The organism is Formivibrio sp. oc-25, from assembly GCF_055810895.1.
Window position 1 is genome coordinate 115,343 of sequence record NZ_JBVVOL010000004.1, and the last position, 55,336, is coordinate 170,678.

Annotated in this window: 57 protein-coding genes, 1 tRNA gene and 1 riboswitch (1 of these 59 only partly in view); of the genes, 44 read left to right on the forward strand and 14 right to left on the reverse strand. The window is 59.9% G+C overall.

What is annotated here, in order from left to right:
• Window positions 1-54 precede the first annotated feature (54 nt).
• On the forward strand, window positions 55-573 hold the full coding sequence (locus AC0KVQ_RS04050) for a DNA-deoxyinosine glycosylase (protein ID WP_473419844.1): 519 nt from the start codon (window positions 55-57) through the stop codon (window positions 571-573).
• A 6-nt stretch (window positions 574-579) separates the two neighbouring features.
• Here the strand turns inward: AC0KVQ_RS04050 and AC0KVQ_RS04055 are convergent, their stop codons facing one another.
• A complete protein-coding gene (locus AC0KVQ_RS04055) occupies window positions 580-2,574 on the reverse strand; it encodes a UvrD-helicase domain-containing protein (RefSeq protein WP_473419845.1) in 1,995 nt (664 codons plus the stop codon).
• A 117-nt stretch (window positions 2,575-2,691) separates the two neighbouring features.
• Between AC0KVQ_RS04055 and AC0KVQ_RS04060 the strand changes: the two genes are divergently transcribed.
• Complete coding sequence (locus tag AC0KVQ_RS04060; RefSeq protein ID WP_473419846.1) at window positions 2,692-3,588, forward strand: flagellar brake protein; 897 nt, start codon at window positions 2,692-2,694, stop codon at window positions 3,586-3,588.
• A gap of 36 nt (window positions 3,589-3,624) precedes the next feature.
• Here the strand turns inward: AC0KVQ_RS04060 and AC0KVQ_RS04065 are convergent, their stop codons facing one another.
• Genes AC0KVQ_RS04065 through rfaE2 form a run of 3 tightly spaced genes read right to left on the reverse strand, consistent with a single transcriptional unit; the run spans window position 3,625 to window position 5,805 of the window.
• A complete protein-coding gene (locus AC0KVQ_RS04065; protein WP_473419847.1) occupies window positions 3,625-3,975 on the reverse strand; it encodes a RidA family protein in 351 nt (116 codons plus the stop codon).
• Window positions 3,976-3,994: 19 nt separating this feature from the next.
• A complete protein-coding gene (locus tag AC0KVQ_RS04070) occupies window positions 3,995-5,308 on the reverse strand; it encodes a mechanosensitive ion channel family protein (RefSeq protein ID WP_473419848.1) in 1,314 nt (437 codons plus the stop codon).
• Window positions 5,305-5,805 (reverse strand): D-glycero-beta-D-manno-heptose 1-phosphate adenylyltransferase, encoded by a 501-nt coding sequence (gene rfaE2 / locus AC0KVQ_RS04075; protein WP_473419849.1) that lies wholly within the window; start codon window positions 5,803-5,805, stop codon window positions 5,305-5,307. The genes AC0KVQ_RS04070 and rfaE2 overlap by 4 nt, the downstream gene beginning before the upstream one ends.
• Window positions 5,806-5,917: 112 nt before the next feature.
• Here rfaE2 and AC0KVQ_RS04080 point away from each other — a divergent pair, with 112 nt between their 5' ends.
• The 3 genes from AC0KVQ_RS04080 (at window position 5,918) to AC0KVQ_RS04090 (ending at window position 7,879) form a co-directional block, all read left to right on the forward strand.
• Complete coding sequence (locus AC0KVQ_RS04080; RefSeq protein WP_473419850.1) at window positions 5,918-6,667, forward strand: competence/damage-inducible protein A; 750 nt, start codon at window positions 5,918-5,920, stop codon at window positions 6,665-6,667.
• A 108-nt stretch (window positions 6,668-6,775) separates the two neighbouring features.
• Complete coding sequence (locus AC0KVQ_RS04085; RefSeq protein ID WP_473419851.1) at window positions 6,776-7,381, forward strand: glutathione S-transferase N-terminal domain-containing protein; 606 nt, start codon at window positions 6,776-6,778, stop codon at window positions 7,379-7,381.
• Window positions 7,382-7,435: 54 nt separating this feature from the next.
• Window positions 7,436-7,879, forward strand: a complete 444-nt coding sequence (locus AC0KVQ_RS04090; RefSeq protein ID WP_473419852.1) for a ClpXP protease specificity-enhancing factor — start codon at window positions 7,436-7,438, stop codon at window positions 7,877-7,879.
• Between the two features lie 69 nt (window positions 7,880-7,948).
• Here the strand turns inward: AC0KVQ_RS04090 and AC0KVQ_RS04095 are convergent, their stop codons facing one another.
• A complete protein-coding gene (locus AC0KVQ_RS04095; protein WP_473419853.1) occupies window positions 7,949-9,586 on the reverse strand; it encodes a lytic transglycosylase in 1,638 nt (545 codons plus the stop codon).
• A gap of 81 nt (window positions 9,587-9,667) precedes the next feature.
• Window positions 9,668-10,420: a hydroxyacylglutathione hydrolase gene (gene gloB / locus AC0KVQ_RS04100; protein WP_473419854.1), complete on the reverse strand. Its 753-nt coding sequence runs from the start codon at window positions 10,418-10,420 to the stop codon at window positions 9,668-9,670.
• Between the two features lie 14 nt (window positions 10,421-10,434).
• Here gloB and AC0KVQ_RS04105 point away from each other — a divergent pair, with 14 nt between their 5' ends.
• The 11 genes from AC0KVQ_RS04105 to AC0KVQ_RS04155 all read left to right on the forward strand — a co-directional run bounded on the left by AC0KVQ_RS04105 (window position 10,435) and on the right by AC0KVQ_RS04155 (window position 18,342).
• Window positions 10,435-11,172, forward strand: a complete 738-nt coding sequence (locus tag AC0KVQ_RS04105) for a class I SAM-dependent methyltransferase (RefSeq protein ID WP_473419855.1) — start codon at window positions 10,435-10,437, stop codon at window positions 11,170-11,172.
• Complete coding sequence (gene rnhA / locus AC0KVQ_RS04110) at window positions 11,169-11,612, forward strand: ribonuclease HI (protein WP_473419856.1); 444 nt, start codon at window positions 11,169-11,171, stop codon at window positions 11,610-11,612. The genes AC0KVQ_RS04105 and rnhA overlap by 4 nt, the downstream gene beginning before the upstream one ends.
• Window positions 11,613-11,635: 23 nt before the next feature.
• A complete protein-coding gene (gene dnaQ / locus AC0KVQ_RS04115) occupies window positions 11,636-12,373 on the forward strand; it encodes a DNA polymerase III subunit epsilon (protein ID WP_473419857.1) in 738 nt (245 codons plus the stop codon).
• Entirely contained in the window at window positions 12,370-13,059 is a 690-nt protein-coding gene (gene ispD / locus AC0KVQ_RS04120) for a 2-C-methyl-D-erythritol 4-phosphate cytidylyltransferase (protein WP_473419858.1), read from the forward strand. Before dnaQ ends, ispD begins: the two co-directional genes overlap by 4 nt.
• Window positions 13,052-13,528, forward strand: a complete 477-nt coding sequence (locus AC0KVQ_RS04125; RefSeq protein ID WP_473419859.1) for a GAF domain-containing protein — start codon at window positions 13,052-13,054, stop codon at window positions 13,526-13,528. Before ispD ends, AC0KVQ_RS04125 begins: the two co-directional genes overlap by 8 nt.
• Window positions 13,529-13,661: 133 nt before the next feature.
• Window positions 13,662-14,534 carry a D-amino acid aminotransferase gene (locus tag AC0KVQ_RS04130; RefSeq protein ID WP_473419860.1) on the forward strand — a complete coding sequence of 291 codons (873 nt, stop codon included), beginning with the start codon at window positions 13,662-13,664 and terminating at the stop codon, window positions 14,532-14,534.
• 20 nt (window positions 14,535-14,554) lie between these two features.
• On the forward strand, window positions 14,555-14,839 hold the full coding sequence (locus tag AC0KVQ_RS04135; RefSeq protein ID WP_473419861.1) for a YbeD family protein: 285 nt from the start codon (window positions 14,555-14,557) through the stop codon (window positions 14,837-14,839).
• Window positions 14,840-14,976: 137 nt separating this feature from the next.
• Window positions 14,977-15,543, forward strand: a complete 567-nt coding sequence (gene lipB, locus AC0KVQ_RS04140; RefSeq protein WP_473419940.1) for a lipoyl(octanoyl) transferase LipB — start codon at window positions 14,977-14,979, stop codon at window positions 15,541-15,543.
• A gap of 152 nt (window positions 15,544-15,695) precedes the next feature.
• Window positions 15,696-16,661, forward strand: a complete 966-nt coding sequence (lipA, locus tag AC0KVQ_RS04145) for a lipoyl synthase (RefSeq protein ID WP_473419862.1) — start codon at window positions 15,696-15,698, stop codon at window positions 16,659-16,661.
• Between the two features lie 163 nt (window positions 16,662-16,824).
• Window positions 16,825-17,811, forward strand: a complete 987-nt coding sequence (locus AC0KVQ_RS04150; RefSeq protein WP_473419864.1) for an aldo/keto reductase — start codon at window positions 16,825-16,827, stop codon at window positions 17,809-17,811.
• Between the two features lie 75 nt (window positions 17,812-17,886).
• Complete coding sequence (locus AC0KVQ_RS04155) at window positions 17,887-18,342, forward strand: acyl-CoA thioesterase (RefSeq protein WP_473419865.1); 456 nt, start codon at window positions 17,887-17,889, stop codon at window positions 18,340-18,342.
• 138 nt (window positions 18,343-18,480) lie between these two features.
• On the opposite strand, the gene AC0KVQ_RS04160 is transcribed toward AC0KVQ_RS04155, so the two are convergent.
• Window positions 18,481-18,556, reverse strand: a tRNA-Thr gene (locus tag AC0KVQ_RS04160).
• A 175-nt stretch (window positions 18,557-18,731) separates the two neighbouring features.
• Here AC0KVQ_RS04160 and AC0KVQ_RS04165 point away from each other — a divergent pair.
• The 6 genes from AC0KVQ_RS04165 (at window position 18,732) to AC0KVQ_RS04190 (ending at window position 23,899) form a co-directional block, all read left to right on the forward strand.
• The gene (locus AC0KVQ_RS04165) at window positions 18,732-19,064 is read left to right on the forward strand and encodes a pilin (protein WP_473419866.1); all 333 of its coding nucleotides are present in this window, start codon (window positions 18,732-18,734) and stop codon (window positions 19,062-19,064) included.
• Window positions 19,065-19,139: 75 nt separating this feature from the next.
• The gene (locus AC0KVQ_RS04170; RefSeq protein ID WP_473419867.1) at window positions 19,140-19,484 is read left to right on the forward strand and encodes a pilin; all 345 of its coding nucleotides are present in this window, start codon (window positions 19,140-19,142) and stop codon (window positions 19,482-19,484) included.
• 28 nt (window positions 19,485-19,512) lie between these two features.
• Complete coding sequence (locus AC0KVQ_RS04175; protein ID WP_473419868.1) at window positions 19,513-21,204, forward strand: PglL family O-oligosaccharyltransferase; 1,692 nt, start codon at window positions 19,513-19,515, stop codon at window positions 21,202-21,204.
• 108 nt (window positions 21,205-21,312) lie between these two features.
• Window positions 21,313-21,924, forward strand: a complete 612-nt coding sequence (gene pth / locus AC0KVQ_RS04180) for an aminoacyl-tRNA hydrolase (RefSeq protein ID WP_473419869.1) — start codon at window positions 21,313-21,315, stop codon at window positions 21,922-21,924.
• Window positions 21,925-22,063: 139 nt separating this feature from the next.
• On the forward strand, window positions 22,064-22,687 hold the full coding sequence (locus AC0KVQ_RS04185) for a nucleotide-binding protein (protein WP_473419870.1): 624 nt from the start codon (window positions 22,064-22,066) through the stop codon (window positions 22,685-22,687).
• A 165-nt stretch (window positions 22,688-22,852) separates the two neighbouring features.
• A complete protein-coding gene (locus tag AC0KVQ_RS04190; protein WP_473419871.1) occupies window positions 22,853-23,899 on the forward strand; it encodes a CobW family GTP-binding protein in 1,047 nt (348 codons plus the stop codon).
• Between the two features lie 112 nt (window positions 23,900-24,011).
• On the opposite strand, the gene AC0KVQ_RS04195 is transcribed toward AC0KVQ_RS04190, so the two are convergent.
• The 4 genes from AC0KVQ_RS04195 to AC0KVQ_RS04210 form a co-directional block, all read right to left on the reverse strand.
• Window positions 24,012-24,260 carry a hypothetical protein gene (locus AC0KVQ_RS04195; RefSeq protein ID WP_473419872.1) on the reverse strand — a complete coding sequence of 83 codons (249 nt, stop codon included), beginning with the start codon at window positions 24,258-24,260 and terminating at the stop codon, window positions 24,012-24,014.
• 95 nt (window positions 24,261-24,355) lie between these two features.
• Window positions 24,356-25,480, reverse strand: a complete 1,125-nt coding sequence (ccsB, locus tag AC0KVQ_RS04200; protein WP_473419873.1) for a c-type cytochrome biogenesis protein CcsB — start codon at window positions 25,478-25,480, stop codon at window positions 24,356-24,358.
• Window positions 25,467-27,494, reverse strand: coding sequence for a cytochrome c biogenesis protein ResB (locus AC0KVQ_RS04205; RefSeq protein WP_473419874.1), 2,028 nt, complete (start codon window positions 27,492-27,494; stop codon window positions 25,467-25,469). Before AC0KVQ_RS04205 ends, ccsB begins: the two co-directional genes overlap by 14 nt.
• A 38-nt stretch (window positions 27,495-27,532) precedes the next feature.
• Window positions 27,533-28,132 (reverse strand): c-type cytochrome, encoded by a 600-nt coding sequence (locus tag AC0KVQ_RS04210; protein WP_473419875.1) that lies wholly within the window; start codon window positions 28,130-28,132, stop codon window positions 27,533-27,535.
• A 111-nt stretch (window positions 28,133-28,243) separates the two neighbouring features.
• Between AC0KVQ_RS04210 and yihA the strand changes: the two genes are divergently transcribed.
• The 16 genes from yihA (at window position 28,244) to AC0KVQ_RS04290 (ending at window position 48,183) form a co-directional block, all read left to right on the forward strand.
• Window positions 28,244-28,876 (forward strand): ribosome biogenesis GTP-binding protein YihA/YsxC, encoded by a 633-nt coding sequence (gene yihA, locus AC0KVQ_RS04215; protein WP_473419876.1) that lies wholly within the window; start codon window positions 28,244-28,246, stop codon window positions 28,874-28,876.
• A gap of 357 nt (window positions 28,877-29,233) precedes the next feature.
• Window positions 29,234-29,620 carry a twitching motility response regulator PilG gene (gene pilG / locus AC0KVQ_RS04220; RefSeq protein WP_473419877.1) on the forward strand — a complete coding sequence of 129 codons (387 nt, stop codon included), beginning with the start codon at window positions 29,234-29,236 and terminating at the stop codon, window positions 29,618-29,620.
• 23 nt (window positions 29,621-29,643) lie between these two features.
• Window positions 29,644-30,006 (forward strand): response regulator, encoded by a 363-nt coding sequence (locus AC0KVQ_RS04225; protein ID WP_473419878.1) that lies wholly within the window; start codon window positions 29,644-29,646, stop codon window positions 30,004-30,006.
• Window positions 30,007-30,151: 145 nt separating this feature from the next.
• Complete coding sequence (locus AC0KVQ_RS04230; protein ID WP_473419879.1) at window positions 30,152-30,670, forward strand: chemotaxis protein CheW; 519 nt, start codon at window positions 30,152-30,154, stop codon at window positions 30,668-30,670.
• 135 nt (window positions 30,671-30,805) lie between these two features.
• Complete coding sequence (locus tag AC0KVQ_RS04235; RefSeq protein WP_473419880.1) at window positions 30,806-32,878, forward strand: methyl-accepting chemotaxis protein; 2,073 nt, start codon at window positions 30,806-30,808, stop codon at window positions 32,876-32,878.
• A 31-nt stretch (window positions 32,879-32,909) separates the two neighbouring features.
• Window positions 32,910-38,315: an Hpt domain-containing protein gene (locus AC0KVQ_RS04240; protein ID WP_473419881.1), complete on the forward strand. Its 5,406-nt coding sequence runs from the start codon at window positions 32,910-32,912 to the stop codon at window positions 38,313-38,315.
• Between the two features lie 82 nt (window positions 38,316-38,397).
• Window positions 38,398-38,583, forward strand: a riboswitch (cobalamin riboswitch).
• Between the two features lie 161 nt (window positions 38,584-38,744).
• Window positions 38,745-40,655 carry a TonB-dependent receptor domain-containing protein gene (locus AC0KVQ_RS04245; RefSeq protein ID WP_473419882.1) on the forward strand — a complete coding sequence of 637 codons (1,911 nt, stop codon included), beginning with the start codon at window positions 38,745-38,747 and terminating at the stop codon, window positions 40,653-40,655.
• Window positions 40,655-41,173: a bifunctional adenosylcobinamide kinase/adenosylcobinamide-phosphate guanylyltransferase gene (gene cobU / locus AC0KVQ_RS04250; protein ID WP_473419883.1), complete on the forward strand. Its 519-nt coding sequence runs from the start codon at window positions 40,655-40,657 to the stop codon at window positions 41,171-41,173. The genes AC0KVQ_RS04245 and cobU overlap by 1 nt, the downstream gene beginning before the upstream one ends.
• Window positions 41,170-42,222, forward strand: coding sequence for a nicotinate-nucleotide--dimethylbenzimidazole phosphoribosyltransferase (gene cobT, locus AC0KVQ_RS04255; RefSeq protein ID WP_473419884.1), 1,053 nt, complete (start codon window positions 41,170-41,172; stop codon window positions 42,220-42,222). The genes cobU and cobT overlap by 4 nt, the downstream gene beginning before the upstream one ends.
• Before the next feature lie 155 nt (window positions 42,223-42,377).
• Complete coding sequence (gene cobO / locus AC0KVQ_RS04260; protein ID WP_473419885.1) at window positions 42,378-42,986, forward strand: cob(I)yrinic acid a,c-diamide adenosyltransferase; 609 nt, start codon at window positions 42,378-42,380, stop codon at window positions 42,984-42,986.
• A complete protein-coding gene (locus tag AC0KVQ_RS04265; protein ID WP_473419886.1) occupies window positions 42,983-43,852 on the forward strand; it encodes a cobalamin-binding protein in 870 nt (289 codons plus the stop codon). Before cobO ends, AC0KVQ_RS04265 begins: the two co-directional genes overlap by 4 nt.
• Window positions 43,849-44,832: a FecCD family ABC transporter permease gene (locus tag AC0KVQ_RS04270; protein ID WP_473419887.1), complete on the forward strand. Its 984-nt coding sequence runs from the start codon at window positions 43,849-43,851 to the stop codon at window positions 44,830-44,832. Before AC0KVQ_RS04265 ends, AC0KVQ_RS04270 begins: the two co-directional genes overlap by 4 nt.
• Window positions 44,805-45,590: an ABC transporter ATP-binding protein gene (locus tag AC0KVQ_RS04275; protein WP_473419888.1), complete on the forward strand. Its 786-nt coding sequence runs from the start codon at window positions 44,805-44,807 to the stop codon at window positions 45,588-45,590. Before AC0KVQ_RS04270 ends, AC0KVQ_RS04275 begins: the two co-directional genes overlap by 28 nt.
• A 4-nt stretch (window positions 45,591-45,594) precedes the next feature.
• Complete coding sequence (locus tag AC0KVQ_RS04280; RefSeq protein WP_473419889.1) at window positions 45,595-46,110, forward strand: histidine phosphatase family protein; 516 nt, start codon at window positions 45,595-45,597, stop codon at window positions 46,108-46,110.
• Window positions 46,111-46,757: 647 nt separating this feature from the next.
• A complete protein-coding gene (gene cobS / locus AC0KVQ_RS04285; RefSeq protein ID WP_473419890.1) occupies window positions 46,758-47,468 on the forward strand; it encodes an adenosylcobinamide-GDP ribazoletransferase in 711 nt (236 codons plus the stop codon).
• Between the two features lies 1 nt (window position 47,469).
• Entirely contained in the window at window positions 47,470-48,183 is a 714-nt protein-coding gene (locus AC0KVQ_RS04290) for an energy transducer TonB (RefSeq protein ID WP_473419891.1), read from the forward strand.
• 9 nt (window positions 48,184-48,192) lie between these two features.
• On the opposite strand, the gene AC0KVQ_RS04295 is transcribed toward AC0KVQ_RS04290, so the two are convergent.
• Complete coding sequence (locus tag AC0KVQ_RS04295; protein ID WP_473419892.1) at window positions 48,193-48,819, reverse strand: GGDEF domain-containing protein; 627 nt, start codon at window positions 48,817-48,819, stop codon at window positions 48,193-48,195.
• 123 nt (window positions 48,820-48,942) lie between these two features.
• On the opposite strand from AC0KVQ_RS04295, the gene waaC reads away from it, so the two are divergent.
• The gene (gene waaC / locus AC0KVQ_RS04300; protein WP_473419893.1) at window positions 48,943-49,914 is read left to right on the forward strand and encodes a lipopolysaccharide heptosyltransferase I; all 972 of its coding nucleotides are present in this window, start codon (window positions 48,943-48,945) and stop codon (window positions 49,912-49,914) included.
• On the forward strand, window positions 49,911-51,179 hold the full coding sequence (gene waaA / locus AC0KVQ_RS04305; RefSeq protein WP_473419894.1) for a lipid IV(A) 3-deoxy-D-manno-octulosonic acid transferase: 1,269 nt from the start codon (window positions 49,911-49,913) through the stop codon (window positions 51,177-51,179). Before waaC ends, waaA begins: the two co-directional genes overlap by 4 nt.
• On the opposite strand, the gene AC0KVQ_RS04310 is transcribed toward waaA, so the two are convergent.
• Window positions 51,152-52,021 (reverse strand): DMT family transporter, encoded by an 870-nt coding sequence (locus AC0KVQ_RS04310; protein ID WP_473419895.1) that lies wholly within the window; start codon window positions 52,019-52,021, stop codon window positions 51,152-51,154. The two genes, waaA and AC0KVQ_RS04310, sit on opposite strands and share 28 nt — an antisense overlap.
• A 180-nt stretch (window positions 52,022-52,201) precedes the next feature.
• Here AC0KVQ_RS04310 and AC0KVQ_RS04315 point away from each other — a divergent pair, with 180 nt between their 5' ends.
• From AC0KVQ_RS04315 to AC0KVQ_RS04325, 3 genes are all read left to right on the forward strand, one after another.
• Window positions 52,202-52,735 (forward strand): hemerythrin domain-containing protein, encoded by a 534-nt coding sequence (locus tag AC0KVQ_RS04315; protein ID WP_473419896.1) that lies wholly within the window; start codon window positions 52,202-52,204, stop codon window positions 52,733-52,735.
• 246 nt (window positions 52,736-52,981) lie between these two features.
• Window positions 52,982-53,947, forward strand: coding sequence for an alpha/beta hydrolase (locus AC0KVQ_RS04320; protein WP_473419897.1), 966 nt, complete (start codon window positions 52,982-52,984; stop codon window positions 53,945-53,947).
• Between the two features lie 18 nt (window positions 53,948-53,965).
• Window positions 53,966-54,922: an alpha/beta hydrolase gene (locus AC0KVQ_RS04325; protein ID WP_473419898.1), complete on the forward strand. Its 957-nt coding sequence runs from the start codon at window positions 53,966-53,968 to the stop codon at window positions 54,920-54,922.
• Here AC0KVQ_RS04325 and AC0KVQ_RS04330 read toward each other — a convergent pair.
• Entirely contained in the window at window positions 54,915-55,100 is a 186-nt protein-coding gene (locus AC0KVQ_RS04330; protein ID WP_473419899.1) for a hypothetical protein, read from the reverse strand. The genes AC0KVQ_RS04325 and AC0KVQ_RS04330 overlap by 8 nt on opposite strands.
• On the opposite strand from AC0KVQ_RS04330, the gene pssA reads away from it, so the two are divergent.
• A protein-coding gene (gene pssA / locus AC0KVQ_RS04335; protein WP_473419900.1) for a CDP-diacylglycerol--serine O-phosphatidyltransferase crosses the window boundary here: on the forward strand, window positions 55,099-55,336 show its 5' portion. The gene runs 1,190 nt beyond the window's last position; only the first 238 of its 1,428 coding nucleotides appear in the window; its start codon is at window positions 55,099-55,101; the stop codon falls past the right edge of the window. The two genes, AC0KVQ_RS04330 and pssA, sit on opposite strands and share 2 nt — an antisense overlap.

The following is a 55,336-nucleotide window of genomic DNA, read 5'->3' on the forward strand; positions in this document are numbered from 1 at the left end:
GTGTACAGCCTTTGTTTTGGTTAGATATCTAACCAGTATGAGGTTTTTGATGAGATGGGAATTTTGACGGATACATCAGCCGAGACCGGGCACAAATGCTGTTTTCCACCGGTGGTCAATCCACAGGTGCGGATATTGCTGCTGGGAAGCCTGCCCGGCGAAGCTTCACTGGCGCAGGGGCAGTATTATGCCCATCGGCAAAACCAGTTCTGGAAGCTGATGGGCGCGATCCTCGGCGAGGATTTGCCGGCCATGGCCTACGAGGAGCGTCTGCAGACCTTGCTGCGGCACCGGATCGGTCTGTGGGACGTGGTGGCCGAGGCGCGGCGCGAGGGGAGCCTGGACAGCAATATCCGCGATTTGAGCGGCAACGATCTGGTTGGACTGGTGCAAAGCCTGCCGCAGCTGGAGGCGATTGCTTTCAATGGCGCGACAGCGGCAAGAATCGGCTTGAAACAGCTGGGCGGTCTGGCGGATCGCTATCGCGTCATCCGCTTGCCCTCGTCCAGCCCGGCCTTTACCCAATCCTTTGCCGACAAGCTGGTGGTGTGGCGGGTACTTGCCGAGACGTAATGCAGCTCAGCCGAGTTTGGACATCAAATTGGCCAGCATGGCGCGGCCTTCCTTCTTACTGATCGCCGGTTCCACCTTGTCGCCGGCAAGCCGGCCACTCACGCGGATTTCCTCGGGTGGCAATTCCTTCAGGAAGCGGCTGGGTTCGACGATCTGCCACTCACCGGCGCGGCGGCGCTTGCCGCAGTAGGTGATGGTGAGGCTGCGCTGCGCGCGCGTGATGCCGACATACATCAGGCGGCGTTCTTCCTCGACCATGCCGTTTTCCATTGATTCGCGGTGCGGCAGGATTTCCTCCTCGCAGCCAATCAGGAATACATGCGGGTATTCCAGGCCTTTCGATGCATGCAGCGTCGAAAGTTTCACCGCATCGACCTCTTCCTCATCGCGCCCTTCGAGCAGGGTGATGAGCGCGATGGTCTGGCTGATCTCGATCAGGTTCTTGCCGTCGGCTTCGCCTTTTTTGCTGATCCAGCTCACCAGTTCCTGCACGTTTTTCCACTTGGTTTCGGCCGGCTTGGGTTCGTCGTTGTCATACAGCCAGGTTTCGAAATCGATGCGGGCAAGGATTTCGCGCAGGAGCGTCCCGGCATCTTCGCGCGGGGCGCGCTGCTGCATGGCATTGATGAAGTCGCAGAACTCGCGCAGCGGCGCGTACTGTTGTGGCTGGACCTGGCCATGGAAATCGGCTTCATACACGGCGGCGAACAGCGATACATGCAATTGGGCGGCGCAGGCGCCGAGACGCTCCAGCGTGGTATTGCCGACGCCGCGCTTGGGCGTGGTGACGGCACGGATGAAGGCGGGATCGTCATCCTCGTTGGCGATCAGGCGCAGATAGGCCAGCACATCCTTGATCTCGGCCTTGTCGAAGAAAGACTGGCCGCCCGAGATCATGTAGGGAATGTGGCTCGCGCGCAGTTGCTGTTCGATGATGCGTGCCTGGTGATTGCCACGGTACAGGATCGCGTAATCGGCAAAGCGCGTGTTGGCCTCGAACTTGTGCGCCTGCAGCTTCATTGCAAGCAGTTCGGCCTCGTGCTCCTCGCTCTTGCATTCGATGATCTGGACCGGATCGCCGATACCAAGGTCGGACCACAGTTTTTTCTCGAACAGTTTCGGGTTGTTGGCAATCACCGCATTGGCGCATTTCAGGATGCGTGCCACCGAGCGGTAATTCTGTTCCAGCTTGATTACATGCAGCTTGGGGAAATCCGTTTGCAGTTGCTTGAGGTTTTCCATATTGGCGCCGCGCCAGGCATAGATCGACTGATCGTCATCGCCCACCGCCGTGAACATGCCTTTTTCGCCAGTCAGCTGCCGCACCAGTTCATACTGGGTGGTGTTGGTATCCTGGCATTCATCGATCAACAGGTAACGCAGGCGCTGCTGCCATTTGTGCAACACCTCTGCGTTGGATTCGAACAGATCGACAGTCAGGCGGATCAGGTCGTCAAAATCCACTGCCTGATAGGCAAACAGCGTGTCCTGATAGGCGCGATAAAGCCGCGCCAGTTGCAGTTCGCCTTCGGAATCTGCCATGCGCAGCGCCTTGTCCGGCGAGACACGATCGTTCTTGAGCAGTGAAATGCGCGAGAGTGCGCTGCGGATCGCCTGTTTGTCGGTGGTAGCCAACTGGTCGGACACGATTTTCCAGCAATCAGCCGAATCCAGGATCGAGAATTTCGGTTTATAACCGAGGTGTGGAGCCTCTTCGCGCAGGATGCGCAGACCCAGCGAGTGAAAGGTGGAAACGGTCAGGCCCTTGAGACGCTCGGCCGGCAGCAGCGTGCCGACCCGCTCGTTCATCTCGCGCGCGGCCTTGTTGGTGAAGGTGATTGCCGCGATATTGTGCGCGCTGAACCCCGCCCGCTCGATCATGTAGGCGATTTTTTGCGTGATCACGCGGGTCTTGCCCGAACCGGCACCGGCCAGAACCAGGCAGGGGCCATCGAGGTATTGTACAGCGGCGCGTTGTGGGGGATTGAGCAGGTGCAGCATCGGATATTCATTTGCAAAACAGCGCGCGATTCTAACATGCGGGAAAGACGCAAGTTTTCTCCCATGCCAAGCGGCATGGTATATAAGCATCTATTCATACTTTGACGGCGTGCGATCATGCCCAGACCGAAACTCGTTCCTGTTGCAGCAGAAGAAGTCCGGCTTGGCAGCGCGCTGCCTTATCCCTTGCTCGATGCGCTGGGCACCTTGTTGCTGGCGCCGGGAGATGTGCTGCACACCGAGCAGCAAGCGTCTGCCTTGCAGGCCATCGAGCTCTACACCGTTGCCGATTGGTGTTTGATTGCGCCCCAGTTGCGCGATGCTGCACGCTTGTCCCGGGAAGACGCAGCCTATTCCCGCATGCCCATGGATTTCGCCGCACTGCAGCTGCCGCCAGGCAACTTGCTGTACCTGCGCCGGCTGGATATGGCATCACCGGCGTTGATTCCGGCCAGGCTGCAGGCTTGGCAGGATGGGCTGGATTTGCCGCTGGAGATCGTGCCCGACCATGCAACGACCCAAGCGCTGCAGCAAGGGGAAATAGTCGAAATCCGCCTGTTGGCCGACAAGCACCATGTCGTGTCGTTCAATAGCGTTGTGCGGATGGCGCCGCAGGATTGCGAATGCGGGATGGCGCTGGCGTATCCGGAGCAGGTTACAGTCAGGCAATTGCGCCGCAGCCTGCGGGTGGGGGTGAATATCCCGATACGGCTCAGGCGAGCCAATGGCAGCGAATCGTTCGATGGCTATATGGTCAATCTGGGCACGGAAGGTTGCCAGATTGAAATGCCGCAATGGATTGCCGACAAGGGGGATACGCTGGTGTTGAATCTGGTACCGGACGAGGCCGATGTCAGATGCTTGCCGCAAGTGGTGCAGGGCGTGGTGCGCAATCTGCACCTGTTGGGTGGGGATCTGCCGCTGGTGCAGTTGGGTCTGCAGTTTAGCGGGCTGGAAGAAACCGCGCGGCTGGAAATCGAGTGCTACATTTTCCAGGCGCTGAGTGAAGCCTGATCCGGCAATGCCGGTTCAGGCTCTAACTTCACCCGATCACAAGGCGGCAATCACGCTCATTTCCACCTTGTAACGCGAATCGGCGAGCTTGGCTTCCACCGTGGCGCGCGCAGGCGTGTGGCCGTGCGGTGCCCAGGCTGACCATGCCTGATTCATCGCATCGTAATCATCCATGCTGGTCAGATAGATGGTCACCGACAGGATGCGCGTCTTGTCCGAACCCACTTCGGCCAGCAGACGATCAATTGCGGCCAGGACCTGGGTGGTCTGGTCGCCGGCATCGCTGTCGAGCACATCGGCGACCTGGCCGGCCAGATAGACTGTATTGTTGTGAACCACGATTTCGGACAGGCGCGGTCCGACATGGTAACGCTGGATGGTTGACATGCTGTTGCTCCTTTAACGGTTAACCGGAAATGGTTTGCGGGGAAACGGGCGGATTGCCGAACACGCGCAGTTCGCGCTGCGGGTAGGGAATACTGATACCGTGCTGGTTGAAGATTTCCCAGATTTGCAAATTCACCGATGAGCGTACCGGCAGCTGACCGTTTTCCGGATCCTTGATCCATACGCCCAGTTCAAGATCGATACCGCTTTCCCCGAAGTTCTTCACAAATGCCATGGGTGCCGGATTGTCGACCACGCGCGGTTCGATGCGGGCGGCCTCTTCCAGCAGTTTTCTGGCCAGGTTCAGGTCGGTGCCATAGGCCACCTGAATGGGCAGGGCAATGCGGATCAGCCGGTCGGTATAGGACAGGTTGACCACGGTCGAGGTAATCATCGCCTCGTTGGGGATCAGCGCTTCGGTGCCATCGCCGCCCTTGAGCACGATATAGCGCGAAGTCAGTTGCGTGATGATGCCGAGCCGGTTGTCGATCTGCACCATGTCGCCGATCTTGATCGAGCGATCCATCAGGATGATGAAGCCCGAAACATAGTTGGAAGCAATCTTCTGCAGGCCGAAACCCAGGCCCACGCCCAGCGCGCCACCGAAGACCGACAGGACGGTCAGGTCGATGCCCACCAGCGGCAGTGCGATCAGAATTGCCAGCATGATGAGCAGTGCGCGCATCACCTTGATCACCATCACGCGCAAGCTCACATCCATGACCTCGGCCTGCATCAGGCGCCGCTCGATTTCCCGGCCGATCCATAGCGCAGCCAGTACGGTTGCGGCAACCGATGCCAGTGCCTGCAGGATGGTCAGCACCGATACCGTGCTTTTGCCGATATGCAGGCGAATGCCATCGAGCAATTGCCAGAATTCGGGCAGGATGCCGATCACGTGCAGCGCATAGGCCGACCAGATGGTGGCGGCAATGATGCGCTCGGAGCGACGCACCCATTCTGCGCCCTCGAATACCCGGCGCATCAGAAATACCAGCAAGCGGATGTTGACCATCGCCAGCAGCAGGATGTTGGCCAGTTTCACCAGCTTGAGCGAGGCCGCAAACCAGTGGCCCAGCAACCAGCCGCCCAGCCACACGCCGAGCATCCCGATCAGCGGAAAAACAATGCGTACAAACGCTTCGCGGCTCAGCTGTTCGCGTCGTTGCGGATCACTGGCCTCTGCCCGGCGCTGCACGGCCCGGCTCAGCAGCCAGGCCATGACGAGCACCGCGCCGATCAGGACAACCTGGGCCAGCATTTCGGTGCGCAACAATCCCTGCTGCAGCAGATCCTGATAAAACTCGGAGAGCAGGTTGTGCGCGTCGTTCATGCCGCTTCGCTCGCACGAATGCGGGACAGCGTGGCAGTGGTCGAGGTCTGGTGCAGGAACGGAACGGAATGCACCTTGCCACCCCAGCCCAGCACTTCACTGCTGCCGACGATATTTTCGATTGACCAGTCCCCGCCCTTCACCAGTACATCCGGGCGCACGGTCAGGATCAGGTCCAGCGGGGTATCGCTGTCGAACCAGGTCACCAGATCGACGCATGCCAGCGCCGCCATTACGGCAGCCCGTTCCGGCAACGCGTTGATCGGACGGTCATCACCCTTGCCTTGGCGGCGGACCGAGGCATCGGTGTTGAGTGCCACGACCATGGCGGCGCCCAGATCACGTGCCTGGGCCAGATAGGTGACATGGCCACGGTGCAGGATGTCGAAACAGCCGTTGGTGAATACCAGTGGGCGTGGCAATTGGCCAAGGCGCTCGGCCAGTTGTTCGGGAGGGCAGATCTTGTTTTCGAAATCGGGCAGGGGATAGCTTGTCATTGAATCACGCGCGGGTTGTGGAATAAAGGCGCCGCATGTGGGTGCTTCATGGGGCGCTCTGGTTTATGCTCTTCGATGATAGCAGACACAGCCAGAGGCAAAGCGGGGCAACATGACAGACTTTCAGCTTTTCATCATCGGCGACGAGATCCTTTCCGGACGCCGGCAGGACCAGCATTTCCCGGTGATGCTTGAAAAAATCAAGGCGCGTGGCCACCGCCTGGCCGGGGTGCGTTATCTGCCGGATGACCGGCCTGTGCTGATCGATGCCTTTCGTCAAACCCTGGCACGGCAGCAGATCGTGATTTCCTGTGGCGGCATTGGCGCCACGCCGGACGATCACACCCGGCAGGCCCTGGCCGAGGCGTTGGGCGTGCCACTGGAAATCCAGCCGCAGGCCAGGACCATCATCGAGGCACGCTTTGGCGACAAGGCCTACCCGCACCGCATCCGCCTGGCCGAATTTCCGCAAGGGGCGGAATTGGTGCCCAACCCGGTCAACCAGGTGGCAGGATGCAGCATCCGCGAACATTACCTGCTGCCCGGTTTCCCGGAAATGGCGTGGCCGATGGCGGACTGGCTGCTGGATCGCTACTACCCGGCCGGAATTGCCCCCAAGACCTTGTCGATCATCGTGCCCGAGGCACGGGAGGGTGAACTGATCGACCTGATGGAAGCATTGACGGCATGCTGGCCGCAGATCGCTTTTTCCAGCCTGCCCAGCTTCGGCAATGCACGCCATGCCGGGCTGCATATCGAATTCAGCGTGACCGGGCAGGAAAGCGAAGTACGCGAGGCCATGGGTTTTTTGCAGGAAGGGCTGCAACAGGCTGGTTTGGCATGGCAGGATTCTTCGATGTGAGGTTGTCGAAAAAATATTGAAAATCATTGTGTTATTGTGTTTTTTTTGGCCTGGGTGGGTGTGCTGGGATAAAATCACGCACGTTTCCAAATTGGGAGTTTCCTTACCATGATGAAGTTGTATTCCGGCACCTCCTGCCCGTTTAGCCATCGCTGCCGCATCGTCCTGTTCGAGAAGGGCATGGATTTCGAAATTCTTGACGTGGATGTGCAGAGCAAGCCGGAAGATCTGGCGGTAATGAATCCGTACAATGAAGTCCCGGTGCTGGTCGAGCGCGACCTGACCCTGTACGAATCCAACATCATCAATGAATACATCGATGAGCGCTTCCCGCATCCGCAACTGATGCCGGCCGATCCGGTGATGCGTGCGCGTACCCGCCTGATGCTGTTCAATTTCGAACGCGAACTGTTCATCCACATGCATACCCTGGAAGATGCTGCTGCGAGCAAGAAGGACCTGGAAAAGGCGCGCGCCGGCATTCGCGACAGCCTGACACAGATCGCTCCGGTGTTTACCAAGCAGAAGTACATGCTGGGTGAAGAGTTTTCGATGCTGGATGTGGCCATCGCCCCGTTGATGTGGCGCCTGGAACACTATGGCATTGAAGTGACCAAGGCCATGGCACCGGTACTGAAGTATGCCGAACGCCTGTTCAGTCGCCCGGCCTTTATCGAATCGTTGACCGCCAACGAAAAGGCCATGCGCAAGTAATCCTTTCGGCCGGGTCTGGCAGTCCTGCCACCCGGCCCTCCATGAGGAAAGACGATGCAGACGATGACATCCACCAAGCCGTATCTGATCCGCGCCATCCACGAATGGTGTTCCGATCAGGGACTGACGCCGTATATCGTGGTGATAGTACGTGGCCAGATGCAGGTCCCGATGGAGTACGTCAAGAATGGTGAAATCGTGCTCAACGCCAGCTACAACGCTACACGCAACCTGACGCTGGGCAATGATTTCATCACGTTCTCGGCACGCTTCAATGGCGTGTCGCGCGAGGTGGTGATTCCCGTCGGGGCCGTGGTGTCGATCTTTGCCAAGGAAAATGGCGAAGGTATGGGCTTTGAGTACGACGAAGACGTGCAGACTGGTCTGCAGTCGGCAGGCGAGGATGTCGCGGAAACTGCGGCAGCCGAAGAGCGGCCGGAGCCTGAACCGCAGCCGCCGGCCGGTGGCGGACGCAGTCACCTGCGTGTCGTGAAATAAATCGGTTGAGTCAAAATGAAACAGCCCGTGGTTTGATCACGGGCTGTTTCATTTTGACTCGCTGGCGGATCAGTAAATCACGATCCTGGCACCGGCGCGCAGGTTCTTGCTGGCCAGATTGTTCCACTTCGCCAGGTCGGCTGCGGCCACGTTGAATTTGCGTGCCACGGTCGAGAGGGTATCGCCGCGTTTGGCGACGTATTGACGGGCCGGGTTCGGCTTGGTCGCGGCGACCTTCAGGGTCTGCCCGATCTGGATGTCGTTGCCGCGCAGTCCGTTGAAGCTGCGCAATTCCGCCACGTTCAGCTTGTAGCGCTGGGCAATGCTGAACATGGTGTCGCCCTTGGCCACGCGGTGGGTGTCACGAATCTGTACCGCGCGTGGTTTGTCGCGTTCACCCCGGTCAACCGGTTCGGCGGCGCGATTGGCGGCGAGTGCCGCCAGCGTCTGCCGTTCGGCGATATCGAGATTTTCCACAATGGGTACCAGGATGGTCTGGCCTTTGGCATGCGTTTCGCGTGAGCCGATGTCATTGACATCCTTCAATTCTGCCAATGAGATGCTGAATTTTTGCGCCAGTTGGCTGAAGGTTTCCCCGCTACGGGTGACATACGGCTGCCAGTTCAGCAGCGGTTTGTCATAGCTGGCCAGATTGCGCTGGAAGGTATCCACCTTGTCGACGGGCAATACCAGTTTGCGATCATCTTTTTGCGCGATTACCGGCCGGATAAAGCCCGGATTGAGTTGCAGCAGTTCCGTGACACTGATTTCGGCCAGTTTGGCGGCCACGTCGACATCCATGTGGCGATTGACATCGATGGCTACGAAATAAGGTTCGTTGGGAATGTCCTTCAGGGTGACGTTGAACGCTTCCGGGTCGGCAATGATGTTGCGCACCGCCATCAGTTTGGGTACGTAGTTGGCTGTCTCGCTGGGCATCTTCAGGCTGACATAATCGGCCGTCTGGCCAGCAGCCTGGTTGCGCGCGACGGCACGTGCCACGGCATTTTCACCCCAGTTGTAGGAAGCCAGCGCCAGTTGCCAGTCATCGAACATGCCGTGGATCTGCGTCAGGTAATCGAGTGCTGCCTGGGTGGCGGCCACTACATCGCGCCGGCCGTCATACCACCAGGTGCGCTCCAGCCCGTAACGCTTGCCGGTTTCCGGAATGAACTGCCACATGCCGGAGGCGCGAGCCGGTGATTCGGCGCGCGGGTTGTAGGCGCTTTCGATCATCGGTAGCAGTGCCAGCTCCATCGGCAGGCCGCGTTTTTCGATTTCCAGGGTCACATGGTAGAGGTAGCGCTGGCCGCGCTCGAAGATGCGGTTCAGGTATTCCGGTCGGCTGGCGTAGTACTGTTCCCATTTGTGTACCAGCGGCGTATCCAGTTCCGGCATCTGGAAGCCATCGCGAATGCGTGCCCATAGATCGGGATAATTCGGTGCGTTGGCCACTTCATTCATCAGGTTGCGCTGGGCCAGTTCCGATTCTGCCGGACGGGTCAGTTGCGGTGCAGTCAGCACGGGAAACAGCACTTGCCTGATCCGGGCGATCTGTTCCTGTGAGGGTGCGGCTGCGCTGGTGTGCGGGGATTTTTGCGCCGGCAGTGCGGCGAGGGAGGTATCGGCCTGGGCAAGTTGTTCGTTGGCGAATGTACCGGCACAGCTTGCGGCCAGCAATCCGGCGATAAGTAGCCGGTTTTTCATGGACTTGTCCCTCAGAAGCGATAACAGCAATCGGGCGATGGTACTGGCGTGCTTTTGCGCATGTCAACGCATTGTGCCGGCTTATCTGAAATGATTTTTCCAGTCGCGCAGTGCTGTGAAAACTTCAAGCGGCGTAGTGGCTTGCGGGGCGTGCTGCTGCGCGGCTGCAATCACTGCCGGCTCATCGCACCGCAGAAAGGGATTGGTGGCCAGTTCCAGGCCGATGTTGGAGGGCACGGTGGCCTCGCCATTGGCACGCTTGGCTGCGACATCGCGCACCCGTTCGGCAAGTGCCGCGTTGTCTGGCTCGACTGCCATGGCAAAGCGCAGGTTGGATTGCGTGTATTCATGCGCGCAGTAAACCTGGGTGTCCGCAGAAAGCCTTGCTAGTTGCATGAGCGAGGCATGCATGGCCGCCATGTCGCCATCGAAGACCCGTCCGCAGCCGCCTGCGAACAGCGTGTCGCCACAAAACAGCGCTGGGCCGGCCAGATAGGACAGGTGTTCGCGCGTGTGGCCCGGCGTGGGCAAGACTTGAATATCCTCGTCCAGCAAGCGCAGCGAGTCGCCTGCGGGGGCTGCTTGCGTTACACCGGTTACCCCGGCCGGGCCATAAACCGGCATGTGATAGTGCTGTGCGAGAACCGGAATGCCACCGATATGGTCTGAATGGCGATGGGTGATCAAAACGCCTGCCAGATGCAGGGAGTTTGCTTCCAGCCAGTGCATGAGCGGTAGCGCATCGCCCGGGTCGACGGCGAGAGCCTCCCGGCCTTGATGCAAAACCCAGATATAATTGTCATCGAAGCAAGGCACTGCGCTGATGCTGAACATTTGTGGAGGGCTCCGTGAAACCTAAGCTCGACCATTTTGCCGCGTGGCTGGCGACTCCGCTAGGGAGTTACCTGGCCGCCGAGGAAATGGCCTGGTATGACCGGGTCTCGACCGATATTTTTGGCTACAAGGCCGTCCAGCTTGAATTGCCAGTGGTTGATTGCCTGCGCATGAACCGCATGCCCTGGCGCAGCACGGCCGGATTATCGCCGGCAGTGGGGGTGCGTTGTGCCCCGGAGCAATTGCCATTCAGTGAGCAAAGCATCGATCTCATGGCCTTGCCGCATGTGCTCGATTTTGCCCAAGACCCGCATGCCGTGCTGCGTGAGGCTGCGCGCGTGCTGGTGCCGGAAGGTCGGCTGCTGATCACTGGCTTCAACCCGTGGAGCTTGTGGGGCTTGCGTCGCTACAAGCCGGGTGAAAAGGGCATCGGTGCGCCGTGGCAGGGTAATGCGGTCAGCCTGCCGCGCCTGAAAGACTGGCTGGCACTGCTGGGCCTGGAAACCATGCGCGGCGAATACCTGTGCTACAGCCTGCCGGTGCAGCGCGAAGGCTGGCTGGCACGCACCCAGTTTCTGGAGCAGGCCGGTGATCGCTGGTGGCCGGCGGCCGGCGGCGTGTATTGCCTCGATGTGGTCAAGCGGGTGAAAGGCATGCGCATTATCGAGCCACAGTGGTGCCGTGTGCCCAACCCCAAAGCGCGTCCGGCAGCGGTCGCGGAAAAAACACCGATCAACAAAGAAATCAAATGACAGAAGTAGAGATTTACACCGATGGCGCCTGCAAGGGTAACCCTGGCCCAGGCGGCTGGGGCGCATTGCTGCGTTGCAATGGCCACGAAAAGGAACTGTGTGGCGGCGAAGCGGAAACCACCAACAACCGCATGGAATTGCTGGCAGTGATTTCAGCGCTTACCACGCTGACCCGTCCGTGCGCCATCATCCTGCATACCGATTCGCAATATGTGAAGAACGGCATCACCACCTGGATTCACGGCTGGAAGAAAAACGGCTGGAAAACTGCCGACAAGAAGCCGGTCAAGAATGTCGATCTGTGGCAGGCACTCGATGCCGCGCAGCAGCGTCACCGCATCGACTGGCGCTGGGTCAAGGGGCACAGTGGCCACGAATTCAACGAACGTGCCGATCAACTGGCCAATCAGGGCGTGGATAAAGCGCTCGGTCGCGCCTGATCTTCCGTTTGCAAGGAACAAGCATGAGACAAATCATACTGGATACCGAAACCACCGGTCTGCGGGTTGACGATGGCAACCGTATCCTTGAAATCGCTGCGGTGGAAATGCTGAACCGCAAGGTATCGTCACCCGAGTGCCATCTGCATCGTTACATCAACCCGGAGCGCGAAAGTGAAGAGGGCGCGCTGAACGTGCACGGTCTGACCCAGGATTTTCTGGCCGACAAGCCCAAGTTTGCCGATATCGCCCATGAATTCGTCGAGTTCGTGCGCGGTGCTGAGCTGATCATCCACAACGCACCTTTCGATGTCGGTTATCTGAACATGGAGCTCGATCGCCTGGGCCTTGGCAAGATTACCGATTACGTGACCGGCGTGATCGATACGCTGGCCATGGCCAAGGAAGCGTTTCCCGGCAAGCGCAATAGCCTCGATGCTTTGTGTGATCGCTTCGAGGTGGATCGCTCCAACCGGATATTGCATGGCGCGCTGATCGACTGCGAACTGCTGGCCGAAGTGTATCTGTGCCTGACGCGCGGGCAGGATAGCTTGCTGATCGATTTTGGTGGCAATACCCCTGCCGATACCGGCTTGCAGAATAAGGTGGCGAAGCCGCGCGGACCGCTCAAGGTGCTGGTGCCCACTGCAGAAGAATTGGCTGAACACGCCGCTTATCTCGATGCCCTCGACAAGTCGGTCAAGGGGCAATGCCTGTGGCGCGTGCTGGAAAACCCGCCTGCTGAGGAGATTCAGGCATGAGCTGCTTTGCCTTGGTGCCGGCAGCCGGATCGGGTTCGCGCATGGGCGTGGCCACGCCCAAGCAATATCTTGAGCTGCTCGGCCGCCCGCTGATCTGGCACACGATCCAGGCGCTCTGCGCCGTGCCGGAAATTGCCCGCGTCTGCGTGGTGATCAGCTCTGGCGACGAATGGTGGGAGAGTTACGACTGGTCCGCGTTCGAGCGTTTGCAAGTACTGCGCTGTGGCGGGGCCACACGGGCCGAATCAGTACGCAATGGTTTGCGTGAAGCCGCTGTGGCTGACGACGACTGGGCGCTGGTGCACGATGCCGCGCGGCCCTGCCTTGATCCGGCGATGGTCAGCACCATGATTGCCGAGCTGCGGGATGATCCGGTCGGCGGCATTCTGGCAATCCCGGTGGCCGATACGCTCAAGCGTGCGGCTGTCGGTGATCGCATCGCCCGTACTGAATCGCGCGATGGCTTGTGGCAGGCGCAAACACCGCAGATGTTCCGCCGTGGCGAGCTGATTGCGGCCATCGACGAATTTATGGGTCCGGATATTACCGACGAAGCCAGTGCGCTGGAAAAACAGGGCAAGGCGCCGCAACTGGTGATGGGCAGCCCGTGGAATCTGAAAGTGACGTATCCGCAGGATCTGCAACTGGCGGCCCTGATCCTGCATGGGAGGCAACCCCATGGCTGAAAATCTGCATATTGCCGCTGGCAGCAAGGAAGAAAAATACCGCGAACTGCTGCCGCAGCTCGAATCTCTCTTGGCCGGCGAAGCTGACTTGGTTGCGCGATTGGCCAATGCTGCCGCTGCGCTGCATGCCACATTCGACTGGTTGTGGACCGGTTTTTACCTGGTGCGTAACAAGCAACTCGTACTTGGGCCGTTCCAGGGGCCGATCGCGTGTTTTCGCATCGCGCACGGACGCGGCGTATGTGGTGCTGCCTGGGCACGCAATGAAACCTTGCTGGTGCCCGATGTCGAGGCTTTCCCCGGCCACATTGCCTGCTCGTCGCTGTCGCGTTCTGAAATCGTCGTACCCTTGCGCGACACCAGTGGCGAGGTGATCGGCGTGCTGGATGTGGATTCGATCAGGCTCGCCGATTTCGACGAGGTGGATCAGGCGTGGCTGGAGAAGGTGGCGGCGCTGGTGATGATTTGATTTCCCCCTCTCTCCCGACCTCTCTCCCCGATGGGGCGAGAGGAGTTTTCGCCTGCTGATGGTTTGACCCCCCTCGCCCGCTTGCGGGAGAGGGGCTGGGGGAGAGGGTGGGTTGCTACCAACAGGAGCTCTCATGCAAATTCCCGCTATCACCGCCTATCTGAATGGCCGCTACGCCCCGCTGGCCGAGTTGCAGGTGTCCGTGCTGGATCGCGGTTTCCTGTTTGGCGATGGCGTGTACGAGCTGGTGCCTGTGTACGACCGCCAGCCGTTCCGCCTTGATGAACATTTGCGCCGGCTGGCCAGCAGTCTGGCAGCTGTGCGCATCGATGACCCGCTCTCGCCCGACGCATGGCGGCTGATGGCGCGCACGCTGATCGAGGCGCAAGCGTTTGCCGATCAGTCCCTGTACATCCAGGTCACGCGCGGACCGGCCTGGCCGCGCAATCACGCCTTTCCGCAAGAAGTCACACCGACTGTATTCGCTTATGCCGAGCCACTGATTCCACCACCACCGGAGCAGGTGGCCACCGGCATTACCGCAATCACGGCTGAAGATATTCGCTGGCAGCGCTGCAATATCAAGGGTTGTTCGATGCTGGCCAACGTGCTGTTGAAGCAGATGGCCGCCGATGCTGGTGCGGGCGAAGTGATCATGCTGCGCGAAGGCGAATTGATCGAAGGCGGCGCGAGCAACGTATTTATCGTGCGCGATGGGGTGATCCTCTCGCCGCCGCCATCCGGGCGTATGCTGACCGGCATCACCTACGATGTGGTGCGGGAACTGGCACAGGCGCACGGCATGCCACTGGCCCTGCGCCGAATCAGTGAGGTGGAATTGCGTGCCGCCGATGAGGTGTGGATCACGTCATCGAGCAAGGAAATTCTGGCCGTGGTCGAACTCGACGGACGGCCGGTTGGAAACGGCGTGCCCGGCCCCATTTATCGACGCATGTATGATTATTACCAGGCATTCAAGGTCGCAAAAATGCGCCCGCAAGCCTGATTTTCAAGAAACGCAAAACAATGACCCAAACACCCAAACTCCAGGACCTGTTGCAATTCCCCGCACTGATCCCCGTCAAGGCTGTCAGCCACAAGGGCGTGCCGGCAGAAACCTTCCGCCTGGAAATGATCGATCTGACCGTGCGCCATGTGCCGGGTTTTTCGGCCGAGCTGATCTCGATTCGCGCCAGCAGCAGCGGCAACTACTATGCCGTCACCCTGTCCGCCACGTTCGTCGATATCGATCAGTTCCATGCGCTGGATGCGGCGTTGAAGCAGCACCCGCTCGTGAGGATGGTGCTGTGATGCATCGTGAGGTGTCAGGTGTGAGGTGTGAGGTGTGGGGCGAGCAGGGTGATGCAGAGGTTTTGCACCTCACTCCTCACTCCTCACTCCTTACCCGAAAGCTCGGCCTGGTCGATTACGTTCCCACCTGGCAGGCGATGCAGGCTTTCACTGCCGCGCGCGATGAAACCACGCAGGATGAACTGTGGCTGCTCGAGCATCCGCCGGTCTACACGCAGGGCCAGGCGGGCAAGCCCGAGCATGTGCTCAATCCCGGCGATATTCCTATCGTGCAGATCGATCGCGGCGGGCAGGTGACTTACCACGGCCCTGGCCAGTTGATCGCCTACCTGATGCTGGATCTGAAGCGCCACAAGCTGGGCGTGCGCGAGCTGGTGCGCAAGCTCGAGCAAAGCGTGATCGACGTGCTGGCTGGCTACGATATCGAAGCCTATGGCAAGGTAGACGCACCCGGCGTGTATGTGATGCGCGAGGACGGCGAAGCCAAGATTGCTGCGCTGGGCCTGCGTATTCGCAATGGCTACAGCTATCACGGACTTTCGTTCAACGTGAACATGGATCTGGAGCCGTTCAGCCGCATAAACCCCTGTGGCTACGCGGGTTTGCAGGTGGCGCAGCTGGCGGATTATGGTTTTATTGACGAGACACCGGCCAGCGTCGCCGATAGAATTTCGAGAAGCATTCTCAACAATTTAGGCTTATAGCCTTCTCTTCACCCAAAAGATCGTAGGACGGCTTTCAACCCGTTAGTGTTGCAGCATTTAGATAGCTGGTTGACGGACTAAAGTCCGTCCTGCGGCATGACGGAATTGGGGTAAAAGAGCGGGGCAACATTCATCGCGCACAGGAACGCACAATGACAGCAGAAAACAAGCCCGCCGGCGCCGTTGCCGGTGTCAAGCTCAAGGGTGAAGCCAAGACCGCCCGCATCCCGATCAAGGTGGTGCCGCTGGAGCAGAAGCTGAAAAAGCCGGAATGGATTCGTGTGCAGGCGCCCACGTTGAACGGCCGCTTCTACGAGATCAAGGAAATCCTGCGCAGCCAGAAGCTGCATACCGTGTGCGAAGAGGCTACCTGCCCGAATATCGGTGAATGCTTTGGCAAGGGCACGGCCACCTTCATGATCATGGGCGACATCTGTACCCGCCGCTGCCCGTTCTGCGATGTGGGCCATGGTCGCCCCAATCCGCTCGATGCGAACGAGCCGCAGCATCTGGCTGAAACCATCGCTGCGCTCAAGCTCAAGTACGTGGTGATCACCTCGGTCGATCGCGACGACTTGCGCGATGGCGGTGCGCAGCATTTTGTCGACTGCATCACCAAAACCCGCGAGCTCTCGCCCGCAACCCAGATCGAAGTGCTGGTGCCCGATTTCCGCGGACGCATGGATATCGCACTGGATATCTTCGCCACCGGCTTGCCCGATGTGATGAACCACAATCTGGAAACCGTGCCGCGTTTATACAAGCAGGCCCGCCCCGGTGCCGATTATGCTCACTCGCTGCAACTCTTGAAGGATTTCAAGGTGCGCTTCCCGAATGTTCCTACCAAGTCCGGCATCATGGTTGGCCTGGGCGAGACGGACGAGGAAGTGTACGAACTGCTGCGCGACATGCGCGCGCACGATATCGACATGCTCACGCTGGGCCAGTACCTGCAGCCTTCCAATGGCCACCTGCCGGTGTTGCGTTATGTCGAGCCGGCGCAGTTCAAGCGCTTCGAGGAATACGCCTACGAAATCGGCTTCAAGCATGCTGCAGTCGGGGCGATGGTGCGTTCCAGCTACCACGCCGATCAGCAAGCGCACAAAGCAGGCGTGTAATTCTCCAGTAGCGAGAATCGACAGACAGTTCCCTCTCCCCAGCCCTCTCCCGTAAACGGGAGAGGGAGCATCAGTGTTTGGTTTCAAGCCCCTCGCCCGCCCGCGGGAGAGGGGTTGGGGAGAGGGTAATCAGCCGGCGCTTGCTTACTTTCTGGAGAAAACAATGAATTACCGGCAACTTGGCAAGACAGGCTTCAGTGTTTCGGAAATCGGGCTCGGCACCTGGCAGGTCGGTGGCACCTGGGGCCAGCCATTCGATGCAGCGCTGGCCGAGCGCACGCTGCTCGCCGCCATCGATAAAGGCGTGAATTTCATCGATACGGCCGACGTCTACAGCGGTCAGCAGAGCGAGCGCGTGGTGGGCAAAGTGGTCAAGGCGCGGCGCGATCAACTGTTCATCGCTACCAAGGTAGGCCGCCGCCTGAATCCGCACGATGCCGCCGGTTACAACCCGCAGAATATCCGCCAGTTCGTGGAAGAAGCCTTGGTCAATACCGGGCTCGATACACTTGATCTGGTGCAGCTGCATTGCCCGCCCACGCCGGTCTACGCCAAGGCCGAAGTGTTCGGCGAACTCGCCAAGCTGAAGCAGGAAGGCAAGATCCGCCACTTCGGTGCCAGTGTCGAAAAAGTGGAAGAAGCGCTGCAGGCCATCCAGTATGAAGAGCTGGCCACCATCCAGATCATCTTCAACATGTTCCGCCAGAAGCCGATCGATGCCTTTTTTCCGGACGCTCAGCAGAAGAACATCGGCGTGATCGTGCGCGTACCGCTTGCCAGCGGCCTGCTTACCGGCAAGATCACGCGCGATACGCAATTCGGCCCCAAGGATCACCGCAGTTTCAACCGCAACGGCGAAGCGTTCGACAAGGGCGAAACCTTCTCCGGCGTGGATTTTGAAACCGGCCTCGCTGCCGTCGAAGCACTCAAGCTGTACTTCCCTGCCGACCCGGGTCTGGCTGCGTATGCCCTGCGCTGGTGCCTGATGTTCGATGCCGTGAGCACGGTCATCCCCGGCGCCAGCCGCCCGGATCAGGCTGAGCGCAACCTGATCGCCAGCGGTTTGCCCGCGCTGACCAACACCCAGATGGCCGCCGTGGCCGATGTCTATGAACGGCTGATCAGGCCGCAGGTGCATGCATCCTGGTAATCATTTTGGCCCCTTCTCGCAGCAGCAGAAGGGGCCTATAACCATAAAACAATAAATCTCTACACTGGAGTAACCATGCGTGACTCACTTCCCCGCCACCAGCTCAGCATGACCGTGCTGATGACCCCGGACATGGCCAATTTTTCCGGCAATGTGCATGGCGGCTCGCTGCTCAAATTGCTCGATCAGGTGGCCTACGCCTGCGCCAGCCGCTACGCCGGCACCTATGCCGTTACGCTTTCAGTCGATAGCGTGCTGTTCAAGCAGCCGATCCACGTTGGCGAACTGGTCACCTTTCTGGCCAACGTCAACTACACCGGCCGCACTTCGATGGAAGTCGGCATCAAGGTCATCGCCGAGGATATTCGTAACAACTCGGTGCGCCACACCAACAGCTGCTTTTTCACCATGGTGGCCATGAACCCGGACGGCAAACCGGCTGCGGTACCGCCGCTGAGCCCGGATACGGACGATGCACGCCGGCGCTGGAAGGAAGCCGAGGTCCGGCGCGCACTGCGGCTGAAAAAGTGAGTAGCCGCCGAAGAATGTCGGAATCGTAGATGTTGACCCTGCGCAAACTGGCAATAAGTGACGAAAATTGTCACTCATTGATCCAGGCAGGGCAAAGAAAAAGGGCCGTAGCGCGAAGCTGCAGCCCTTTTGCATTTTTGGTGCCGTTGAAGTGAATCGAACACTCGACCTACTGATTACGAATCAGTTGCTCTACCGACTGAGCTACAACGGCGCGGGAGCGGATTCTACCGCGAACCGGGCGGTTTGTGAACAATCCGGACTTGGCAGTGCTGCCTGCATCTGGCTTGTACATAAAAATCGAGCGATCTCCATGATCTGGCACGCTGTTTGCGTTATGGTTGGCACGTCGCAAAGGCGGCAAGTTGACTAATCCAAAGGGGAACACTATGAAACGCATGCAAAAAGGTTTTACCTTGATCGAACTGATGATCGTGGTCGCGATCATCGGCATTTTGGCTGCGATTGCGCTGCCGGCTTACAATAACTATCGTGTCAGATCTGCAAATGCTGCATGTTTGGCAGAAGGGACCGCGTACGTCAAAAATGCAATTGCTGCTATCTATGCAAGCATGAGTGTTCCTGCTTTCGATAACAGTGCTTGCCAAACCACGACCGATACCATAACGGCAGCTTCCGGTACTTGGGATGTTGTTCCCGCATCGCCGGGTACTGGCACGGTGACGTGTCAGCTGGATACAGGTAATTGCTCGCATTCCTAAAATTGGGTGCTGAAACAATAGGCCTCGCTTCGGCGGGGCTTTTTTGTACTATGCCCACCCAATAGGGGGATGGCCATGACACGTAGGCAACAAGGATTTACCTTGATTGAACTGATGATTGTTGTCGCTATCATCGGCGTTTTGGCTGCGATTGCGCTGCCGGCCTACAATGGTTATCGGATTCGTGCAGCGGAGTCTTCCTGCTTGTCCGAAGCCGTGGCGTATACCAAGCACGCACTGTCTGCTGTCTATGCCAATTCCACGATTCCGTTGCCGGCCAACAACGCCTGCACCAATATCTCTCAATTGACCAATGTTTCCGGCGCATTGAGCCCCACCTCCTCGACCATCACGCCGCGCACGCCTGGTCAGAGATCCATCTTGTGTGATAACGCCAACGGCAACTGCACCATCCAATAAATGAATGTCGCATCCTTAAAAATTCGCCATGACCCTAATCCGCTCTGAAAATACCTCAAACCGTGGTCTGCTGCTGTGGAGCTTGCTGCTGTGCGTGGGCTGGCTGTTGCCAATACACAATGTACCGTGGGCTGCTTTTCATACCGATGCCTGGATCACTTTGATATTGTTGGCTGCAGCCGGTGTGATGGTTGTCCGCTCCCCTGACAGGGTGAATCTTCATGGCATCGTCATTTTTGTTGCCGGGATGTTGGGGGTGGTCTGGTTGCAACGTGCCTTCGGGCTGGTGCTGGAAACCGGCAATGCCTGGATGGGCACAACCTATCTGCTCGGCCTGCTGCTGGGCTTGCTGGTGGGTGCTTGCTGGGAAAGCAGGCTGCCCGGGCAATTGGCTGATGGCCTCTTTAGTGCGGTTGGCATAGCTGCAGTGGTATCGGTCGGTATTCAGCTGCACCAGTGGTGGGGTGGCGAGGCCTCATGGTTGATGGCCGGCAATCCGTCCCGGCCTTTTGCCAATCTGGGCCAATCCAACCAGATGGGGACTTTCCTGTTGTGGGGTCTACTGGCGCTGGCATGGGGGGTATTGCGGGGGAAAGTGGCTACGGTGCTGGCGCTGTTGCTGGCTGCCTGGCTGCTGTTCGGGCTGGCGCTGACGGGGTCGCGCACGGCGTGGATCGCCGTGGTGCTGCTGGTTGCCGCTGCCTGGCTCTGGCGCCGGCACTGGCCGCAGCCGAGATTTCCCTGGGTGGTAACAGGCCTGGCTTTGTATTTCGCTGCTTGTGTGGCCGTGGTGATTACATTGCAACAAGCAGCTCCCTCACTGGATACGGTTACCCGGCTGCAGGGTGAACCGCGCTTTGCTGCCTGGACGTTGTTTGTCGATGCTGTATGGCAGCGCCCCTTCTTTGGCTACGGCTGGAATCAGACCCTTCTGGCACAAGGGAACGTGGCGCTGGAGCACCCCCCGCTTTCCATGTTTTACAGTTATTCCCACAACCTGTTTCTGGATCTGGTTTTGTGGTGCGGTATCCCGTTGGGCTTGCTGGTGGCCGGATTGCTGCTGCACTGGATGTGGCTGCAAATCAGGTCCGTTCGCTCGGCCGAGCATGCGGTGCTGGTGTTGTTTGTGCTGGTTGCAGCCAATCATGCCATGTTCGAATATCCGCTTTATTACGCCTATATCCTGCTGCCGGTCGGGCTGGTGATGGGCGCACTCAATGTGCGGGCTGGCATGCAGCCAGTCTGGCAGATGCCGCGTGGCATTTTTGCATTGCTTTGGTTAAGTGGCGCTGTACTGTTTGCGCTGGTGGTCCGGGATTATTTTCAGGTGGAAGCACGCTATGGCGCACCAGTTCCGGAGGCTCAAGACAAGGCAGCTGCGCCATCTTCCGATTTGTTGCTGCTTACCCAGTGGCAGAGCTATTTTGAGTATTCCAGGCTTGTTCCGAAGGCCGGTATGACCGAGGCCGAGCTGGACCGGGCGCGCATGCTGACTGCGCTAAATCCGAACAACATCAGTTTCACATTCAAACTTGCCATGTCACTGGCTTTGAATGGCAAGCCACAGGAAGCGGGAGACTGGCTGGAAAAATTCTGCAGGATGGCACCTCATCACTATTGTGAAGCGGTAAAAGGTCAATGGATCAAGGCAAAACAGGGCAGGCCTGAACTGGCTTCCGTGGTGTGGCCTGCATTACCTGGTGCCGTTAAGCCGGAATAGGCACGTTCGCCCGAAGCAAGGCTCGGGTGAGCCTCCTTGAATGCGCCGAAAGATGGATTTTCGGTACTTGCGGTATCATTGCCCGATTCCGTATTCCTGTTTCCGTGTATGTCCCCTATCAAACTGATCGTCGGCCTCGGCAACCCCGGGGCCGAATATGCACAGACCCGGCACAATGCCGGGTTCTGGTTTGTCGATGAACTGGCGCGCAGCGCCGGTGTTTCCCTGCGGCACGAGTCCAAATTCCACGGCTTGGTGGCCAAGGTCCGGCTGGATGGGCGCGAGGTGTGGCTGTTGCAGCCACAAACCTTCATGAACCGCAGCGGCCTTTCCGTGGTGGCGCTGGCGCAGTTCTACCGCATCCTGCCCGATGAAATCCTGGTCGTGCATGACGAGCTGGATATTCCGGCCGGGCAGATCAAGCTCAAGCAGGGCGGTGGCAATGGCGGGCACAATGGCCTGAAGGATATCCAGGCACATCTTTCTACCCCGGCATTCTGGCGCTTGCGCGTGGGTATCGGCCATCCGGGCAACAAGGCCGAGGTGGCGAGTTTCGTGCTCAAGCCGGCCCGGCGCGAAGAGCAGGAATTGATCGACGAATGCCTGAATCGCGCGCATATCGTGCTGCCGAAAATTCTGGCGGGCGAGACGGGTGCGGCGATGCAGTTGCTGCATACCGACGAGACCAAGAAACGGCCAAACAAGCCGTTGGCGGAATGATCCCTCCCTCGCGAGCGGTCGTAGGACGGGTTTTAACCCGTCATCCACCATGCTTTCAAACATACTGTTGACGGACTGAAGTCCGTCCTACGGTCTCAATTCTGGTGGGAAGCGTGAATTTATTGGAAAAGGAACCGCCATGCAGACCATCCTGATCGCCAACCCGAAGGGCGGCAGCGGCAAATCCACGCTGGCGACCAACCTGGCCGGTTATTTTGCCTGGCAGGGTGAACAGGTGATGCTGGGGGATCTGGACCGGCAGCAAACCTCGCGCCACTGGCTGCGCTTGCGCCCGGACAATTTTCCGGCCATCACCGGTTGGGAGCTGAAAGACCGTGAACCAGCGCGCCCTCCCAAGGGCACCACGGTGGCGGTGCTGGATAGCCCGGCGGGCTTGCATGGCAAGAAGCTGGATCAGGCGCTGAAGGTGGCTAGCCGCATTCTGGTACCGGTACGCGCCGGGTTCTTTGACATGTGGGCGTGCGAGGATTTCTTTCGGCAACTGGCCGAAGAAAAGGCCGTGCGCAAGGGTGTGGTCGAGGTGGCGGTGGTTGGCATGTGCGTGAATCCGCGCACGCGCAGCGCGCAGGAACTGGATGATTTCCTTGCGCAGTTTGCATTGCCGGTGCTCACGCATCTGCGCGAAACCCAGTTGTATATCCAGCTGCAACCCAAGGGCTTAACCCTGTTCGATCTGCCGCGTCTGCGTTATGCGCGCGATTACCAGGAATGGCAGCCGCTCTTGGATTGGCTGCAGAGATAATCCATCCACCCTCTCCCCAGCCCTCTCCCGCAAGCGGGAGAGGGAGCCGCTATTCCTCTCGCCCGCCGGGGAGTGGGTGATTTTGCTCCTCTCGCCCGTTTACGGGAGAGAGGCTGGGAGAGAGGGCGTGTCTTTTTTGAATCAAACCATTGAATGAGTCCTAACGTGAGCAACAAAATCCCCGTCAATCTGGTCACCGGTTTTCTTGGCGTGGGCAAGACCACGGCCTTGATGCGTTTGCTGGCTGCCAAGCCGGCGGATGAATACTGGGCGGTGGTGGTCAACGAGTTTGGTGAGGTGGGCATCGATGGCGCCACGCTCTCAACCGCAGGCGAGGGCTTGCAGGTGGCCGAGGTGCCGGGCGGTTGCGTGTGCTGCACCACCAGCCCGATGTTGCGCACCGCGCTGAATCAATTGGTGAAGGCGCGCCGCCCGGATCGCTTGCTGATCGAGCCTTCCGGATTGGGGCATCCGGCCGGGATTGTTGATCTGCTGCGCGATCCGTTCATGGCCAAGACTTTTGAGGTGCGGGCGGTGTTGACGCTGCTTGATCCGCGCCATCTGGAAGATAGCCGCTATACCAGCCACGAAACCTGGCGGGATCAGATCCAGCTGGCCGATGTGCTAGTGCTGAACAAGTGCGATGTGGCTGATGTGGCGCAGATCGAGCGCGCGCAAGCGATGGCTGCGGCGCTATTCCCGCCCAAGCTGGCGGTGGTGCAATCGGTGAACGGCGAGTTTGATGCAGCTCTGCTCGATCTGGAGCTGCATCCGGAGCGCTGGCCGGAAGTGGGAACCCCGCATGCGCACAGCAATAATGTGCCCTTGCGGCCACGCAAGAAGGTTGTGCAACCCGAAGTTGCTTCCGAGCTGGAAAGCTGGCCGATTCGCAAGCAGCAATCGAGCCTGGGCAGCCATAGCTGCGGCTGGATCTTTGCGCCGGAAACGCAGTTCTTCAGCGCAGCAGTGGCCGATCTGTTCGAGGCATTCAACCAGCCGGAATCGCTGGGCCTGGCTGGCCTGACCCGGGCCAAGGCGGTGGTAAATACCGAGCGCGACTGGTATCGCTTCGATTGGGTGGACAACATGCCCGGCGTGATGCCGGCCGCCTGGCGGCGCGATAGCAGGCTGGAAGTCATTGTGCAGGCAGAGTCGGCACCGGATTGGTCGCTGCTGGAAGCAAGGTTGCTGGCGGCGCGGATCGGGGGGTGAGAGCTCCCTCTCCCCAACCCTCTCCCGCAAGCGGGTGAGGGAGTATTGTGCCCCTCTCGCCCGCTTGCGGGAGAGAGGTTGGGAGAGAGGGGAGGGAGCAGGAGTGGCCGCGTTAGCGGGCGCTGGCCACCAGCAGGTCTGCCAGTGTGGTTTCGTGAGGTTCGATCAGGTGCAATTCGCGCAGTTGCTGCAAGGCACTGGCGAGATCATCGATCTGGGTGAGTTGTTGCAGTTCCCGCTGGGTTTTGCGCCCGTCTATCATCAGCAACAGCCGCCGCAGCCGGGCATTGATTTCTGCGCTGCGATGGTTGATCTCGTGAATGCCCTGCAATGTTTTCTGGTAAATGGTGTCCTGTTTCATCTGCATTCTCCCTGTTTGCCGGGAACAGTGCGCCGGGGGAGGGCTGGTTCCCATCGGGAGGATTGTAGTGAATTATTTTTTGTTACAAAAGATGGTCACAGGCTGCCGTAGGAATGCAGGCCGGCCAGAAACATGTTGACGCCGATAAAGGCAAACAGCGTGATCAGCAGGCCGATCACCGACCACCACGCCAGGATGGCACCGCGCCAGCCCTTTACCAGCCGCACATGCAGCCAGGCAGCATAATTGAGCCAGACGATCAGCGCCCAGGTTTCCTTCGGATCCCAAGACCAGTAACCGCCCCAGGCATCGGCCGCCCACATGGCACCCAGTACCGTGGCGATGGTGAAAAACAGAAAGCCTACGGCAATGGCTCGGTACATGATTTCATCCAGCACGCGCATGTCCGGCAGGTGGCTGGCCAGAATGCCTCGCCGCGCCAGCAGTTGCGCTACGCCGAGCATGGCCGCGAGTGCAAAGGCACCGTAACCGATGAAGTTGGCCGGTACGTGGATCTTCATCCACCACGATTGCAGCGCCGGGATCAGCGGCTGGATTTCATGTGCCTGCCTATCCAGGCTATACCAGACGATAAAACCGACGGCGGCCGAAATCACCAGCAGCACGAACGCGCCCAGCTTGCGTGTCTGGAAGCGTGCTTCGTAAAACAGGTGGAGCAGTGCGGTGATCAGGCAGAACAGCACGAAGACTTCATACAGGTTGGAAACCGGAATATGGCCGACATCCGGCCCGATCAGCCAGGATTCGTGCCAGCGAACCAGCAAGGCCACCAGTGCGGCACCTGCAGCGGCCCAGGTCAGCCCGCTGGCAATGCCCAGGGCCGAATCCGAGCGCCTTAGCAAACCGATCCAGTACAGCAGCGTGGCCAGTACAAACAGCACGCACATCCACATGACCGCCGACTGGCTGGCGAGCAGATACTTGAGCCAGAACGATTGCTGGGCGTTTTCCAGACTACCGCTGTACAACCAGACCGCAAGGCCGGCGACTGCGCCACTGACTGGCAGGAAAATCTGCTGTGCCGGCCAGCGCCAGCCCAGCCAGGCCAGACCGATTGCACTGGCGATCAGAATGCCTTGCTCATAGCCATCCATCAGCCCGGCGTAGCGCCACAATGTGAGCGCGCTGCCAATTAGCAACAGCACGGCAAATGCCGATAGGCGGGAGGTCAATCCGGTGGTCTGATCAGGATGCTTCATGGCTGCTCTCGGCGGTCATTGCTTGCAAAACCGTGTCGAATTCACGGTCCAGGTCATCATTTTTGCGGTTGGCTGTCATGGCGAACAGGGTGCCCTGCGGGCTGATGCGCACCCAGCAGCGCACTTCACGGATATAGAACATGCAGAACACGCCGGCGATCAGCAGCAGGCAGCCCAGATACACGATCGGCTGGCCGGGCGCGCGGGTGAGCTGAAAGCCGCTGGCTTTGACTTCCTCAAAGCCGGTGAGCTGCAGCCAGACTGGCGCGCCATATTCGAACAGGCCGCTGGTGGCGACCAGGCTATCGAGCAGGAAGCGGTACTGCTGTTCATTTACGGCAATGGCTGGCAGGCCGGCAATGCCTTGTGCCACGTCCATGGCGTCGATGACTGCACCTTGCAGCACTTTCAGATAGGTCTGGGCGACGGTCTGGCGCTGTGCTTCGGGGACTTTTTCTTCCAGGAAACGGTCGATGGCCGGAAAACCGCCGGCGGCGAACCGCTCCAGTACGCCGATCACGACATTCTGGAACTGCTCGCGCGCGGCGGTTGATATGCCGCCCCCGGCCTGAGCCTTGGCGCTGGTACGCCGGGCGATTTCGCCAAACAGCGCGGGGTTGAGCAGGGTGCTGCGCAAACGCAGGAAAGTGGCCGTGTCACCCTTGTTGTCCAAGGGAATGCGCGCGAAGCGGAAGGGCGCGTTTGGTTCCTTGCGGCTACCGGAGAGCTGGTAGAGCTGGCCATCCTCGTACAGCGGAGCCAGATAATTGAGGAATTCCACCGCCTGGCCGGCGTTGTCACGCAGCTTGAACTGGATTGACGGCCCGAAATTGCGCGTGTGCTTTTCGGCACGTACCTGGCGGGCGCGCTCAAATGCCGCAGCCATCTTGCCTGCCGGCGCGGAAGCATTGGCGTCCGGCGTCTGGTTTTCGATATTGAAGGCGCGGAAGTCGCCCCACTCCAGCTGGTAGTTGCGCCCTTGCAATGCAATCGGCTGGCTGGTTTGTGAACGCGCCCGCAAGGTGGTGACGGCGCCGGATTTGCCAGACAGGTCATGCTGGCGCAGGGTGATGGCCGAGCCGCCATCGCCAAAGCTGGCCTGGTAAATGGCAATGCCGCGGTATACCAAGGGTTTGTTGACTTCGACCACGGCCCGGCGCAGCACCTTGCCGTTCTGGCGGTCGAGCAGTTCTATCTTGCTGGCAAAACGCTTGGGCTGGCCCGTGGCGTAGTGTTCAACTTCAAAACGCTTGAGCTGGATGGCAAATGGCAGTTCCTGCACGTAATAGCCCTTGCCCGCGTTCAGGAACACCACATCGGCAATGCCTTGCTCAGGGATAGTGACATTGCCGCGAAAGGCATGATTGCTGGACGACAGCCGGCTTTGCTGCGGCACCTGGCTTTGCGGCAGATCACGCACTTCCGGGGTGCGCAAACCAGCCAGTTCCATGAATTTGAGCGGCAGATTGCCATCGAGCAGGCCACCCAGGCAGATCACGACGATGGCCGCATGGGCAAACAGGTAGCCGGCTTTTTGCAAGCGCCCCTTTTTGCCTACGATCAGCCAGTCGGCACCAATCTCCTTTTCCTTGACCTTGAAGCCTTGCTCAGTCAGTGCGCTGATGACCGCTTCACGTTCGCAGGATTGCGCCAGTTCGCGGTGATGGGGCAAGGCGCGCAGTGAATCCTGCGTGGCTTGTTCGCGCCAGCTTTGCATGTCGCGCAGTATCTTGGGCGTATGCCGCCACAAGCACAGGCTGACCGAGATGATCAGAAACAGCAGAATCAGCAGGAAACCGGCAGCATGGTAGATATCGGTCAGGCCGAGTACGTCAAACAGTCTGGCCCAGAATTCGCCGAATTCGATGATATAGCCGGCAGGCGGTTCATTTTGCTTGAGAACGGTGCCGATGATCGATGCAATGGCCAGTACGGTGAGCAGGCTGACGGCAAAGCGCATCGACGAGAGCAGCGTGAACAGCGCTCGGGCGAAAGTCGGGCGGGTAGTGGTCATGGCGGCGGGCGGGCCGGCACGTGTCCGACCCGGGATAATCAGTGCAGGGCCTGGATGTATTCAGCGACAGCCTGGATTTCCTTGTCGGTCATCCGTTCGGCAATCGGCAACATATTCGGGTGGTTGGCGCGCTCGCCGGTGCGGAAGGCTTTCAATTGCGCCACGATATAGGAAGCATGCTGGCCGGCCAGGCGCGGGTACTGGGATGGAATGCCGGCGCCGTTGGGAGAATGGCAGCTCATGCAGGCCGGCAAGCCCTTGCTGGCGATGCCGCCCCGATAGATGGCCTTGCCAGCTTCGATCAGTGCCTTGTCGCTCGCGCCGCGAACTTTAGGCTGCTGGCTGCTGAACCAGGCAGCAGCATCAGCCATGTCGGCATCTGACAGCGGTGTGGCGATACCCAGCATGATCGGGTTCTTGCGCGTACCGTTCTTGAATTCGGTGAGCTGTTTATAGATATATTCCGGGTGCTGTCCGGCAATCACCGGGTTCGCAGCGGCGACACTGTTGCCATCCACGCCGTGACAGGCGATACAAACCTTTTCCGCGATGGCTTTGCCCTTGACCGGGTCACCCTTGGGGGCGGCAATGGCGGATGCCAGTGGCACAAGCAGGAAAGCGGCAAGCAGATAACGCATTTGTATGGGCTCCGGAGGCTGCGCAGGCATAAATGGCATGCGGCATGAGTATGATTTGGATCAATTCTGTTATTCTATATCACGATCCTACCGCAAAATACAACGCTTCTCATGTCGCTTTTCCAATCCCTGCGTTTTCTCACCACCGTCAATGATCTCCGCCAACTGCCGGCCGAAGGTCTGGAAGTGGCGTTTGCCGGCCGCTCCAATGCCGGAAAATCCAGTGCAATCAATACTCTGGCCAATCATACCCGGCTCGCTTTCGTGTCCAAGACACCGGGGCGCACCCAGCATATCAACTATTTCGATTTCGGCGGCGAGCGCCGACTGGTCGATTTGCCCGGCTATGGTTATGCCGAGGTGCCGGTGGCCGTACGGGCGCACTGGGAAAAACTGCTGAGTTATTACCTGATGACGCGAACCAACCTGATCGGCCTGGTCCTGATCATGGATGCACGGCGTCCGCTGACCGAGCTTGATCGGCAGATGATCGACTGGTTCCGACCGACCGGCAAGCCTGTTCACTGCCTGCTGACCAAGGCCGACAAGCTGAGCCGGCAAGATCAGATCAAGACATTGCGCCAGGTCGAAGCCGAATTCGCCGAAGATTCGCTGATGACGGTCCAGCTCTTCTCCAGCCTGAAAAAACAGGGCGTCGAAGAAGTGGAAAACATTGTCGGCGGCTGGTTTGCCGCCGCCAGCTACGAAGCCGCCGAGATCAATCCGATGAATGGCGCCGAATAAGGCCGCTTGCTGCTTGAATTTGTTCTTGTTGGAGCTAGCTTTAAGTCTAGACGTTGTCGTGCGTCTCCCGCTTTCCCTCCCTGAGCGGGGCTTCGCCAGTTGCGAAGCATCAATCGGCCCCGGTCGGCATGTATCTGGCCGGGGTTTCTTTTGGCAAATGTGCAACGCTGCCTGCCTGATATTCCGTTAATCTTGTCCTGCCCGTGAAGCTGCCGGTATGATCATCTTCTAATAATGTGACACAAAGCTTTCTGGTGTTGCTGAAAATGGATCGCCGAACAGCCGGTCCATGCATGCGTGTCTGGATAAACAGACCGGGCCAGTATCTATGAGCGTCGGTCATGCGGAGGGGAGTGGATGTCCAATCTTGCAGGCGTGAAGGTGATGGTAATCGATGACAGCAACACCATTCGCCGTAGCGCGGAAATCTTCCTGGGCCAGGCCGGTTGTGATGTGATCCTTGCGGAAGATGGTTTTGATGCCCTGGCCAAAATCGCCGATCATCACCCCGACCTTATTTTTGTTGATGTCATGATGCCCAGGCTTGATGGCTATCAGACCTGTTCCCTGATCAAGAAAAATCCCCGCTTCAAGGCGACCCCGGTCGTGATGCTGTCCTCCAAGGATGGCCTTTTCGATCGTGCGCGTGGCCGCATGGTCGGGTCGGACCAATACCTGACAAAACCTTTTACCAAGGACAGCCTGCTCGCCTCGGTGCGCGAGCATGTGCATCGTCCGGATTAAACAAGACATGTGGAGTATGTGAAATGGCTATCAAGAAAATCCTGATCGTTGATGATTCCCCTACCGAGCGCCACTTTCTGGGCGAATTGCTGACCAAGAACGGTTTTCAGGTGTTGACGCTTGAATCCGGTGAAGAGGCGGTAGCACGTACTGCCGAATTGTCCCCCGACCTGATTCTGATGGATGTGGTCATGCCCGGCATGAACGGCTTCCAGGCCACGCGCACGATCAGCCGCAACGAGGCGACCAAAAATATCCCGATCATCATGTGTACTTCCAAGAACCAGGAAACGGACATGGTCTGGGCCAAACGCCAGGGGGCGGTGGAGTATGTAGTCAAGCCGATTGATCCGCAGGAGTTGCTGGGCAAGATCGCTGCGCTGTGAAAGCGTACGGATTTGATCCAGTCGAGGCTTGACGTGGTCGTCATGCCGGTCTTCACCGGGCGACGAACGGAACCAGAATCTAAGAACCTGATCACGGCTTCGCGGCAAGATTGTGAACAAGTTCTAATACCGGAGCAGGCGCAGCATGTCCAAACGGTTCAGTTTGCGTGAGTATCAGGAAAACATGCTGGGCCGCATGAAAAAAGCCTCGGCCCAGTCGCAGATCGATGCTCGTCTCGGGGTTGAACTGGGCGGACGCAGCTGGTTGATCGATCTGGCCGATACTGCTGAAGTGTTGCCGGTGCCGGTCATCAGCAGTGTGCCGCTGGCGCAGGGCTGGTTGCGTGGCGTGGCCAATGTGCGTGGCAACCTGTTCAGTGTCGTCGATTTGCAGGCCTTCATGGGCGAAGAGGCACAGACCCTGACGGCGCTATCGCGCATCCTGCCCATCCACCCCCGTATCCTGCCGCATTCGGCCCTGCTGGTTGAACGCATGCTCGGGATCAAGCACCTAGCCGACATGGTGCCGCAAGCGCAGGACACCGCTGCGCCGGGATGGCGTGCCGAGCGCTACACCGATGCGGGTGGCCGAGAGTGGGGGGAGTTGAATATCAAGTTGCTGGCCAGCGAGCCAGCGTTTCTGCAAACCGGAATCATTGCCTGATCTGATTGATTACACAATTCGAGCCGCAAGGCCGCGCAAGGGGAGTAAGACATGTCGGTGCTGGATAGGATCAAAGGGGCGTTTTCCAGTAAAAAGGATAAACAGGCTTTCAGTCCGCTCAGTACGAGCTGGATCATGGACAAGATCAAGCTGCCGGACATGGCGGACGAGAAGGCGCTGCGGCCTCTTCCTCTGGTGGGGCACTTGCCCTACCGCCAGCAGATGGCGGTGCTGCTGCTGGCCCTGATTGTTTCTGGCCTGCTGTTTGTGGTGCTGCTGTATGGCATTTATCTGTATACCAGCCATTACGCCAAGATGCGTTCGGCTGCCACGGAAATGCAGGTGTTGTCGCAGCGGATTGCGCGTTCTTCCGGCTCGGCCTTGCTGGGTAGTCCGGAAGGCTTCTTCATTCTTGAATCGTCGGTGGCTAAGTTCGAGACCAACCTCGGTTTGATTGAAAACGAGAGTGCACTCTGGCTGAGCGATAGTCCCGAGAGACGAGCCCACCTCGATCTGATCCAGGCTAGATGGACTGAGAATTTCCGTCCGAACAAGAACAAGCCCAACCTGCATTCGATTTTCCGCAACAAGGATGCCCTGACTGCGATTGCCAAGGCGGTTTCTTCGTCCGCAGCCAGCGATAAGGATCTGGAACTGCTGCTTAACGTGTTGATTCACGTTGAGCCGGTGTATGAAGAAATTACACCGACCAACCTCAAGCAGCTGGAACAGTTGCCGCAGGTCCATCTGCGCATGGTGAAGAACGCCAGCTTGCTGCAGACCGGCGAGACCTCATCGCGCAAGGTGTTTGAAGTGCTTAACCAGGATGTGTCGCTGTTCAACACCATCCTCAAGGGATTGCGCGATGGCAATGCATCGTTGGGCATGACGCCGGTGCGCTCAGAGGGGCTGCTCAATGCCATTGGTGAAGTCGAAAAGTTGTCCAGCCATTTCACCGAGCTGGTTTCGCTGCTGAACGTATCCAGCCAATCGCTGGATGAAGCCTTTGCCGCCAACAAGAACATCGTGCGCGATTCCGAGGTTCTGTTCGATGCGGCCGGTGTTTTGGCCGACTTGTATGAAGGCAAGACCCGTACGCTGGGCGCCAATATCGCCCTGGTGCTGTTTGCCGCGATTGCTTTTGGCTCCTTGTATCTGCTGATTCGTTCGTTCAACCAGGAAGCCGTGCGTCGGCGTTTGCGTTCTGAAGCCGAGAACCGGCGTAACCAGGATGCGATTTTGCGCCTGCTGAACGACATGGCTGATCTGGCTGATGGTGACCTGACCGTGCGGGCTGCGGTGACGGAAGACCTGACCGGCGCGATTGCCGACTCGATCAACTACACGATTGAAGAGCTGCGTACGCTGATTACCGAGATCAACCGCGCAACCGAGCAGGTGAACAAGACCACCGATCAGGCGCAAACCATTTCGACCGAACTGCTGCAGGCGGCGGAGCGGCAATCGCACGAGATTGAAGCCACTGGCCAGACCGTCGACCAGATCGTGCATTCCATCCAGCAGGTTTCCGGCTCGGCCGGTGAATCCTCGCGGGTGGCGGAATCTTCGCTGTCGGCTGCCGAGCGTGGCGCCGAGGCGGTGAACAACCAGATCAAGGGCATGAACGAAATCCGCGAACAGATTCAGGAAACCGCCAAGCGCATCAAGCGCCTAGGTGAATCCTCGCAGGAAATTGGTGAAATCGTTGAGCTGATCTCGGATATTACCGAGCAGACCAACGTGCTGGCGCTCAATGCCGCGATCCAGGCCGCAGCGGCAGGCGAGGCTGGACGGGGCTTCTCGGTGGTGGCTGAAGAAGTGCAGCGACTGGCGGAACGTTCCGGTGAAGCCACCAAGCAGATCGGCGCTATCGTCAAGGTGATTCAGGCCGATACGCACGATGCCGTGGCGGCAATGGAACTGTCCACGCAAGGTGTGGTGGAAGGGGCCAAGCTGTCGGATGCCGCCGGTACGGCGCTGTCCGAAATTGGCCGGGTTTCGCGCGAACTGGCACGTCTGATTCAATCGATTGCCCAGGAAACCGAAGATCAGACGCAGCTGGCGGCACGCGTGAGTGCCGCGATGCGCGAGATTCAGGCCATTACCGAGCAAACCACGACCGGTACCAAGTCTTCGGCCGAAACCGTGGCGCAAATGACAACGCTGGCAGCCGAACTGAAAAATTCGGTTGCCGGCTTCAAACTCTGATTCGCATTTGGTCGATTGCATGGGAAGCTGAATGAGTCCGCACACTGAATTCGACAAGGGTTCGCTGATCTGGGTAAAGAGCGAGATCGAGGAAACCCTCTCCCGTGCCCGTGAAGCCATGTTGCAGTTTGCCGAGGGGGGCGGCGAGTCTTCGTTGCGTCATGCCCAAACCCATCTGCATCAGGCAGCCGGCGCTCTGACCATGGTCGATCTGGCCGGGCTGGCGCGTTTTTGCGAAGAGCTGGAGCAGGCCGCCGCACAGTTGATCCGGATTGAGAGCGCTCCGGACAGCGTTCCACTGCTGCTGCGCGGCCTGGAGGCAGTGCGTGTCTATCTGGATCGCCTGATGGCCGGCATGCCCAATACACCGTTGCTGCTCAAGCCGCTGTTTGCCGAAATCGCCCGCTTGCGCCAGGGCGAAACCAGCGGGGCCGAACTGTTCTTCCCCAATTTGCAACTGGATTTGCCGCAAGGCTTGCCGCAAAAACGATGGCCGGATGGCGAGCTGAAGGATGAGTTGCTCAGGCAGCGCCGGCGTTTTGAAAGCGGCCTGCTGCACTGGCTGCAAGGAGAGCGGACTGCTGCCCAGGCAATGGCGGCCAGTCTGGCCGATGTGGCGGCCTGCCAGACCAGTGCCGTGGCGCGCACGTTCTGGTGGTCGGCAGCGGCATTTGCCTTGGGCCTTGCAGGCAACCGGGCAGAGATCGACCTTGATACGCGTCAGTTGCTGATGCGCCTGAATCTCCAGCTGCGTCGCCTGGTGGAGGGATCCGGCAAGGTCGCCGAGCGCCTGTTCCGCGATACCTTGTATGTGCTGGCGCAAATGGATTGCGACAGCAAACTGGTCAAACATCTGCAGCAGGCTTTTGCCCTGGATGCCTTGATTCCCTCTGCAGCGGCGATGCAGGCCGGGATTGATCCGCTGGGCGATACGCAGGCCACGGTCCTGAGCGAAGAATTGCGCGGTTTGAAGGAAACCTGGTCGCGTATCGCCAGTGGGCAACATGACCGTTTACCGCAGTTTGCGCAGCAACTGACTATTTTTGTCGCCAAGACACATGCCTTGCCGATTCCGGCGCTGGATCAGCTCTGGGATGGGTTGCTCGGTGCGCTGTTGCAACTCGGTGACAAAGCGCCCGGTGAAGATGCTGCGCTGGAAATGGCAACCGGTCTGCTCCTGGCCGACAACGCTTTGGCAGCCTATCCCGACATTGCCCCGGATTTCCCGCAACAGGTGGATGCCCTGTTGCAACGCTTGACCAATCCGCAGGCACAACAGCCTGTTCCACTGCTGGATTCCATCAGTCGGCAAGCGCAAGAGCGTTTGCTGGAAACCCAGATTGCCCAGGAAATCCGGACCAATCTGCGTGAAATAGAAGAGCGGCTGGATGCCTATTTCCGCGAGCCGGATAGCCAGCGAGCGGGCTTGTCCGCGTTGGTAACGCCCTTGCGTCAGGTGCAGGGTGCACTGCTGATGCTGGATCGGCCCGATGCGGTCGATCTGGTTCAATCTTGTCAGCAGCGTATCGATGCCCTGCTTGAGCAGGTGGCCCCCGCCCAGTCCGAACTCGAAGATCTGGCCGAAGCGCTGTCCACGCTGGGTTTCTATATCGACAGCCTGGCGCAGGGACGCGAGCAGCCGGAATTGCTGCTGCCGGCATTGCAGCGCTTGCAGGGCGAAGCACACCCGCAGACAGCCACGCCGGTATTGAATGAAGTACTGGAAGCCGAGCCGCCAGCCGGCCAGGTCGCGACGGAATCACTCGCTGCCCCGGCGCCGGTCGTGCCGGAAACCCGGCCGTTGCCCGCGAGCGATGCTGCAATCGATGCCGAATTGCTGGATGTCTACCTGGAAGAAGCGGTCGAAGTCTTGTCGACCGTGGCACAGCAGTTGGAGGTGTGTCTGCATGATCCGGCCGATCGTGAAGCACTGACCTTGATTCGTCGCGGTTTCCACACCCTCAAGGGCAGTGGCCGCATGGTCGGGCTCTACAATCTGGGTGAAGTTGCCTGGGCTGCCGAGCAGCTGCTGAACAAACTGCTGCAACTGGAAAAACCAGCTTCCCCGGCTGTGCTGGAGTTGATTGAATCCGTGCACCAGGCCTTTGGTGGCTGGGTTGAATCCTTACGTTCGAGTGGCTCGGTTGAGGTCGAGGCTGCGGCCTTGATCGCACGTGCCGGCCAGATCCGTGATGGCCTGGAACAGCAGCCTGCGCCTGAGGCGCAAGTGGACGTTGTTTCTGAGCCTGCGGCGGAAGAAGCACCCGAAGAAGTACTGGCGCTGGCAGAGTCTGCCGGTGATGCCAGCGAGATTGTGATCGGCGAAATCCGGATCTCGCCCACGCTGTTTGCCATTTTCCAGGAAGAAGCCAACCGTTATCTGGAAATGCTGCAGCGCGGCGTGGTGGTGTTATCCAACCAGGGCCCGGCCGAACCCGATTTCATTCTGGCCGCACATACGCTGGGCGGGATTGCTTCGACCACCGGTTTCCGTTCGCTGGGCGAGCTTTCCTATGCGCTGGAGCAGGCGTTGCAGAAGCTCGGCGACGATGCCTGGCATGAAACCGACTTGTTCGGTGAAACCGTATTTGCGCTCGATAGCATGCTTGGTAGCATTTTCCAGCGCGCCATGCCCGGCGACACGCCCGATCTGCTCAACCGCCTGCATGCGGTCGAAGCGAATGCGCCATTGCTGTTGCTCGATGATGAAGATAGCGGCATTACGCTGGCACTCGAAGAAGAGTTGCCGATCGAGGCGGTTGACGAAGAGGTCGAGTCAGGCGAGATCACGGCTTCGACGATCTCTTCAATCGGCATTGAAGCCGCAAGCGGGCCGGAATTGCCGGCGCTGGATATCTTGCCGGCAGTGGATGACGAGGAAGAGAAATTCACAGAACTGCTCGATGACGCGCAGATACTGGAAATCCTGACCAATCCCGATGACGAGGGGTTGCCGATCGATATCGCTGAGGCGGCATCGCTGGATGTGCCGGTGCGCCACGAAGAGGTGGCCCAGGGCGAAGATCTGGTGGCCGCGACAGTGGTCGCGGCTGATGTCGGTCTGCCGCTTGAAGAAACGCCCGCACTGGCGGTAAGCGAAGACACCGCATTGCTCAGCGAACTTGAAACAGCAAGCATCGCGGCTGAAAAAGTGCAAGGCCAGGCGGGGCTGGCGACACAGCTGGAGGAAATCAAGGCCAGCTTTGCCGACGATATCGATGAACAGTTGCTGCCGGTGTTTATCGAAGAAGCCGATGAGCTGATGCCGGTCGTGAGCGCCTGTCTGCTGGCGCTGACGGAAAACCCTGACGATTCGCCGGCATTGCTACGCCTGAAGCGTACCCTGCATACCATGAAGGGCAGCGCGCGCATGACGGGTGCGATGCGCATGGGCGAGGCCGCACACCGCATGGAGTCCCGCCTGGAGCAGGTGACCAAGCCGGGCGAGACGTTGCTGGATCTGCTGGATAATGATTATGAACTGCTGCGGTTGATTTTCGATGAGGTCAGTGGCCGGTCCGCGCCTGTTTCTACAGGCGCTGGTGTTCCAGGTGCGGAAGCCGCGGCATTGCCGCAGCAGCATGTACCGGGGCTGGGACTGCCCGAGCCGGAAGGCCGGGCCACGATCCGGGTCAAGTCCGATCTGGTGGATGAACTCGTCAATCAGGCGGGTGAAATCGCGATTGCGCGCTCACGTATCGAAGCCGAAATGCTGGCGCTCAAGGGCACGCTTTCCGATCTGACGGAGAACGTCGTCCGCTTGCGCAGCCAGTTGCGCGAGATCGAAATCCAGGCTGAAAGCCAGATGCAGGCGCGCGAGAAGGAATTGCTGGAACACGAAGCCCGCTTTGATCCGTTGGAATTCGACCGCTTTACCCGCCTGCAGGAACTGACCCGTTTCCTGGCCGAAAGCGTCAACGACGTCGGCAACGTGCAGCAGAGCTTGCTCAAGAACCTGGATGAATCGAATGCCGCGCTGACGGCGCAGGCGCGCATGACGCGCGATCTGCAGCAAAGCCTGATGCGGGTGCGGCTGGTGCCATTCAACAGTATTGCCGACCGCCTGTACCGGCTGGCGCGTACTACCGGCAAAGAGGTGGGCAAGAAGGTCAACCTTGAAATCAAGGGCGGCGCGGTGGAAATCGACCGCGGTGTGCTGGAAAAAATGGTTTCGCCGTTCGAGCACATGCTGCGCAATGCGATTGACCATGGTCTGGAAAATGCGCCGGATCGCCTGGCATCGGGCAAATCGGAGTTTGGCGAAATCCAGATCGAGGTGCGTCAGGAAGGCAATGAATTGTTGCTGACCCTGCAGGATGACGGTCGAGGCCTGGATCTGGCGCGCATTCGCCAGCGCGCGCAGGAAACCGGGCTGATCCAGCCGGAACAGGTGCTGTCCGATCACGAATTGGCGATGTTGATTTTTGAGCCGGGCTTCTCGACTGCTGACAGTGTGACCCAGTTGTCCGGTCGCGGTATCGGCATGGACGTGGTCAAGAACGAAATCAGCAACCTGGCTGGCCGCATTGATGTGCAGAGTACACCTGGCACCGGCACCACTTTCCAGATCCGTCTGCCGCTGTCTCTGGCAGTGACCCAGGTTCTGCTGGTACGTGCCGGCGAGCGCACTATTGCGATCCCGGCCGTTCTGGTCGAGCAGGTGCAGGAACTCAAGCATGACCCGCTGGCCAAGCTGTATCAGGATCGTGAACAGTTGTGGCAGGGGCAGCGTTATCCGTTTGCCTATCTTCCGCATCTATTGGGCGATCTGGCGCGCCAGCCCGAACAGAAACGCTACTCCACCGTGCTGCTTCTGCGTTCGGGTAATGACAGGCTGGCACTGCATATCGATGAACTGGTCAAGAATCTGGAAGTGGTGGTCAAGCAGATCGGACCGCAGCTGGCGCGAGTACCCGGCGTGGTGGGTGGTACGGTGCTGGGCAGTGGAGAGATCGTTTTGATCACCAATCCGCTGCAATTGCTGCCGTTGATGGCGCATATCGCCAGTGTATCTGCGGATGTCCGCCAGCCTGCAGATTCGCAGGCAGTGGAAACGCAAACCCTGCATACGGCGCCGGTGGTGATGGTGGTGGATGATTCGCTCACCGTGCGCAAGATCACCAGCCGGTTGCTGACGCGTGAAGGCTATCAGGTCGTGGTGGCCAAGGATGGTGTGGATGCCTTGCAGCAGATGCAGGAAGTCCGGCCATCAGTCATGCTGGTGGATATCGAGATGCCGCGCATGGACGGATTCGAGCTGACGCGCAACGTGCGTGCAGCACCGGATACGCGTGATATCCCGATCATCATGATTACCTCGCGGACTGCGGACAAGCACCGCAAGGTGGCATTCGATCTCGGCGTGAATGTGTTCCTGGGCAAGCCTTATCAGGAAGAGGAACTGCTCGGGCATATCCGCAATTTTGTCGAGGTTTGATTCGCTTCTTCATTGATGACGCACCCCGCGCAGGCGGGGTGTTTGTTTTTGGGTATACGCAGCGCAATTGAAAAAAAACGTTTAGAATCGCGGCCTTCGAGGTGCCGGCATGTTCATGCCGGTTAAACGGGAAACAGGTGAAAAACCTGTGCTGCCCCTGCAACGGTGAGCAAGTGTGGGTCTGCCAACAAGCCACTGCGCGAAAGCGCGGGAAGGCGGCAGATCAAGTCTTGCCAGCCCGGATACCGGCCTTGGACTTCGGCGAGCAGCCGAAGCGGGTTCAGTCAGTCTGCAACCCAATCGCGCGGCAGGGTGCACGCGGCGGAGAATCCATCGCGCCACCTGAGCCGTGCCAGTCTTCCGCCATTGCATCCGCCGTTACCTCAAACCCCTGTTACGCAGCGGGCGTAACATCTGGAGTATTGTTTCATGCAATGGCGTTCCCTTCCTGTTTTCCCCTGTATGGTCCTGGCCGCAGCATCGGTGCAAGCCGGCGAGACCGAAACCATTATCGAGTTGCCTGAAACGGTGATCACGGCAGCGCGCGTGGCGCAGTCGCAGCGTGAAGTCATCGGCGATGTCACCGTGATCAGCCGCAAGGAGCTTGAAGCCCAGCGCGGCCAGACGCTGGTCGAGGTACTGTCGCAGCAGCCGGGCGTGCAGATCACCAACGCCGGTGGTGCCGGCAAGACTTCCAGTGTTTACCTGCGTGGAGCCAATGCCAGCCAGACGCTGGTTCTGATCGATGGCATGCGCTGGGGTTCTGCTACGCTGGGCTCAGCCAGTCTGCAGGATCTGCCGCTGGAGCAGATCGATCGCATCGAAATTCTGCGCGGTGCCGCAGCGAGTCTGTACGGGTCGGATGCTATCGGTGGCGTGATTCAGATCTTTACCCGTCAGGGCGGCAAGACTCCGCGTACGGTCGTGGAAGTCGGTTTGGGTAGCGACGGTACCCGTGCTGCCAGTGCCAGTGTCTCGGGCAGCGCGGGCGATACCCGTTATTCGCTGGGTCTGGCACATAACCAGACCGATGGTGTCAATGTCAGCAGCAGCCCGACCAACTCCGGGTATTACCCGGATAGCGATGGCTACCGCAATACCAGCGTGAGCGCTGCCATCAGCCACAAGATCAATGAGGCAAACGAAATCGGCACCAATCTGCTGTTGGCCAAGGCCCGTAACCAGCGCGATGGCTATGTGAACGATGCGTTCTGGAATGCTGCTGCACAGGAATACGATTACCGGGGTGAATCACGGCAGGCATCAGCCAGCCTCTGGAGTCGCCATGCACTCACGGATATCTGGACGACCCGATTGCTGGCTGGTTACAGCATGGACGACAGCGATGATTTCACGCCGGTTTCGGATACCGATCTAAGCGATAGCAAGGCAAGCTATACCACACGCCAGGTTCAGCTGGGCTGGCAGAACGATATCCGGGTCGGGCCGGGAACGGCGACACTGGGCATGGAAACGCTGGAACAGCGCATTGCCAGCAGCGAGGACTACCCGGTGAAACAGCGTCGCATCAACAGCCTGTTGGGTGGTTATCTGGTCAAGCTGGGTGACTGGAACCTGCAGGCCAATGTGCGCAACGATGACAACTCGCAATTCGGTAACCATACCAGTGGGCAGGCCGGTGCGAGCTGGCAGTTCCTGCCAGCCTGGCAGGCCGGTGGCAATATCGGTACTGGTTTCCGTGCACCGTCGTTCAATGATCTGTATTTCCCGGATGATGGCTATGGCAACAAGGGCAACCCGAACCTGCAGCCTGAAAAATCCCTGAACCGGGAAGTGTTCGTGCGTTACCGGCAGGACGGGTTGCAAGCTGGGCTGACGCTGTTCCGCAACCGGGTCAGCAATCTGATCGAATGGGCGCCGGTTGATCCGAATGATACCTGGGGGCCATGGCAGCCGAGCAATGTCGGGCGTGCCATGCTGCGAGGCGCCAGCCTGCAGGCTTCCTGGCAGGGAGAGGTGTTCAGCTTTGGCGGTAACTATGATTGGCTCGATGCCCGCGATATCTCGGGCGGCGACAACGATGGCAAGCAGTTGACCTATCGTGCCCGCCAGTCCGGCGCGCTGCATGCGGGCGTCAAGCTGGGTGACTGGCAGCTTCGCAGCGAACTCAAGCTGGTGGGTAAGCGCTATACCAATACCACCAACACCGAGCGTGTAGCAGGTTATGGCTTGGTGAACCTGGCAGCGAACTGGCAGTTTGCCCGCGACTGGCAGCTCAATGCCCGTCTGAACAATGTGCTCGACAACGATTATGTCTCGGTCAAGGATTACGCCATGCCGGGTCGCAATGTCTATGTCGGCCTGCGCTGGAGCATGTAATGCCGGTTGAACTGATCCTGGGCGGGGCGCGCAGCGGCAAGAGTCGCCATGCGCTCAATCAGGCGCTGGCCCATGCCGGGCCGGTGATCTGGGTGGCCACGGCGCAAGCTTATGATGACGAGATGCGAGAACGCATCTCGCATCATCAGTCTGAACGCCCGCCGCACTGGCAAACGCTGGAGGAGCCGTTGCAACTGGCTGCTGCATTGGCTGCCAACCGGGATCAGTTCACGGTGGTGGATTGCCTCACGCTCTGGCTGACCAACTGGCTGTGCCGCGACGACGAAGCGGCCTGGCTGGCCGAGCGGCGGGCATTCCTGACAGAATTGGTGCAAGCGCGAACAGGGTCGTTGCTGCTGGTCAGCAACGAAGTGGGATTCGGCATCGTGCCAGATAACGCACTGGCGCGGCGTTTCCGCGATGAAGCCGGACGATTGCATCAGGACATTGCGCGCAGTGTGCCGCGCGTGACCCTGGTGGTGGCCGGCATCCCCATGCCGGTAAAAAAGGAAGGATGATGAATAATCGTTGGTGGCAACAGCCGGTACAGGCTGTGTGCCAGGCATCGCAAGCCGCCGCAGCGGCGCGCCAGCAGCAGTTGACCAAACCGTCCGGCTCGCTGGGCGAACTCGAAGCGCTGGCAATCCGGCTGGCCGGGATGCAGGGCCGGGTGTGTCCGCAAGTGCAGCAACCGTGGATCAGCATTTTTGCCGCCGATCATGGCGTGGCGGTGGCCGGTGTTTCGGCTTTTCCTGCCGAGGTCACCGCACAGATGGTGGCCAACTTTTCTGCAGGCGGTGCGGCAATCTGCGTACTGGCACGCCAGATTCGGGCGCAGTTCGAGGTCGTTGATGTCGGCGTGATGAGCGATACCTCGGCGCTGCCCGGCGTGGTACAGGCCAAGGTGATGCCGGGTACAGCCAACTTTCTGGAAGCGCCGGCGATGACTGTGACCCAGTGCGAGGCCGCGCTGGATGCAGGTCGCGCCGCGGTGGCGCGGGCGCTGGCGGCTGGTGCCGATTGCTTCATTGCCGGTGAGATGGGCATCGGCAATACCACGAGCGCAAGTGCACTGGCCTGTGTATGGCTCGATAGCTCGCCCGATGAGCTGGCCGGTCCGGGAACGGGGCTGAACCCGGCCGGCGTGTCACGCAAGGCGTTCCTGATCTCGGTGGCGCTCAAGAAGCAGGCGGCGCGCCTCGATTCGCCGCTGACCGTGCTGGCCACGCTGGGCGGGTGTGAAATTGCTGCCATGGCGGGTGCCTATCTGGCGGCAGCGCAAGCCGGTCTGCCGGTGATCGTGGATGGCTTCATCAGCAGCGTGGCCGCGCTGGCGGCCGTGAAGCTCAATCCGGGCGTACTGGACTGGCTGATCTTCGGTCACCAGTCGGCCGAACCTGCGCATGCACGTGTTCTGGCTGCGCTGGCGGGTCAGCCGCTGGTACGCTTGAATCTGCGTCTGGGCGAAGGCAGCGGTGCCGCCACGGCCTTTCCACTGGTGCAACTGGCCTGTGCGCTGCATGGGCAGATGGCCACGTTTGCCGAGGCCGGGGTTTCCAGTTCATAGTCGTGCTGCGAGATTTTCTCTGTAGGATGGACTTCAGTCCGTCAGCGTCGAGGCGTTGTAATGCACCATTGTGACGGGTTGAAACCCGTCCTACGACCTCATTGTTTTTGCATCAGAACCAAGAAAATTGCGATGAAACAAATCTGGAGCACCACGTGAGTACCGAAGCAGAACGCAACGCCCGTCATGCCGCGCGCATGGCGCGCAAGAAAGCGCTGATCGACCAGAAAATCGCCGAGGCCAATGCCGATACCGGCCTGTTGCTGATTCTTACCGGCAACGGCAAGGGCAAGTCGTCGTCCGCGTTCGGCATGGTGGCACGCGCGCTGGGCCACGGCATGAAGGTGGGCGTGGTGCAGTTCATCAAGAGCCGGACCGATACCGGCGAAGAAGGCTTTTTCTCAAAACTGCCCGGTGTGGAATGGCATGTGATGGGTGATGGCTTCACCTGGGATACGCAAAACCGCGAGCAGGACACCCGAACCGCGCAGGCTGCCTGGGAAGTTGCGCGGCGCATGCTGCAGGATGCCAGCTTCGATCTGGTGGTGCTCGATGAACTCACCTATACGATCCAGTACGGCTATCTGGATGCGGAGGTGATCGTACGCGACCTGCAAGGCCGGCCCGAGATGCAGCATGTGGTGATCACCGGGCGCGGCGCGCAGCCGGCGCTGATCGAGATCGCCGATACCGTCACCGACATGCACCCGGTCAAGCACGCCTACGAGGCCGGCATTCGTGCCCAGAAAGGGGTGGAGTGGTGAAAATCTGGCCGGGTCTGCTGATCGCCCTGTGCGCGCCCTTGCTGCTGGCCGCAGTGAGCGTGATCGATGATCGCGGCCATACCGTCACGCTGGCCCAGCCGGCGCGGCGCATCGTCAGCCTGTCGCCGCATCTGGCTGAAGACCTGTTTGCCATCGGCGCGGGTGCCCAGGTAGTCGGTACGGTCGACTTTAGCGATTACCCCCCGGCCGCGAAGCGGGTCGCGCGCGTGGGCGGCTATGATGGTTTCGATCTGGAGCGCATCCGCACGCTCAAACCCGACCTGATCGTAGCCTGGCAAAGCGGCAACCCGCACAGACAACTGGCGATGGTCGAAACGCTCGGTATTCCCGTTTTCCATGACGATGTGCGCCGGCTGCAGGATGTTCCGGGCGTACTGGAGCGCCTGGGCGTGCTTGCCGGCAAACCGGTCGAAGCCGGGCAGGTTGCCGCACGCTTTCGCAACCAGCTCGCCGCACTGGAAAAACAGTACGCGCAACGCTCGCCGGTGCGTGTGTTTTACCAGGTGTGGGACAGACCGCTGATGACGGTCAACCGCGAGCAGATCATCTCGGATGCGCTGCGCATCTGCGGTGCGGTCAACGTGTTTGGCGATCTGCCCGCGTTGACGCCGACCATCGACGAAGAGGCCGTACTGGCGGCAAACCCGCAACTGATCGTGACCAGCCGCGTACATGATGGCCCGAACGAATGGCTGGCGCAGTGGCAGCGCTGGCCGCAGCTTGCCGCCGTGAAAAAACGGCAGCTGGTAACGCTGCCGCGCGATCTGCTGATCCGAATGGGGCCGCGTCTGGTCGACGGTGTGGCGGCGCTGTGCGAAGCCGTCGATAAGGCCAGGCAATCGTGAAGCCAGCCACGCTTTCCCGCTCCCGCTTGATTCTTGTCTTGACCGGCCTGCTGCTGGCCGTGGTGCTGATTACGCTGGCCAGCCTGTGCCTGGGCTCCACCAGCTACCGGCCATGGCAGCTTTTGTCTGATGGGCCAGATGCAGAACTCGCGCGCGAGATCGTGTTCAGCCTGCGCCTGCCGCGCACGCTGGCCGCGCTGGCGGTCGGCGCCTTGCTGGCGCTGGCGGGTTGCCTGCAACAGGTGCTGTTGCGCAATCCGCTGGCGGACCCGTACATCCTTGGAACCTCGGGTGGAGCCAGCGTCGGCGCACTGCTGGCGATGTTGCTGGGAAGCAGTCTCTGGCTGGTCAATCTGGGTGCGGCAAGCGGTGCGCTGGCGGTGATCCTGATCGTCTTTTTGCTGGCCGGGCGCGATCATTCGTCCAGTCAGGTACGGCTCTTGCTGACTGGCGTAGCGCTGGCAGCATTTTGTGGCGCGGCGACGTCTCTGCTATTGAGTGTCGCCCCGGATGGCCTGCTGCGCGGCATGGTGTTCTGGCTGCTCGGCGATCTGTCTGGCGCCAACTGGCAGGTGGCGGGAGGCGTACTGCTGCTGCTCTTGCTGGGGGTCTGGCCGTTTGCGCGCGCGCTCAACCTGCTTGGGCTGGGCCTGCAGCCGGCGCATGCGCTGGGCGTGGATACGCGCCGCCTGCAATGGCTGCTGTATTTCGCTTCCGCTGTGGCGACGGCCGCTGCGGTGACCACGGCCGGCATGATCGGTTTTGTCGGCCTGATCGTGCCGCATGCCTTGCGACTGCTGCTGGGGCAGGACATGCGCCTGTTGCTGCCGGCTTGTGCGCTGGCCGGTGGTGGCGTACTGCTTGCTGCCGATATCGCCTGCCGCGTGGTGCTCGCGCCGCAACAGTTGCCGGTGGGTGTGATGATGGCACTGTTCGGTGTGCCGGTGTTTTTGTGGCTGTTGCAGCAGAGGGCGCGCTGATGCTTGCCGTGCACAATCTCTCGCTCGTGCGTGGCACTCGCCGGCTGGTGAACGGGCTGAATCTCGATATCGCACTTGGCCAGTGCTGGCTGGTGCTGGGTGAGAACGGTAGCGGCAAGAGCACGTTGCTGGCCACGCTGGCCGGCTGGCTCAAGCCGGAGACCGGCGATATCCGGCTGGACGGGAAAGTCCTGGGAGATTGGCCGGCACGCGAGCGTGCCCGCAAGATGGCCTGGCTGGCGCAAGCCGATGAAAATCCGTTTCCGCTTTCCGTGCTGGCCAAAACACTGACCGGGCGCGAACCGCATCTGGGGCGCTGGGATTGGGAGGGTGCCGATGACATCGCGCTGGCACGAACGCAGCTCGTCCGGCTTGATCTGGACGGGCTGGAAATGCGCGATCTGGCCACGCTCTCGGGCGGAGAACGCCGCCGTGTGGCGCTGGCCACCACGCTCACGCAGGATGCCGAGTTGTTGCTGCTCGACGAACCTTTGTCGCAGCTCGATCTGCGTCACCAGCAGCAGGCACTCGCCATCCTGCGCGAAGAGGTCGCTATGGGCAAAACCGTGGTGATGGTCAGCCATGACCCGAATCATGCGCGCGATCTGGCCAGCCATGCCTTGTTGCTGTTCGGCGATGGTCGCTGGCTGGCCGGGCCTGTGGCCGATGTGCTGACGGCAGAGCATTTGTCCTCCTTGTATCACTGCCCGGTACGCCGGATCGGTGATGGGCAAGGCGGCTGGTTTGTGGCGGGGTAGGGCAATGCAACTGATCCTGATGCGTCACCCGCCGATCGTAGGGGATTCCGGCATCTGCTACGGACGCCATGATCTGGCGGCGGATGCCGAGGCGATTCCTGCCTGTCTGGCCGCGTTGTCGGCCTGGTCGGATTGGCCGGTATTCAGCAGCCCGGCGCTGCGCTGCCGCCAGTTGGCAGAAGTCTTTTCGAGCAGAACCCAGTTCTGGCCACATTTGCACGAACTGGATTTCGGCCTGTGGGAAGGCATGCCGTGGGATGCGCTACCGCGTGCGGAGCTGGATGCATGGGCGGCAGACATCTGGCATTACCGCCCCGGAGGCGGCGAAAACGCTGCGATGCTGCGGTTTCGCTGGGAGTATGTGCTGGAATGCTGGCGCGAGATGGGGCTGGTGCGGGCGGTGGTGATTACCCATGCCGGCGTGATTCGCATGGCCTTGGCGCAAGCCGGGGTGATTGCGGAATCCGAGCGCTGGATTTATCCGATCGAATACGGCAAGCCGTATGAGTTGGTGGTGTAGCCATTTCCCGGGTTACGCCTGTGGCTAACCCGGGCTGCCAAATGCTCCCTCGCCCGCTTGCGGGAGAGGGGTGGGGAGAGGGCGGCGTTTGCCATGGATGCCTGGGTTGGCCGGGCGTTCACCCCGGCAGGTGAGTCACTTTCTTTGCTTCTGCAAAGAAAGTAACCAAAGAAAGCAGCCCCCGGGCGTCCGGCGCTCCGCGCTACCCTCGTTTGGTCGGGAGCCCGGGTCTCCCTCCGCGCACTCGGCGGCCTTGAAGGGGGTTGGGGCGTACTAATCAGCAGCATTGGGATTTGGGGTGTTGTCAACAATGCTTCATTGTGTCACAGCGATTGTTAGTACCACTTTGATCCGCAGCCGCCGCGATCTTCGAGAAACGCAAGGGAACCACGAAGGGGCTGGCGGTTGGGGGCGCCTTTGGGGTGTCCCTCAGGGACTCCCTTCGGTCGAAGGGGGCTTTGGCGAGACAAAGCCCCTTCCTGCCCGCCGTGCGGAAACGGCACCCAAAACCACGCGCCGCAGGCGCAAAAAACAAGAAGTCAGAGGAGCCAATCATTGCCACCAAACTATCCCAAAACACGAATGACCCCAGACGGCACCTCTGAACCCGAGCCGGATTTCCGTCTGGCCCATCCATCGGGATTGCCATGCAAAGCCTGATCCTGGCCATCCAGTTCCTCACGCGCATTCCCACTCCGCAGGTGCGCAATTTCAGTCCTGCCTTGCTGGCCGGCTCGGCGCGCTGGTTTCCGCTGGTCGGATTGCTGCTGGGTGGTTTGTTGGCAGGCGTGGCATGGGCGGCTGCCCAGGTCGATCCCTGGCTGGCGGCATGGGTGGCCATGCTGGTGTGGGTCGCGATCACCGGTGGCCTGCATCTGGATGGGCTCGCAGACGTGGCCGATGCGCTTGGTGCCGCGCATCGTGATCGTGAGCGCTTGCTGGCGGTGATGAAGGACCCGCATCTTGGCAGTTTTGGCGTGCTCACCCTGATTGTGACGCTGGCTGGCAAACTGGTGCTGCTGATGTTACTGGCGCGCGGCGGGCATTGGCTGGCGCTGGTGCTGATCCCGGCCTGGGCAAGGCTTGGGCCGCTGTTCTGGCAGACCCTGCCTTCACTCAGCCCGGGTTATGGCGAACAGTTTGGCTGGCAGCTGCCGCGTCGCGCACGCTGGATCTGGCTGCTGCTGTTGTTGGCATTCTCGGCGTGGATGCAGCCATTGTTCTTGCTGGCGCCGCTGGCTATCTGGCTGTTCAGGCGCTGGCTGCAGAAGGCACTCGGCGGCATGAGCGGCGATTGTCTGGGCGCCGGCATCGAAGTGATGGAGCTGGGGCTGCTGTTGCTGGCGGGAATGGCCTGAGATGGCATTCGGCCTGCGCCTGCGCACGCGAGCCTGGATCCTGCTGGGCGTGATTGCCGGGCATGCGCTGATCCTGTTCTTGCCAGGGCCGCGCTGGTTGATCGACCTGGCGCCGATGCCCTTGCAGATACAGATTCAGCACCCGTCGGGCGAGCAGGCCTTGCCGTCGACGGTGACATCGGTCGAAGATGTGTTGCCGAAACAAACCAAATTTGCCAGCCTGTTGCCACCTTCGCCTGTTGTTCCTGCCAAAACAGTGCCGATGCCGATGTCGGTGCCAGAGGCTCCGTCGCCAGCACAATTGCCGATCGTTGAACCACAGCCAGCGGCTGTCGTGAACAATCAAGGACCGGTAGCCGCAGTCAGTGCGCCGGGTTCGGCTTCGTTGACGGGCGTTGCAATGCGCGATACCGACGCCGGCAAGCCGGTGCCTGCCGTGCGGCTGCTGCCACGCTGCGATACCCGTTTGCAGGAGGGGGATTATCCGCGCGATCTTCGGCGTGACGGTGTTGAGGGTCGGGTCGTGGTCAAGGCGCAGGTGCTGGCTTCCGGTCAGGTCGAGGTCGAAGGCTTGGCTGGCAGTAGCGGGTTTGTCAGGCTCGACGAGGCGGCCCTGCATGCGGCGCGGCGCTGGCGCTGCATACCGGCCAGCGTGAATGGCAGTGCTGTTGCCATGCGCATTGCGGTGCCGGTGGTGTTCCGGCTGGATGACTAGAACCTGTTGTTAGACTCTCTGCACCGCAGTGCGGTTGTGCCCCTGTGTCTTGGCTTCGCGCAGTGCTGTGTCTGCGGCCAGCAGCAGGTCGTCCAGCGTATCCGTTTCCCGTGAGACCGCCGCGATGCCGATGGTCACCGTGATCAGGAAATGCTTGCCGTTTTCCAGCGTGACATCTTCAGCGGCGATGGCATCGCGCAGGCGCCGTGCCACTGCCTCGGCACCTTCTGCCGTGGTGTCCGGCAGCAGCATCACCAGCTCTTCCCCGGAATAGCGGGCCAGCAGGTCGTAGTCGCGGATCGTGTCCTGAGCACAGCGCGCAAGGAACTGCACCGCCTTGTCGCCGCCAAGGTGGCCGTATTCTTCATTGATACGCATGCCGTGATCCAGATCGACGATCAATGCCGCCGCACTGCGGCCGGTGCGCTGAACGTGATTGAGCTCCCGCTCGGCGAGCTCCATGAAACGCAGACGATTCCACACCCCGGTCAGCGGGTCGAGACCGCGCTCGGCTTCCTGGCTGGCGAGCAGGGTACGCTTGCCTTGCCAGAGGCGGATACAGGCAATGGCCAGCATGATGCTGGTCAGGGTGGTGAGGGCAAGCAGCGCGTAGAGCGTTTCCGGCGCGAGGGGCATGGTGGCTATCGGTTTGGTGGGTGACAATGTTGTGAGTGTAGCCGCTCAAGCCGGTTTTGAAGAGCCTGCCGGCACGATTGGCGGATATTTGTAAGCCCGGACGGCTCGGCCTACAATCCGCGCATGAAAAAGATCCTGATTGTTCGCATGTCGTCGATGGGCGACATCATTCATACCTTTCCTGCCGTCACGGATTTGGCATCAGCCTATCCTGATGCCCAGATTCACTGGGTAGTGGAAGAAGCCTTTGTCGGCCTGGCACGCCTGCATCCCGCAGTGCACAGAATCATTCCTTTTGCCTTGCGTCGTTGGAGAAAAAGTCTTTTTTCGAAAAAGACCTGGCGTGAAATACTGGCATTCCGGCGCGATCTGCAATCAACCGAATATGATCTGGTCGTCGACACCCAAGGGCTGCTCAAAAGTGCAATCGTCGGAAAATTGGCAGGAGGGCCATTGGCCGGGTGCAGCCGAAAAACCGTGCGTGATCCTTTTGCGACACTCTTTTTCGATCGGAAATACGATATCCCGCCGGTACATATCATTGAGCGCAACCGATTGTTGCTCGCGGCTGCTGCAGGGTATGTTCCCCAGGGGGAATTGAACTACGGCATTCAGGCGCCAGACTTGATGCTGGATTGGCAGCCGCGAATTCCCTATGCCGTTTGTCTGACCGCAACGGCACGCGAAGCCAAATGCTGGCCGGAAAATGACTGGATTGCCTTGGGGCACTGGCTGGTTTCGCAGGGCTTGATGCCGGTTTTTCCCTGGGGTGCACCGCATGAGCGTGCGCGTGTCGAGCGACTGGCGCAGGTACTGCCGCAAAGTCTGATTTGCCCGAGGTTCAATCTGGTTGAAGGCGCACGCTTGCTTGCCGATGCACGGATCGTTATCGGTGTGGATACCGGCCTGATGCATCTGGCTGCGGCGGTCGATACACCAACAGTGGGCATTTTTGTCGATTCCGATCCGCATCATGCCGGTGCGACGGGAAGGCTGTTCTCCCGCAGCCTCGGTGGCGTACAACAGCCGCCGACTGTTGCGGACGTGGTCGAAACGGTTCGTGCCGGCCTGGATGTTGCAAGGATGCGTGCATGATCCGTCTTCTCTACCGCTTCCTGCTCTGGCTCGGTTTTCCCTTCATCTTTCTTTACCTGCTCAAGCGCAGTCGCAAGCAGCCGGAGTATCGCCTGCACTGGGGCGAACGTCTGGGTTTCTATCCGCCACGCGAGGACGGACGCGATCGGCCGGTGTGGCTGCATGCGGTATCGGTGGGCGAAATGCGCGCCACAGCGCCGCTGGTCAAGGCACTCAAGGCACAAAATCCTGCATTGCCGCTGTTGCTGACCTGCATGACCCCGACCGGGCGTGCCACGGCCCGGGAACTGTTCGGCCAGGATGCGGAAATTGTCTTTCTGCCCTATGACTACCCGGGTGCGGTACAGCGTTTCCTGGCGCATTTCAGGCCGAAACTGGGCTTGCTGATGGAAACCGAACTGTGGCCGAACCTGATGCATGCCTGTGCCGAGGACGGCGTTCCGCTGGTGCTGGCCAATGCGCGGCTATCGCAAAAATCGCTGGATGGCTATCTGCGCATCAAGCCGCTGATTGCACCTGCGATGGCAAGGCTCGCCGGCGTGCTGGCGCAAAGTCCGGCCGATGCCGAACGCTTGCGTGCGCTGGGAGCAGGCGAAGTCGAGATCATGGGCAATATCAAGTTCGACAACCTGCCCCCAGCAAACCTGATCGAGCGCGGGCAGGGCTGGAAAGTTGCACTGGCTGGGCGCAAGCTGCTGCTGTTTGCCTCCAGCCGCGAAGGCGAGGAAATCGTCCTGCTCGATGCGCTCAAACGCGCGGGCTGGCCCGCAGACCTGCTGCTGTTGCTGGTGCCGCGCCATCCGCAGCGTTTTGACGAAGTGGCGGGCATGCTCGCACAGCAGAATGTGCCCGCCGTGCGCCGCAGCCTGTGGCAGGGTGAGGCGCTGGCACCGGACATCAAGGTGCTGCTGGGTGACAGCATGAGCGAGATGACGGCCTGGTTTTCTGCCGCTGATGTGGTGGTCATGGGCGGCTCGATCCTGCCCTTTGGCAGCCAGAATCTGATTGAAGCCTGCGCCGTGGGCGCGCCGGTGCTGCTGGGGCCATCCGTGTTCAACTTTGCCCAGGCCGCCGAGCTGGCGCTGGCTTGCGGCGCCGCCCGGCAGAAATCCGATGCCGATCAGCTCGTGCTGGAGGTATTGCGGTTGCTGGGTGACGACGCTGCCCGTGCTGCCATGGGCCGGGCCGGGCGGGAGTTCGCAGCCGCACACCGTGGCGCCACGCAGCGTTTGCTGGATTATCTGCTGCGCAAGGTGCCGAGCTGATGCAGTGCCAGACCGGCGATGATCAGGCCTGAGCCGATCAGGATATCGCGGGTGAGCACTTCATCATTCAGGAAGTTACCCAGCCACAACGCGGAAACGGTGGCGATCATCGGGATCAGCGCAATCTGGGTGGGCTTGCATTCGCGGATCAGCCAGAAATACATGCTGAGTGCCACGGCAGATCCAAACAGTGCCAGATAGAGAATCGCCCCCAGGGCGCGTGGCGGAACGGATTCCGGTATGGGCATGCCATACGCCAGCCATATTGCCACGCTCATCAATATGCCGACCGCCATCGATCCCGTACTGACCACGAAAGTATCCAGCCCTTGCGAATAGTGCTTGAGCTTGACCATGCCGGCACTGTTGCCACACACGGCCAGCAGCACAGCGACCAAGGCCGGAATGCCGTCCGGGCTGAAACTGAGATGATCCGAAAAAATGGTGGCCAGTCCGGTGATGGCCAGCGCAATACCGATCATCTCGTTGCGTGCGATGCGTTGCTTGAGCCACAGCCAGGCAAAAATGGCCGTGGCCAGCGGAGTCAGTCCGTGCAGCACGGCTACCAAGCCGGAGTTGATGTATTGCGAGGCCCAGTAGGTGCAGATCATCGAGAACGTCGTTCCCCCGCCTGCCGCAAGCCATGCGCGCCAGGTGCTGGCGAATGGAGGGAGGGGTGTGCGACGGACGATCATCAGCATGGCCATGATCACAAAGGCCAGGGTAAAACGGAGCAGCAGCGACAGGCTGTAATCGATCCCGGTCACGCTCCATTTGATGCCGAGTGAGGTGGTGGACCAGATGCAGACCAGGGAAAAACCGCCAGCGAGGTGGGCAAACATGATGAATCGGGCCGGAATTTTCTCAGGCCCAGGTAAGGAAAGGGAAGCCGTTATTCTGCCAGCAAAATGTGCGTGTGATATATGTGGAAAAGCCGGCTTTGATAACTTTTAATTATTGATTGACGGACAAATCCCGAGTTAAATAGTCGGGTAAAGTGCTTTTTTGATTTGGAGAAGGTCATGGCCCAATTATTTGCCGAGCCCGCAGCATCGTTTGATGATCCGATCGCCCTGTTGATGGCTTGCCATGATCGCGTGCGCCACTATGCCGGTCTGGCGCTCAAGCTGGCACAGCACCTGCCCGAACACGGTGCCGACGAACAGGCCCGCCAGGCAGCCGCGGCGATCATGCGCTATTTCGATGTGGCCGCGCCGCTGCATCACCAGGACGAGGAGGAAGACCTGTTTCCCCTGCTGGCAGCGCGCGGCGATGAACGCCTGCGGCAGTTGGCGGGCCAGACCATGTTTGAAGAGCATGTCGAACTGGCGCAACTATGGCAGCAGGTGCGTGCCAGATTGGTGGCCATTGCAGCCGGCGAGTCTGCGGAACTGCCGCAGGAACTTGCACGCGAGTTTTCACAGCGTTATCCCGCGCATGCACAGGTGGAGGATGATCAGATTTATCCCCATGCCGCCAGCCTGCTCAGCACCGACGAGTTGACCGAGCTGGGACGCAAGATGGCAGCCCGGCGCGGCGCGTCAACAACTGCCTGATTTTTCCTTGCCTGCCCTGCGGGGATTTTCGCTGTTGTGCGATAGGCCACGGGCAGGATCATTCCTTTTGTTCTGAGAATTTGTCCACGATCTTGCTGCGAAGCCGTGATCGGGGCTCATGTGCTGCTTGTGCATTCCGTCTTTCCAGAACTTTCTTGTTATCGGTCACACTTTGTCCTAGCATGTTTTCTGGTCTGATTGTTAAACCAGATCGATAATATTGGCAAAGCTTATGGAGATCGCAGCATGACAAGAAGTCAAACAAAGCCGGTGGCTACCGCAACAGCGCTGCTGGCCGGCATTTTGTGCGCCAGTGTCTATGGTGCAGAGCTCAGGCATGGTGAGGAAATCGCCCTGTGGCCGACTGCGGCGCCGGGCTCGGCCAGCCTCGGCATCAAGGAAGTCGTGACCGAACGCAGCAAGGATCCGGCCATGCTGGATCGTGCCTATGCCGGCATCACCCGACCGACCCTGACTGCCTATGTGCCGGCCAAGCCCAATGGCACCACCTTGCTGGTGGCGCCGGGCGGCGCTTATATGCGCGTGGTGGCGGACAAGGAAGGCGCCGATATCGGCCAGGCCTTCAACCAGGCCGGCGTGACGGTGTTTGTGCTGAAGTACCGTCTGCCCGGAGAAGGACATGCCAACCGGCAATGGGTGCCGCTGCAGGATGCCCAGCGTGCCATGCGTGTGATTCGCAGCCATGCTGCCGATTGGGGACTCAATCCGGCGAGAATCGGGGTGCTGGGGATGTCTGCCGGTGGTCATTTGATGGCGACCCTGGCCACACGCTTTGATTTCCAGGCCTACCCGCCGGTGGATGCTGCCGATAAGCTCACTGCCCGTCCGGATTTTCTCGCCCTGCTGTATCCGGTGATCAGCATGGATGCACAATGGACGCATGCCGATTCCCGCAAGATGCTGCTGGGTGATCATCCCTCTGCAGGCGAGATCGAAGCCTTTTCTGCCGACAAACAGGTAGGCAAGACCGTGCCACCGACGTTTATCGCCTTGGCGGATGACGACAATGGCGTCAATCCGGTGAACAGCTTGTTGTTCTATCGCAGCCTCAAACAGACAAAGGTGCCGGCGGAATTGCATGTGTTCCCGCAGAGTGGCCATGGTTTCGGTATCCGTCTGGCACAGGGCGCGGCCAAGCAGTGGCCCGCGCTGATGCAGAGCTGGATGAGCACGCTGGCAACGAACCGCTGAACGGGTCTGGAGAAGAATATGCAGAAAATATGGCAAGCCGGCCTGTTGGCCGCGGCATTGATGGTGGCGGGTGTGACAGAAGCGGCACCGCTGAAGACGCGTGATGTCATTGAGCTGTGGCCGGGCGTCGGGCCGGGGTCGGAGCAGTCTGTGGCCCAGTTGACCGTCACCGAGCGCAGCAAGGTGGCGTATTGGCCGGATCGGGTCGTTACCGGCATTACCAGGCCGAATCTGACCGCATTCGTGCCGGATAAACCAAACGGTACGGCGGTGATTGTTGCGCCGGGTGGCGCGTATGCGCGCATCGTGCTCGACAAGGAAGCTGCCGAGATGGCGCGCTGGCTCAATCCGTACGGGGTGACCGTGCTGTTGATGCAATACCGTTTGCCGGCAGAAGGGCATGCCAACGGCAAGGATGTGCCGCTGCAGGATGCCCAGCGTGCCGTGCGCGTGGTGCGCCAGCATGCCGAGGAGTGGGGGCTGGATCCGAACCGGATTGGATTCATGGGGGCTTCTGCCGCCGGCCATATGGCGGCCAGCCTGGGCGGCAAGTTTGCACAGAAAGTATATGAACCGGTGGATGCTGCGGATCAGTTATCGGCGCGGCCGGATTTCCAGATCCTGCTCTACCCGGTGGTGTCGATGGAGGATGGCGTGACGCACGGAGATTCGCGTACCAATCTGATCGGCAAGAATCCTGCCGCTGCGCTGATCAAGGCTTATTCGGCCGATGAGCATGTCAGCAAGGATACGCCCAGGACTTTCCTGGTACTGGCCGATAACGATTCGGCGGTGCCAAGCGAGAACGGCTTGCGTTATTACGCCGCGCTGCGCCGTGCCGGGGTGCCGGCCGAGTTGCACATCTTCAAGGATGGCGAGCACGGCTTCGGTATCCGCGATACGCGCCAGATGCCGGTTTCTGTCTGGCCGAATCTGGCCGCACAGTGGCTGCAAGCCATTGGCATGATCAAGTAGCACGCACGGCCGGTGGCCGGTCGCTGGTGCGGCTGGCCCGGCCTTGCCGCCTTGGGTTTTTCTGCTCTCCAGGCTGGTGCAGCGGGGCAACTTGCTGGCTTGCCGGGTTGGCCACCAGCGCGTACGGATATCCTGCCGAGGTCCGCAATGCTGCACGCTGGATGCGGATTTTTGGCATGGTCATCGCGAAAACAGATCGTTATACTGCCAGCATGAAATCATTGCTGCCCACCCGTCTTGGCGCGATGCGTCTGTTTCGCCGCCCTTCCAATCCTGATGCACTGCTCGCAAACCTGCCGCGGATATCGGTGCCGGCAGTGGACGTTCGTGCGTTGACGAATGCGATCGATTTCCGTAAGCAACTGCTGGCGGAAATCGCCAATGCCACCCGGAGAATCCATCTCTCGGCGCTCT

Excerpts from the sequence above, each read along its gene's own strand:
- AC0KVQ_RS04050 (WP_473419844.1), top strand. The coding sequence starts at position 55 with ATGGGAATTTTGACGGATACATCAGCCGAGACCGGGCACAAATGCTGT.
- AC0KVQ_RS04055 (WP_473419845.1), bottom strand. The coding sequence starts at position 2,574 with ATGCTGCACCTGCTCAATCCCCCACAACGCGCCGCTGTACAATACCTC.
- AC0KVQ_RS04060 (WP_473419846.1), top strand. The coding sequence starts at position 2,692 with ATGCCCAGACCGAAACTCGTTCCTGTTGCAGCAGAAGAAGTCCGGCTT.
- AC0KVQ_RS04065 (WP_473419847.1), bottom strand. The coding sequence starts at position 3,975 with ATGTCAACCATCCAGCGTTACCATGTCGGACCGCGCCTGTCCGAAATC.
- AC0KVQ_RS04070 (WP_473419848.1), bottom strand. The coding sequence starts at position 5,308 with ATGAACGACGCGCACAACCTGCTCTCCGAGTTTTATCAGGATCTGCTG.
- rfaE2 (WP_473419849.1), bottom strand. The coding sequence starts at position 5,805 with ATGACAAGCTATCCCCTGCCCGATTTCGAAAACAAGATCTGCCCTCCC.
- AC0KVQ_RS04080 (WP_473419850.1), top strand. The coding sequence starts at position 5,918 with ATGACAGACTTTCAGCTTTTCATCATCGGCGACGAGATCCTTTCCGGA.
- AC0KVQ_RS04085 (WP_473419851.1), top strand. The coding sequence starts at position 6,776 with ATGATGAAGTTGTATTCCGGCACCTCCTGCCCGTTTAGCCATCGCTGC.
- AC0KVQ_RS04090 (WP_473419852.1), top strand. The coding sequence starts at position 7,436 with ATGCAGACGATGACATCCACCAAGCCGTATCTGATCCGCGCCATCCAC.
- AC0KVQ_RS04095 (WP_473419853.1), bottom strand. The coding sequence starts at position 9,586 with ATGAAAAACCGGCTACTTATCGCCGGATTGCTGGCCGCAAGCTGTGCC.
- gloB (WP_473419854.1), bottom strand. The coding sequence starts at position 10,420 with ATGTTCAGCATCAGCGCAGTGCCTTGCTTCGATGACAATTATATCTGG.
- rnhA (WP_473419856.1), top strand. The coding sequence starts at position 11,169 with ATGACAGAAGTAGAGATTTACACCGATGGCGCCTGCAAGGGTAACCCT.
- dnaQ (WP_473419857.1), top strand. The coding sequence starts at position 11,636 with ATGAGACAAATCATACTGGATACCGAAACCACCGGTCTGCGGGTTGAC.
- ispD (WP_473419858.1), top strand. The coding sequence starts at position 12,370 with ATGAGCTGCTTTGCCTTGGTGCCGGCAGCCGGATCGGGTTCGCGCATG.
- AC0KVQ_RS04125 (WP_473419859.1), top strand. The coding sequence starts at position 13,052 with ATGGCTGAAAATCTGCATATTGCCGCTGGCAGCAAGGAAGAAAAATAC.
- AC0KVQ_RS04130 (WP_473419860.1), top strand. The coding sequence starts at position 13,662 with ATGCAAATTCCCGCTATCACCGCCTATCTGAATGGCCGCTACGCCCCG.
- AC0KVQ_RS04135 (WP_473419861.1), top strand. The coding sequence starts at position 14,555 with ATGACCCAAACACCCAAACTCCAGGACCTGTTGCAATTCCCCGCACTG.
- lipB (WP_473419940.1), top strand. The coding sequence starts at position 14,977 with ATGCAGGCTTTCACTGCCGCGCGCGATGAAACCACGCAGGATGAACTG.
- lipA (WP_473419862.1), top strand. The coding sequence starts at position 15,696 with ATGACAGCAGAAAACAAGCCCGCCGGCGCCGTTGCCGGTGTCAAGCTC.
- AC0KVQ_RS04150 (WP_473419864.1), top strand. The coding sequence starts at position 16,825 with ATGAATTACCGGCAACTTGGCAAGACAGGCTTCAGTGTTTCGGAAATC.
- AC0KVQ_RS04155 (WP_473419865.1), top strand. The coding sequence starts at position 17,887 with ATGCGTGACTCACTTCCCCGCCACCAGCTCAGCATGACCGTGCTGATG.
- AC0KVQ_RS04165 (WP_473419866.1), top strand. The coding sequence starts at position 18,732 with ATGAAACGCATGCAAAAAGGTTTTACCTTGATCGAACTGATGATCGTG.
- AC0KVQ_RS04170 (WP_473419867.1), top strand. The coding sequence starts at position 19,140 with ATGACACGTAGGCAACAAGGATTTACCTTGATTGAACTGATGATTGTT.
- AC0KVQ_RS04175 (WP_473419868.1), top strand. The coding sequence starts at position 19,513 with ATGACCCTAATCCGCTCTGAAAATACCTCAAACCGTGGTCTGCTGCTG.
- pth (WP_473419869.1), top strand. The coding sequence starts at position 21,313 with ATGTCCCCTATCAAACTGATCGTCGGCCTCGGCAACCCCGGGGCCGAA.
- AC0KVQ_RS04185 (WP_473419870.1), top strand. The coding sequence starts at position 22,064 with ATGCAGACCATCCTGATCGCCAACCCGAAGGGCGGCAGCGGCAAATCC.
- AC0KVQ_RS04195 (WP_473419872.1), bottom strand. The coding sequence starts at position 24,260 with ATGAAACAGGACACCATTTACCAGAAAACATTGCAGGGCATTCACGAG.
- ccsB (WP_473419873.1), bottom strand. The coding sequence starts at position 25,480 with ATGAAGCATCCTGATCAGACCACCGGATTGACCTCCCGCCTATCGGCA.
- AC0KVQ_RS04205 (WP_473419874.1), bottom strand. The coding sequence starts at position 27,494 with ATGACCACTACCCGCCCGACTTTCGCCCGAGCGCTGTTCACGCTGCTC.
- AC0KVQ_RS04210 (WP_473419875.1), bottom strand. The coding sequence starts at position 28,132 with ATGCGTTATCTGCTTGCCGCTTTCCTGCTTGTGCCACTGGCATCCGCC.
- yihA (WP_473419876.1), top strand. The coding sequence starts at position 28,244 with ATGTCGCTTTTCCAATCCCTGCGTTTTCTCACCACCGTCAATGATCTC.
- pilG (WP_473419877.1), top strand. The coding sequence starts at position 29,234 with ATGTCCAATCTTGCAGGCGTGAAGGTGATGGTAATCGATGACAGCAAC.
- AC0KVQ_RS04225 (WP_473419878.1), top strand. The coding sequence starts at position 29,644 with ATGGCTATCAAGAAAATCCTGATCGTTGATGATTCCCCTACCGAGCGC.
- AC0KVQ_RS04230 (WP_473419879.1), top strand. The coding sequence starts at position 30,152 with ATGTCCAAACGGTTCAGTTTGCGTGAGTATCAGGAAAACATGCTGGGC.
- AC0KVQ_RS04235 (WP_473419880.1), top strand. The coding sequence starts at position 30,806 with ATGGACAAGATCAAGCTGCCGGACATGGCGGACGAGAAGGCGCTGCGG.
- AC0KVQ_RS04240 (WP_473419881.1), top strand. The coding sequence starts at position 32,910 with ATGAGTCCGCACACTGAATTCGACAAGGGTTCGCTGATCTGGGTAAAG.
- AC0KVQ_RS04245 (WP_473419882.1), top strand. The coding sequence starts at position 38,745 with ATGCAATGGCGTTCCCTTCCTGTTTTCCCCTGTATGGTCCTGGCCGCA.
- cobU (WP_473419883.1), top strand. The coding sequence starts at position 40,655 with ATGCCGGTTGAACTGATCCTGGGCGGGGCGCGCAGCGGCAAGAGTCGC.
- cobT (WP_473419884.1), top strand. The coding sequence starts at position 41,170 with ATGATGAATAATCGTTGGTGGCAACAGCCGGTACAGGCTGTGTGCCAG.
- AC0KVQ_RS04280 (WP_473419889.1), top strand. The coding sequence starts at position 45,595 with ATGCAACTGATCCTGATGCGTCACCCGCCGATCGTAGGGGATTCCGGC.
- cobS (WP_473419890.1), top strand. The coding sequence starts at position 46,758 with ATGCAAAGCCTGATCCTGGCCATCCAGTTCCTCACGCGCATTCCCACT.
- AC0KVQ_RS04290 (WP_473419891.1), top strand. The coding sequence starts at position 47,470 with ATGGCATTCGGCCTGCGCCTGCGCACGCGAGCCTGGATCCTGCTGGGC.
- AC0KVQ_RS04295 (WP_473419892.1), bottom strand. The coding sequence starts at position 48,819 with ATGCCCCTCGCGCCGGAAACGCTCTACGCGCTGCTTGCCCTCACCACC.
- waaC (WP_473419893.1), top strand. The coding sequence starts at position 48,943 with ATGAAAAAGATCCTGATTGTTCGCATGTCGTCGATGGGCGACATCATT.
- waaA (WP_473419894.1), top strand. The coding sequence starts at position 49,911 with ATGATCCGTCTTCTCTACCGCTTCCTGCTCTGGCTCGGTTTTCCCTTC.
- AC0KVQ_RS04310 (WP_473419895.1), bottom strand. The coding sequence starts at position 52,021 with ATGTTTGCCCACCTCGCTGGCGGTTTTTCCCTGGTCTGCATCTGGTCC.
- AC0KVQ_RS04315 (WP_473419896.1), top strand. The coding sequence starts at position 52,202 with ATGGCCCAATTATTTGCCGAGCCCGCAGCATCGTTTGATGATCCGATC.
- AC0KVQ_RS04320 (WP_473419897.1), top strand. The coding sequence starts at position 52,982 with ATGACAAGAAGTCAAACAAAGCCGGTGGCTACCGCAACAGCGCTGCTG.
- AC0KVQ_RS04325 (WP_473419898.1), top strand. The coding sequence starts at position 53,966 with ATGCAGAAAATATGGCAAGCCGGCCTGTTGGCCGCGGCATTGATGGTG.
- AC0KVQ_RS04330 (WP_473419899.1), bottom strand. The coding sequence starts at position 55,100 with ATGCCAAAAATCCGCATCCAGCGTGCAGCATTGCGGACCTCGGCAGGA.